At 70.6% G+C, this 55,360-nt stretch carries 56 protein-coding genes and 1 pseudogene (1 of these 57 cut by a window edge); 31 read left to right on the top strand and 26 right to left on the bottom strand.

Annotated elements, in window-relative coordinates; translation table 11 throughout:
- From AC5P09_RS32460 to AC5P09_RS32450, 3 genes are all read left to right on the top strand, one after another.
- Positions 1–857, top strand: partial view of an ABC-F family ATP-binding cassette domain-containing protein gene (locus AC5P09_RS32460; protein WP_493877297.1) — the 3' portion only. Its footprint begins 742 nt before the window's first position; 857 of the gene's 1,599 nt are visible here — the last part of the coding sequence; the start codon falls outside the window, past its left edge; its stop codon occupies positions 855–857.
- Positions 858–1,263: 406 nt separating this feature from the next.
- The gene (locus AC5P09_RS32455) at positions 1,264–1,485 is read left to right on the top strand and encodes a helix-turn-helix domain-containing protein (RefSeq protein ID WP_004002281.1); all 222 of its coding nucleotides are present in this window, start codon (positions 1,264–1,266) and stop codon (positions 1,483–1,485) included.
- Positions 1,486–1,611: 126 nt separating this feature from the next.
- Positions 1,612–2,415 carry an enoyl-CoA hydratase/isomerase family protein gene (locus AC5P09_RS32450; RefSeq protein ID WP_493877296.1) on the top strand — a complete coding sequence of 268 codons (804 nt, stop codon included), beginning with the start codon at positions 1,612–1,614 and terminating at the stop codon, positions 2,413–2,415.
- A 22-nt stretch (positions 2,416–2,437) separates the two neighbouring features.
- Here the strand turns inward: AC5P09_RS32450 and AC5P09_RS32445 are convergent, their stop codons facing one another.
- Positions 2,438–3,145, bottom strand: coding sequence for a nucleopolyhedrovirus P10 family protein (locus tag AC5P09_RS32445; protein ID WP_493877295.1), 708 nt, complete (start codon positions 3,143–3,145; stop codon positions 2,438–2,440).
- Between the two features lie 87 nt (positions 3,146–3,232).
- Between AC5P09_RS32445 and AC5P09_RS32440 the strand changes: the two genes are divergently transcribed.
- From AC5P09_RS32440 to amaP, 5 genes are read left to right on the top strand one after another with little or no spacing between them, the layout of a single operon-like run.
- Positions 3,233–3,718 (top strand): Asp23/Gls24 family envelope stress response protein, encoded by a 486-nt coding sequence (locus AC5P09_RS32440; RefSeq protein ID WP_266441883.1) that lies wholly within the window; start codon positions 3,233–3,235, stop codon positions 3,716–3,718.
- Between the two features lie 34 nt (positions 3,719–3,752).
- Positions 3,753–3,947, top strand: coding sequence for a hypothetical protein (locus tag AC5P09_RS32435; protein ID WP_493877294.1), 195 nt, complete (start codon positions 3,753–3,755; stop codon positions 3,945–3,947).
- Entirely contained in the window at positions 3,944–4,327 is a 384-nt protein-coding gene (locus tag AC5P09_RS32430; RefSeq protein WP_493877293.1) for an Asp23/Gls24 family envelope stress response protein, read from the top strand. The genes AC5P09_RS32435 and AC5P09_RS32430 overlap by 4 nt, the downstream gene beginning before the upstream one ends.
- Positions 4,324–4,989 (top strand): DUF6286 domain-containing protein, encoded by a 666-nt coding sequence (locus AC5P09_RS32425; protein ID WP_493877292.1) that lies wholly within the window; start codon positions 4,324–4,326, stop codon positions 4,987–4,989. Before AC5P09_RS32430 ends, AC5P09_RS32425 begins: the two co-directional genes overlap by 4 nt.
- A 5-nt stretch (positions 4,990–4,994) precedes the next feature.
- Positions 4,995–5,573, top strand: coding sequence for an alkaline shock response membrane anchor protein AmaP (amaP, locus tag AC5P09_RS32420; RefSeq protein ID WP_493877291.1), 579 nt, complete (start codon positions 4,995–4,997; stop codon positions 5,571–5,573).
- Between the two features lie 7 nt (positions 5,574–5,580).
- Here the strand turns inward: amaP and AC5P09_RS32415 are convergent, their stop codons facing one another.
- From AC5P09_RS32415 to AC5P09_RS32395, 5 genes are all read right to left on the bottom strand, one after another.
- Positions 5,581–6,336, bottom strand: a complete 756-nt coding sequence (locus tag AC5P09_RS32415) for an SDR family oxidoreductase (protein WP_493877290.1) — start codon at positions 6,334–6,336, stop codon at positions 5,581–5,583.
- A 5-nt stretch (positions 6,337–6,341) separates the two neighbouring features.
- On the bottom strand, positions 6,342–8,126 hold the full coding sequence (locus AC5P09_RS32410) for a glycoside hydrolase family 15 protein (protein WP_493877289.1): 1,785 nt from the start codon (positions 8,124–8,126) through the stop codon (positions 6,342–6,344).
- A gap of 148 nt (positions 8,127–8,274) precedes the next feature.
- Complete coding sequence (locus AC5P09_RS32405; RefSeq protein ID WP_493877312.1) at positions 8,275–9,069, bottom strand: SURF1 family cytochrome oxidase biogenesis protein; 795 nt, start codon at positions 9,067–9,069, stop codon at positions 8,275–8,277.
- Positions 9,070–9,141: 72 nt separating this feature from the next.
- On the bottom strand, positions 9,142–9,375 hold the full coding sequence (locus AC5P09_RS32400) for a metallothionein (RefSeq protein ID WP_266441903.1): 234 nt from the start codon (positions 9,373–9,375) through the stop codon (positions 9,142–9,144).
- A 129-nt stretch (positions 9,376–9,504) separates the two neighbouring features.
- Positions 9,505–10,491, bottom strand: a complete 987-nt coding sequence (locus AC5P09_RS32395) for a DEDDh family exonuclease (protein ID WP_493877288.1) — start codon at positions 10,489–10,491, stop codon at positions 9,505–9,507.
- Positions 10,492–10,705: 214 nt separating this feature from the next.
- On the opposite strand from AC5P09_RS32395, the gene AC5P09_RS32390 reads away from it, so the two are divergent.
- A complete protein-coding gene (locus tag AC5P09_RS32390) occupies positions 10,706–11,416 on the top strand; it encodes a VIT1/CCC1 transporter family protein (protein WP_493877287.1) in 711 nt (236 codons plus the stop codon).
- Between the two features lie 2 nt (positions 11,417–11,418).
- Here AC5P09_RS32390 and AC5P09_RS32385 read toward each other — a convergent pair whose 3' ends face one another.
- Positions 11,419–14,508, bottom strand: a complete 3,090-nt coding sequence (locus AC5P09_RS32385) for an NACHT domain-containing protein (protein WP_493877286.1) — start codon at positions 14,506–14,508, stop codon at positions 11,419–11,421.
- 151 nt (positions 14,509–14,659) lie between these two features.
- On the opposite strand from AC5P09_RS32385, the gene AC5P09_RS32380 reads away from it, so the two are divergent.
- On the top strand, positions 14,660–15,532 hold the full coding sequence (locus AC5P09_RS32380; protein WP_493877285.1) for a sterol desaturase family protein: 873 nt from the start codon (positions 14,660–14,662) through the stop codon (positions 15,530–15,532).
- Positions 15,475–16,194 (top strand): lysoplasmalogenase family protein, encoded by a 720-nt coding sequence (locus tag AC5P09_RS32375; RefSeq protein WP_493877284.1) that lies wholly within the window; start codon positions 15,475–15,477, stop codon positions 16,192–16,194. Before AC5P09_RS32380 ends, AC5P09_RS32375 begins: the two co-directional genes overlap by 58 nt.
- Before the next feature lie 13 nt (positions 16,195–16,207).
- On the opposite strand, the gene AC5P09_RS32370 is transcribed toward AC5P09_RS32375, so the two are convergent.
- The 4 genes from AC5P09_RS32370 to AC5P09_RS32355 form a co-directional block, all read right to left on the bottom strand.
- Positions 16,208–17,215, bottom strand: a complete 1,008-nt coding sequence (locus AC5P09_RS32370) for a CopD family protein (RefSeq protein WP_493877283.1) — start codon at positions 17,213–17,215, stop codon at positions 16,208–16,210.
- A gap of 100 nt (positions 17,216–17,315) precedes the next feature.
- Positions 17,316–18,689, bottom strand: coding sequence for a CoA transferase (locus AC5P09_RS32365; protein WP_493877282.1), 1,374 nt, complete (start codon positions 18,687–18,689; stop codon positions 17,316–17,318).
- A 92-nt stretch (positions 18,690–18,781) separates the two neighbouring features.
- Positions 18,782–20,350: a S8 family peptidase gene (locus tag AC5P09_RS32360; protein ID WP_493877281.1), complete on the bottom strand. Its 1,569-nt coding sequence runs from the start codon at positions 20,348–20,350 to the stop codon at positions 18,782–18,784.
- Between the two features lie 97 nt (positions 20,351–20,447).
- The gene (locus AC5P09_RS32355) at positions 20,448–21,977 is read right to left on the bottom strand and encodes a S8 family serine peptidase (RefSeq protein WP_493877280.1); all 1,530 of its coding nucleotides are present in this window, start codon (positions 21,975–21,977) and stop codon (positions 20,448–20,450) included.
- Positions 21,978–22,230: 253 nt separating this feature from the next.
- On the opposite strand from AC5P09_RS32355, the gene AC5P09_RS32350 reads away from it, so the two are divergent.
- The 3 genes from AC5P09_RS32350 to moaA all read left to right on the top strand — a co-directional run bounded on the left by AC5P09_RS32350 (position 22,231) and on the right by moaA (position 25,353).
- Positions 22,231–22,587: a DUF485 domain-containing protein gene (locus AC5P09_RS32350; RefSeq protein ID WP_266441930.1), complete on the top strand. Its 357-nt coding sequence runs from the start codon at positions 22,231–22,233 to the stop codon at positions 22,585–22,587.
- A complete protein-coding gene (locus tag AC5P09_RS32345) occupies positions 22,584–24,209 on the top strand; it encodes a monocarboxylic acid transporter (RefSeq protein ID WP_493877279.1) in 1,626 nt (541 codons plus the stop codon). Before AC5P09_RS32350 ends, AC5P09_RS32345 begins: the two co-directional genes overlap by 4 nt.
- A 154-nt stretch (positions 24,210–24,363) precedes the next feature.
- Complete coding sequence (gene moaA, locus AC5P09_RS32340; RefSeq protein ID WP_493877278.1) at positions 24,364–25,353, top strand: GTP 3',8-cyclase MoaA; 990 nt, start codon at positions 24,364–24,366, stop codon at positions 25,351–25,353.
- Between the two features lie 94 nt (positions 25,354–25,447).
- On the opposite strand, the gene AC5P09_RS32335 is transcribed toward moaA, so the two are convergent.
- Both AC5P09_RS32335 and AC5P09_RS32330 read right to left on the bottom strand, forming a co-directional pair.
- The gene (locus tag AC5P09_RS32335; RefSeq protein ID WP_493877277.1) at positions 25,448–25,666 is read right to left on the bottom strand and encodes a hypothetical protein; all 219 of its coding nucleotides are present in this window, start codon (positions 25,664–25,666) and stop codon (positions 25,448–25,450) included.
- 243 nt (positions 25,667–25,909) lie between these two features.
- On the bottom strand, positions 25,910–26,305 hold the full coding sequence (locus AC5P09_RS32330) for a DUF3099 domain-containing protein (RefSeq protein WP_493877276.1): 396 nt from the start codon (positions 26,303–26,305) through the stop codon (positions 25,910–25,912).
- A gap of 244 nt (positions 26,306–26,549) precedes the next feature.
- On the opposite strand from AC5P09_RS32330, the gene AC5P09_RS32325 reads away from it, so the two are divergent.
- Positions 26,550–26,828 (top strand): GlsB/YeaQ/YmgE family stress response membrane protein, encoded by a 279-nt coding sequence (locus AC5P09_RS32325; RefSeq protein WP_493877275.1) that lies wholly within the window; start codon positions 26,550–26,552, stop codon positions 26,826–26,828.
- A gap of 80 nt (positions 26,829–26,908) precedes the next feature.
- On the opposite strand, the gene tyrS is transcribed toward AC5P09_RS32325, so the two are convergent.
- From tyrS to AC5P09_RS32310, 3 genes are all read right to left on the bottom strand, one after another.
- Positions 26,909–28,177 carry a tyrosine--tRNA ligase gene (gene tyrS / locus AC5P09_RS32320; protein WP_493877274.1) on the bottom strand — a complete coding sequence of 423 codons (1,269 nt, stop codon included), beginning with the start codon at positions 28,175–28,177 and terminating at the stop codon, positions 26,909–26,911.
- A gap of 43 nt (positions 28,178–28,220) precedes the next feature.
- A complete protein-coding gene (locus tag AC5P09_RS32315) occupies positions 28,221–29,615 on the bottom strand; it encodes a metallopeptidase TldD-related protein (RefSeq protein WP_493877273.1) in 1,395 nt (464 codons plus the stop codon).
- 82 nt (positions 29,616–29,697) lie between these two features.
- Positions 29,698–31,221, bottom strand: a complete 1,524-nt coding sequence (locus tag AC5P09_RS32310; RefSeq protein ID WP_493877272.1) for a TldD/PmbA family protein — start codon at positions 31,219–31,221, stop codon at positions 29,698–29,700.
- A 240-nt stretch (positions 31,222–31,461) separates the two neighbouring features.
- On the opposite strand from AC5P09_RS32310, the gene fabG reads away from it, so the two are divergent.
- The 3 genes from fabG (at position 31,462) to AC5P09_RS32295 (ending at position 33,469) form a co-directional block, all read left to right on the top strand.
- Positions 31,462–32,166, top strand: a complete 705-nt coding sequence (fabG, locus tag AC5P09_RS32305; RefSeq protein WP_307673824.1) for a 3-oxoacyl-[acyl-carrier-protein] reductase — start codon at positions 31,462–31,464, stop codon at positions 32,164–32,166.
- Positions 32,167–32,171: 5 nt separating this feature from the next.
- Positions 32,172–32,939 carry an enoyl-ACP reductase FabI gene (gene fabI, locus AC5P09_RS32300; protein ID WP_307673823.1) on the top strand — a complete coding sequence of 256 codons (768 nt, stop codon included), beginning with the start codon at positions 32,172–32,174 and terminating at the stop codon, positions 32,937–32,939.
- 179 nt (positions 32,940–33,118) lie between these two features.
- Positions 33,119–33,469, top strand: a complete 351-nt coding sequence (locus tag AC5P09_RS32295) for a hypothetical protein (protein ID WP_493877271.1) — start codon at positions 33,119–33,121, stop codon at positions 33,467–33,469.
- Here the strand turns inward: AC5P09_RS32295 and AC5P09_RS32290 are convergent.
- Positions 33,447–34,139: a FadR/GntR family transcriptional regulator gene (locus AC5P09_RS32290; RefSeq protein ID WP_493877270.1), complete on the bottom strand. Its 693-nt coding sequence runs from the start codon at positions 34,137–34,139 to the stop codon at positions 33,447–33,449. The genes AC5P09_RS32295 and AC5P09_RS32290 overlap by 23 nt on opposite strands.
- Positions 34,140–34,209: 70 nt before the next feature.
- Between AC5P09_RS32290 and AC5P09_RS32285 the strand changes: the two genes are divergently transcribed.
- The 4 genes from AC5P09_RS32285 (at position 34,210) to AC5P09_RS32270 (ending at position 36,685) form a co-directional block, all read left to right on the top strand.
- Positions 34,210–35,514: a CynX/NimT family MFS transporter gene (locus tag AC5P09_RS32285; protein ID WP_493877269.1), complete on the top strand. Its 1,305-nt coding sequence runs from the start codon at positions 34,210–34,212 to the stop codon at positions 35,512–35,514.
- A 68-nt stretch (positions 35,515–35,582) separates the two neighbouring features.
- On the top strand, positions 35,583–35,699 hold the full coding sequence (locus AC5P09_RS32280; RefSeq protein WP_086023195.1) for an SGM_5486 family transporter-associated protein: 117 nt from the start codon (positions 35,583–35,585) through the stop codon (positions 35,697–35,699).
- Positions 35,700–35,894: 195 nt separating this feature from the next.
- A complete protein-coding gene (locus AC5P09_RS32275; protein WP_493877268.1) occupies positions 35,895–36,101 on the top strand; it encodes a hypothetical protein in 207 nt (68 codons plus the stop codon).
- A gap of 65 nt (positions 36,102–36,166) precedes the next feature.
- Positions 36,167–36,685 carry a SixA phosphatase family protein gene (locus AC5P09_RS32270; protein WP_493877267.1) on the top strand — a complete coding sequence of 173 codons (519 nt, stop codon included), beginning with the start codon at positions 36,167–36,169 and terminating at the stop codon, positions 36,683–36,685.
- 72 nt (positions 36,686–36,757) lie between these two features.
- Here the strand turns inward: AC5P09_RS32270 and serB are convergent, their stop codons facing one another.
- Together serB and AC5P09_RS32260 are read right to left on the bottom strand one after the other, a co-directional pair.
- Entirely contained in the window at positions 36,758–37,972 is a 1,215-nt protein-coding gene (gene serB / locus AC5P09_RS32265; protein WP_411148753.1) for a phosphoserine phosphatase SerB, read from the bottom strand.
- A 144-nt stretch (positions 37,973–38,116) separates the two neighbouring features.
- On the bottom strand, positions 38,117–40,081 hold the full coding sequence (locus AC5P09_RS32260; RefSeq protein ID WP_493877266.1) for a streptophobe family protein: 1,965 nt from the start codon (positions 40,079–40,081) through the stop codon (positions 38,117–38,119).
- A 240-nt stretch (positions 40,082–40,321) separates the two neighbouring features.
- Here AC5P09_RS32260 and AC5P09_RS32255 point away from each other — a divergent pair, with 240 nt between their 5' ends.
- A complete protein-coding gene (locus AC5P09_RS32255) occupies positions 40,322–42,838 on the top strand; it encodes an ABC transporter ATP-binding protein/permease (protein ID WP_493877265.1) in 2,517 nt (838 codons plus the stop codon).
- Positions 42,839–42,914: 76 nt separating this feature from the next.
- Here AC5P09_RS32255 and AC5P09_RS32250 read toward each other — a convergent pair whose 3' ends face one another.
- The 3 genes from AC5P09_RS32250 to AC5P09_RS32240 all read right to left on the bottom strand — a co-directional run bounded on the left by AC5P09_RS32250 (position 42,915) and on the right by AC5P09_RS32240 (position 45,812).
- Positions 42,915–43,685, bottom strand: a complete 771-nt coding sequence (locus AC5P09_RS32250) for a transglycosylase SLT domain-containing protein (RefSeq protein WP_493877264.1) — start codon at positions 43,683–43,685, stop codon at positions 42,915–42,917.
- A gap of 298 nt (positions 43,686–43,983) precedes the next feature.
- Positions 43,984–45,120, bottom strand: a complete 1,137-nt coding sequence (locus AC5P09_RS32245) for an S-adenosylmethionine:tRNA ribosyltransferase-isomerase (protein WP_493877263.1) — start codon at positions 45,118–45,120, stop codon at positions 43,984–43,986.
- A complete protein-coding gene (locus AC5P09_RS32240) occupies positions 45,117–45,812 on the bottom strand; it encodes an SDR family NAD(P)-dependent oxidoreductase (protein WP_493877262.1) in 696 nt (231 codons plus the stop codon). The genes AC5P09_RS32245 and AC5P09_RS32240 overlap by 4 nt, the downstream gene beginning before the upstream one ends.
- A 185-nt stretch (positions 45,813–45,997) precedes the next feature.
- Here AC5P09_RS32240 and AC5P09_RS32235 point away from each other — a divergent pair, with 185 nt between their 5' ends.
- The 4 genes and pseudogenes from AC5P09_RS32235 to AC5P09_RS32220 all read left to right on the top strand — a co-directional run bounded on the left by AC5P09_RS32235 (position 45,998) and on the right by AC5P09_RS32220 (position 48,611).
- Positions 45,998–47,143: a GAF domain-containing sensor histidine kinase gene (locus AC5P09_RS32235; RefSeq protein ID WP_493877261.1), complete on the top strand. Its 1,146-nt coding sequence runs from the start codon at positions 45,998–46,000 to the stop codon at positions 47,141–47,143.
- The gene (locus AC5P09_RS32230; protein ID WP_493877260.1) at positions 47,136–47,777 is read left to right on the top strand and encodes a response regulator; all 642 of its coding nucleotides are present in this window, start codon (positions 47,136–47,138) and stop codon (positions 47,775–47,777) included. The genes AC5P09_RS32235 and AC5P09_RS32230 overlap by 8 nt, the downstream gene beginning before the upstream one ends.
- A 157-nt stretch (positions 47,778–47,934) precedes the next feature.
- Positions 47,935–48,180, top strand: a complete 246-nt coding sequence (gene chpE, locus AC5P09_RS32225) for a chaplin ChpE (protein WP_266442001.1) — start codon at positions 47,935–47,937, stop codon at positions 48,178–48,180.
- 189 nt (positions 48,181–48,369) lie between these two features.
- Positions 48,370–48,611 (top strand): annotated as a pseudogene (locus AC5P09_RS32220) (chaplin).
- 98 nt (positions 48,612–48,709) lie between these two features.
- Here AC5P09_RS32220 and AC5P09_RS32215 read toward each other — a convergent pair.
- A complete protein-coding gene (locus AC5P09_RS32215) occupies positions 48,710–49,498 on the bottom strand; it encodes an Rv1486c family protein (RefSeq protein WP_493877259.1) in 789 nt (262 codons plus the stop codon).
- Positions 49,499–49,649: 151 nt separating this feature from the next.
- Here AC5P09_RS32215 and AC5P09_RS32210 point away from each other — a divergent pair, with 151 nt between their 5' ends.
- From AC5P09_RS32210 to AC5P09_RS32200, 3 genes are all read left to right on the top strand, one after another.
- On the top strand, positions 49,650–50,447 hold the full coding sequence (locus AC5P09_RS32210; RefSeq protein ID WP_053755163.1) for an ABC transporter ATP-binding protein: 798 nt from the start codon (positions 49,650–49,652) through the stop codon (positions 50,445–50,447).
- Positions 50,448–50,531: 84 nt separating this feature from the next.
- On the top strand, positions 50,532–50,963 hold the full coding sequence (locus AC5P09_RS32205; RefSeq protein WP_307673807.1) for an NfeD family protein: 432 nt from the start codon (positions 50,532–50,534) through the stop codon (positions 50,961–50,963).
- A 141-nt stretch (positions 50,964–51,104) separates the two neighbouring features.
- Complete coding sequence (locus AC5P09_RS32200; RefSeq protein ID WP_266442014.1) at positions 51,105–52,064, top strand: SPFH domain-containing protein; 960 nt, start codon at positions 51,105–51,107, stop codon at positions 52,062–52,064.
- Between the two features lie 69 nt (positions 52,065–52,133).
- On the opposite strand, the gene AC5P09_RS32195 is transcribed toward AC5P09_RS32200, so the two are convergent.
- The 3 genes from AC5P09_RS32195 to AC5P09_RS32185 form a co-directional block, all read right to left on the bottom strand.
- Positions 52,134–52,640, bottom strand: coding sequence for an HNH endonuclease (locus AC5P09_RS32195; RefSeq protein ID WP_307673806.1), 507 nt, complete (start codon positions 52,638–52,640; stop codon positions 52,134–52,136).
- A 146-nt stretch (positions 52,641–52,786) separates the two neighbouring features.
- Complete coding sequence (locus AC5P09_RS32190; RefSeq protein ID WP_493877258.1) at positions 52,787–53,326, bottom strand: YbhB/YbcL family Raf kinase inhibitor-like protein; 540 nt, start codon at positions 53,324–53,326, stop codon at positions 52,787–52,789.
- A gap of 43 nt (positions 53,327–53,369) precedes the next feature.
- Positions 53,370–54,152, bottom strand: a complete 783-nt coding sequence (locus AC5P09_RS32185; RefSeq protein WP_266442020.1) for a sporulation protein — start codon at positions 54,150–54,152, stop codon at positions 53,370–53,372.
- A gap of 210 nt (positions 54,153–54,362) precedes the next feature.
- On the opposite strand from AC5P09_RS32185, the gene AC5P09_RS32180 reads away from it, so the two are divergent.
- Complete coding sequence (locus AC5P09_RS32180) at positions 54,363–55,004, top strand: DNA-3-methyladenine glycosylase (protein ID WP_493877257.1); 642 nt, start codon at positions 54,363–54,365, stop codon at positions 55,002–55,004.
- The last annotated feature ends 356 nt before the right edge of the window (positions 55,005–55,360 follow it).

Below are 55,360 nucleotides of genomic sequence, written 5' to 3'. Positions count from 1 at the left end.
AGCGCGAGGCCGACGAGAAGCGCCGCAAGCGCGAGCGGCAGAACGCCGAGAAGAAGGCCGCCACGCTGCATTCCCAGGCCGACAAGATGCGCGCCAAGGCCACCAAGACCGTCGCCGCGCAGAACATGGCCCGGCGCGCCGACAAGCTGCTGGCCGGCCTGGAGGCCGAGCGGAAGTCCGACAAGGTCGCCAAGCTGCGCTTCCCCGAGCCCTCCCCGTGCGGCAAGACCCCGCTCATGGCGGAGGGCCTGTCGAAGTCGTACGGCTCCCTGGAGATCTTCACCGACGTCGACCTGGCCATCGACAAGGGCTCGCGCGTCGTCATCCTCGGCCTCAACGGCGCCGGAAAGACGACCCTCCTGAAGCTGCTCGGCGGTGTCGAGAAGCCCGACACCGGAAACATCATCGAGGGTCACGGCCTCAAGCTCGGCTACTACGCGCAGGAGCACGAGACCCTCGACCCGGAGCGCACGGTCCTGGAGAACATGCGCTCCGCCGCCCCCGACCTGGACCTGGTGCAGGTCCGCAAGACGCTCGGCTCGTTCCTGTTCTCCGGTGACGACGTCGACAAGCCGGCCGGTGTCCTCTCCGGCGGTGAGAAGACCCGCCTGGCGCTCGCGACCCTGGTCGTCTCGTCCGCGAACGTCCTCCTCCTGGACGAGCCGACGAACAACCTCGACCCGGCCAGCCGCGAGGAGATCCTCGGCGCCCTGCAGACCTACAAGGGCGCCGTCGTCCTCGTCACCCACGACGAGGGCGCCGTCGAGGCGCTCCAGCCGGAGCGGATCATCCTGCTGCCCGACGGCGTCGAGGACCTCTGGGGCGCGGACTACGCGGACCTCGTCGCCCTCGCCTGAGCCCTCGCCCGCGGGCCGGGACGGGTCCGGGACGGGTCCGGGACGGGTCCGGGACGGTCGGGAACGCTTGATCGAAGACGTGATCCACTGCGTCTGGATCATTCGGCCCATCGGTGATCCATCATCTGTGTGAGATCTCCTCGTACCGAGGTGTGTCCTACATCGATTTCACGGCCGAGCCCTTTATCGACAAGGGCTCGGCCGTCGCACGTCCCTGACCTGGCACTTCACGAAAGAACCCGTTCGGCGGTACGAACGCCAGCGCGTGGAATTGCAGATTCCGCTTGTGGGGACACGCTCCTGTCGTCAAAACCATGTCCTACGGACCTTGCCGAATGGGTGGCCATGACGGCCCGGAGGGGTGATCATGAGGAGACCAGAGCGCACTTCCCATGAGGAGGCACGGGTGGCCGAGACTCTGAAGAAGGGCAGCCGGGTAACCGGCGCCGCGCGCGACAAGCTCGCGGCAGACCTGAAGAAGAAGTACGACTCCGGTGCGAGCATTCGAGCGCTGGCCGAGGAAACCGGCCGCTCGTATGGCTTCGTGCACCGGATGCTCAGCGAGTCGGGCGTCACGCTTCGTGGGCGTGGCGGGGCGACGCGGGGCAAGAAGGCCGCCTCGTCCTGAACCCGGCGGATCATCGGCTTCGATGATGACCACCCGGTCGGTCGGCTGATCGGCCGGGTGGTTACTGTGCAGTCACTTAGCATCTAGCGACATCGCTCTGCTGACCGCACTCATCGGAGGCGCCCCATGGCTTCGCCCGACCAGGAACTCGTTCCCCTGCTCGACAAGGACGGCGTACGACTCACCGTGGACGACGCGCTCGCCACGGTGACGCTGACCAACCCGGCCAAGCGCAACGCCCAAAGTCCCGCTCTGTGGCGGGCGTTGGCCGAAGCCGGGAGGCAGCTGCCGGGCTCCGTCCGCGTGGTCGTGCTGCGCGGCGAGGGCAAGTCCTTCTCCGCCGGGCTCGACCGGCAGATGTTCACGCCCGAGGGGATCGAGGGCGAGCCGTCCTTCATCGATCTCGCGCGCGGTGGCGACGCCGAACTCGACGGCGCCATCGCCGAGTTCCAGGAGGGCTTCACCTGGTGGCGGCGTAATGACGTCGTGTCCATCGCCGCCGTCCAGGGCCACGCCATCGGCGCGGGCTTCCAGCTCGCGCTCGCCTGTGACCTGCGCGTCGTCGCCGACGACGTGCAGTTCGCCATGCGCGAGACCAGCCTGGGGCTGGTGCCGGACCTGACCGGTACGCACCCGCTCGTGAGCCTGGTCGGCTATGCCCGGGCGCTGGAGATCTGCGCGACCGGGCGGTTCGTGCATGCCGAGGAGGCCGTGAGCACCGGGCTGGCGAACGTCGCCGTGCCCGTGGACCAGCTCGACGGCGCGGTACGCGACCTGGCGGCGGCACTGCTGGCCGCGCCCCGGGACGCGGTCATCGAGACCAAGGCGCTGCTGCTCGGCGCCCAGGACCGGGACTACGAGGCCCAGCGCGCCGCCGAACGGGCCGCGCAGGCACGCCGGCTGCGCGATCTGGCCGACGTCGGCGAATGAGCCGTCAGCCGCTGCAGCCGGCTCAGCCGACCGCGGTCACCAGCACCGCCACCGTCGGATGATCCGCTAGCGCCTGCTCCACCTTCGCGCGGACCTCCAAGGCCACGTCCAGGGCCCGGTGGTCCGCGCGTACCGCCAGCTCGACACGTACATGGCGGCGCGGCAGCGCGTTCTCGCCCTGCCCTTCCTCGACATGCACCGGCCGGCCCAGCAGGTCCGTCAGCCGGGCCACGCCCGGGACCGTCAGGACGGCGGCCGCCGCACGACCCTCGTCACCGCCGCCGGCCTCCGCGGGGCGCGCCGCGTCGGACCGCCGTACCGGAGCAGGCTCGGACTCCTCGTCCAGCAGGTCCGTCACCCGCAGGTCCACCTCCGCCACCGCCAGGCCGAGCCCGTCCACCGCGGCCGCCAGAAGCGCCCGCAGCTGGGCCGCCGTCGTCGGCAGCGGCTCGGACAGCCCGGCCGCGAACTCCGCCGTCACCCGCAGCGGACCGGGCGGCAGAGCGCTCGGCGGCGGTGGTACGGCCGGCTCGTGCGCGTCCGCCGGGTCGGCGAGCCCGATCCGCAGCGGGCCCAGCCGTACTCCGGGCAGGTCCTCCGCCGCGCGCAGGAGCACCGCTTCCGCGGCCTCCTCGGAGATCCACGCGCCGTCGCGCGGGCCGCCCAAGGGCAGGAGCCTGCCGAGCCGCAGCCGCTGTCGTACCGCCTGTGTGAACCGATCCGCCGTCATTACTCCAGCCTGCCGCATCCACGGCGCGCGATCGCGCAACCCGGCTTACCGTGGTCGAAGAGCGACGACCGGAAGGGACGTACGGGGATGAGCGACATGACAGAGCGCAACCGGACACGGAGCCCCGAGGGCGAGACCGAGCCGCCGGTGCAGACCCGCAAGGCCGTCAAGCGCGGCGGCGGGGACCCGGCCGGCCGGGGGCGGACCACCATCGCCGACGGAGTTGTGGAGAAGATCGCCGGGATGGCCGCCCGGGACGTCCTCGGCGTGCATGCGATGGGCAGCGGGCTGAGCCGTACCTTCGGGGCCGTACGGGACCGGGTGCCCGGCGGGACCAAGGCCGTGACGCGCGGGGTCAAGGTCGAGGTCGGCGAGGTGCAGACCGCGCTCGACCTGGAGATCGTCGTCGAGTACGGCGTGGCGATCGCCGATGTGGCCCAGGCGGTGCGGGAGAACGTCATCGCGGCGGTGGAGCGGATGACCGGCCTCGAAGTCGTCGAGGTCAACATCGCCGTGAGCGACGTGAAGCTGCCGGACGAAGAGGACGAGGAGCCGGAGTCGCGGCTCCAGTGACGGACCGACGACCGGCAACCGAACGGAGGGCACCATGAGCATGGCCGTGATCGGCATGATCGCCGGCATGGCGCTGGGCTTCGCCGGGTACTTCGGCGGATTCGGCGCCTTCCTGCTGGTCGCCGCCCTGGGCGCCGTCGGATTCGTAGTGGGCAAGTTCGCTGACGGGGACCTGGAACTCGGCGACTTCTTCCGCACCCGCGACAGCCGGCGCGACGGGCGGCGGTGACGTCCGTGGGCGGCGGGGCCGCCGAGCTCCGCAGACCTGTGGCCGTCGTCCCGCCGGGCGAGCGCGGGGCGACCAGGATCGCCGACCGGGTCGTCGCGAAGATCGCCGGACAGGCGGCGCGCGAGGCCCTCGGCGAGCTGCCCGAGGACGCCGCGCGCCCGTACGCCACCGTCGTCATCCGCCATGAAACGGCCCGCATCCGTCTGCACCTCGAACTCGAATACCCCTGCGACATCGGCGCCCGCTGCGGTCGGGTGCGTCGTCATGTCGTGGAGCGGGTAGGCGCGTTGGTGGGCATGGAGGTGCCGGAGGTCGCCGTCCAGGTGGAGCGGCTGCACCCGGCAACGGCGTACGGCGCGGCACAGGGGAGGACGCGATGAGCGAGCCCCAGGGCTCCGAGGGCACCACGCAACGACTGCCGGTCATCGAGAAGGAGACCGGCACCGGCGGGGAGTACGAGGCTCCACCCGCGCCGGCCGGCGAACGGGCCGAGGCCGGCGACAGCGGGCGGTTCTGGTCGGCGCGCAGGGTACCGGCCGGCATCGTGGCGCTGCTGCTCCTGGTCGTCGCGGGGGCTTTCCTGTACGACGTCGCCGCCGTGCGGGCCGACCGGGACGCGCTGGCCTGGCGCCGCGACCTGGCCCGGCAGCTCGCCGAACGGCCCCTCGACGACACCTGGGTGCTCGTCGGCGCGGGCGTCGCCGCGGCCCTCGGCCTGTGGCTGATCGTGCTGGCGGTGACACCCGGCCTGCGCGCGGTGCTGCCGATGCGGCGCACCCACCCCGACGTACGCGCCGGACTGCACCGGGAGGCGGCGGCCATGGTGCTGCGCGACCGGGCCATGGAGGTCGCCGGAGTGCAGTCGGTCCGGGTGCGGATGCGCCGAGCCCGCGCCGACGTCCGCGCGGTCTCCCACTTCCGCGAACCGGACGACGTACAGGCCGACCTGGACGCCACACTCGCCGAGGCCGTGCGGGGGTTCGGGCTGACCCGGCCGCCCACGCTGTCGGTGCACGTGACGCGACCCGTACGGAAGGGGTGAGTACGGTGCTCAGGACCGTCAACCGTGTACTGCTCGGCGTCGTCGGCCTCGTCCTGGTCGTCGTCGGAGGTTCCGTGCTCGCCGTCGGACTGGGCGCCCCGGCGCCCTCGTGGTGGATCCACCACGGCCGGCACGACGTGCTGCTCAGTGGCGCCGAGCGCACCCGGTGGCGGGACGCCGGCTGGTGGTGGCCGGCCGTCCTCGCCGTGCTCGCCGTCCTCGTGCTGCTCGCCCTGTGGTGGCTGACCGCGGTCCTGCGCAGGCACCGGCTCAGGGAGGTCCTCGTCGACACCGGCGACGGCGAGGGCGCGCTGCTGCGGGGGCGCGCCCTGCAGGGCGTACTCGCAGGCCAGGCGGGCGACCTGAACGGCGTCGCCCACGCCCAGGCCCTGCTCACGGGCCGCCCGAGCGCCCCGGAGGCCCGCGTACGCCTCCAGCTGGAGCCGCAGGTGGATCCGGGGACTGCCCTCGACGACCTCACGGCCGTGGCCCTGACGAACGCCCGCAATTCGGCGGGCCTCGCGTCACTCCCGGCGGAGGTCAGGCTGACCGGCGTCAAGCACCGTGCCGAGAGGGTCAGTTGAGGACGGCTCAGAAGCCGTGCCGCATCCCCCCGTCGACCGGCAACATGATCCCCGTCAGATAGGAAGCCGCCGGCGACAGCAAGAACGCGGCCGCCCGCCCGAACTCGTCCGGCTTCCCGTACCTCCGCAACGGAATCCGCGACTCGTTCGCCGCCCGCGTCGCCTCCGGGTCGGCGGACAGCCCGTCCAGCTCGCGCACGCGATCCGTGTCGATACGGGCCGGCAACAGCCCCACGACCCGAATCCCCCGCGGCCCCAGCTCATCCGACAACGACTTGGCGAACCCGGCCAGCCCCGGCCGCAGCCCGTTCGAGATCGTCAGCCCCGGAATCGGCTCGTGCACCGAACCGGACAGCACGAACCCGATCACGCCGCCCGCGTCCAGCTCACCCGCCGCCGCCCGCGCGAGCCGCACCGCGCCGAGGAACACCGACTCGAACGCCGCCTGCCACTGCTCGTCCGTGTTGTCGGCGACGAACCCCGGCGCCGGCCCGCCGACGCTGACGAGAATGCCGTCGAAGCCCCCGAAGTGCTCGCGCGCGGCGGCGATCAGGCGCGCGGCCACGTCCGGTTCGGCGTTGTCCGCGGCCACGCCGACCGCGTTCGGGCCGAGGGCGGACGCCGCGTCGGCGACGCTCTTCTCGTCCCGGCCGGTGATGACCACCTTCGCGCCGTCGGCGACCAGCTCGCGCGCGGCGGCGTTGCCGAGGCCGCGGGTGGCCCCGGTGACTACGTACACCCGGTCCTTCAGTCCAAGATCCATGGTCCCTATCCTGCCCGCTCGTCCCCGAACAGGGCGAGGGCCGTGTTCACCAGACCGATGTGACTGAACGCCTGCGGGAAGTTGCCGAGCTGCATCCCCGCCACCGGGTCGTACTCCTCGGACAGCAGCCCCACGTCGTTGGCGACGCCCACCAGCCGCTCGAACAGCTCCCGGGCCTCCTTCGTACGGCCCGTCATGTGCAGCGCGTCCGCGAGCCAGAAGGAGCACGCCAGGAAGACGCCCTCGCCGCCCGGCAGTCCGTCGACGGGCGACTCCTCGGCGCTGTAGCGGCGTACGAAGCCGCTGTGGCCCAGTTCGTCGCGGACCGCGTCGATGGTGCCGACCACCCGTGGGTCGTCGGGCGGCAGGAAGCCGACGCGCGGGATGAGCAGCAGCGCGGCGTCGAGTTCGCGCGAGCCGTAGTACTGCGTGAAGGTGTTGCGATCGGCGTCGTAGCCCTTCTCGCACACCTCGCGGTGCACCTCGTCGCGCAGCGCGCGCCAGCCGTCCAGGTCACCGCTCAGCGCCGGGTAGGACTCCAGGGCGCCCACGGCACGGTCGGCGGCCACCCACACCATCACCTTCGAGTGCACGAAGTGGCGGCGGCCGCCGCGCACCTCCCACAGTCCCTCGTCCGGCTGCCGCCACGACGACCGCAGGAACTCCAGCAGGACGCTCTGCAGGGACCACATGTGCGGCTTGGCGGGCAGACCCGCCCGCCGGGCCAGCGACAGCGAGTCCATGACCTCGCCGTACACGTCCAGCTGGAGCTGCTTCACGGCCTCGTTGCCGATCCGTACGGGCCTGGAGCCGGCGAAACCGGACAGCCACGGCAGCTCCAGCTCGGGCAGCCGCCGCTCGCCCGCGAGGCCGTACATGATCTGGAGGTCCGCCGGGTCGCCGGCGACCGCCCGCACCAGCCAGTTCCGCCAGGCCTCGGCCTCCTCCTGGTAGCCGCACGACAGCAGGGCGCCCAGGGTGAGGGTGGAGTCGCGCAGCCAGCAGTAGCGGTAGTCCCAGTTGCGCACCCCGCCCAGCTCCTCGGGCAGCGAGGTCGTGGCCGCGGCCACGATGCCGCCGGTCGGCGCGTAGGTGAGCGCCTTCAGGGTGATCAGGGAGCGGACCACGGCGTCCCGGTGCGGACCGCCGTAACGGCAGCGGGCCGCCCACGCCCGCCAGTCGGCGACGCTGTTCTCCAGTGCCTCGTACGGGTCGACGAGCGGCGGGCGCGGCTCGTGCGAGGGGTGCCAGGTGAGGACGAAGGCGACCTTCTCGCCCTCCTCGACGGTGAACTCGGAGTGCGTACCGAACGCCTCTCCCCAGGTGTGCACCTCGGGTTCGCTGCGCAGCCACGCCGAGTCGGGTCCGGCGACGGCCACCCGATGGCCGTCGGCCCGGCGCACCCACGGCACGATCGAGCCGTAGTCGAAGCGCAGCCGCAGGGTGCTGCGCACGGTGACCCGGCCGCCGAGGCCCTCCACGACGCGTACGAGGTCGGGGGCGCGGTGGCGCTGCGGCATCAGGTCGGTGACGCGCACGCTGCCCTCGTCGGTCTCCCACTCGGTGTCGAGTACGAGGGTGCCGGCGCGGTAGGCGCGTCTCGTGCACCGGTCCGCGTCCTTGGGAGCGATCCGCCAGTGGCCGTTGTCCTCGTCGCCCAGGAGCTTGGCGAAGCAGGCGGCCGAGTCGAAGCGGGGCAGGCACAGCCAGTCGACGGAGCCGTCCAGCCCGACCAGGGCGGCGGTCTGTTCGTCGCCGATGAGGGCGTAGTCCTCGATACGGGGGTGCACGCAGTGCGGGTTCCCGGAGCACCGGGGTGGCAATCCGGGGCGGGGGCCGGGTGGGTGACGCGGGGTGGCTGGACCGGTGCGGCGGCTGGACCGGCGCCGGTCGGCTGTACCGGTACTGGTCAGCTGTTCCGGTGTCTGTTCCGGGTGCTTACACCGGTGCCGGTTCCGTCTCGGCCGTGGTCTGCTCGGCCCCCGCCGCCTGCCGGTCGCGCCGTTCCCGGCGGACCAGGACCACCCAGCCGATCGGCACGCCCGCGGCGAACAGCCACCACTGGATGGCGTACGCGTAGTTCAGTGCCGCGTCCTCGTCGCCGGGCGGGCCGAGCAGCTCCGGGGTGTCGCCCTTCGGCTCGGGAGACGTCTGCACGATGTAGCCGCCGAGCACCTGGGCGTCGAGGCGCTGTGCCTGCTGCTCGCTGTTGATCAGCATGATCTGCCGGTCCGGCAGTCCCTTGAGGTTCTTGATGCCGCTCGCCGCGGTCGTCTCGTCGGGCATCAGCCGTCCGGTGACGGTGATCTCACCGCCGGGCGGGGCAGGGATCTTGGGGAACGCGGTCTGGCTCGGGCCGTTCGCGGGGATCCAGCCGCGGTTGACGAGCAGCACCTTGCCGTCCGTGAGGACGAACGGCGTCAGGACGTGATAGCCGACCTCGTCGTCGGAGTTGGTGCGGCGGCGGACGACGACCTCGTCGTCGGTGTCGAAGCGGCCCTTCGCCATCACGCGTCGGTACCGCTCGTCGGTGGTGACCGTGTGTCCGGGGGAGGTCATCCGCTCCACGGGCACCGCGTCGGCGGAGAGCGCGTCGGAGACCAGCTGGTTGCGGGCGGTGCGCTCCTCGTAGCGGTGCATCTGCCAGATACCCAGCCTGATCATCGTGGGGATGAGGAGGAGGGCGACCAGCGTGAGGATCACCCACTGCCGGGACAACAGGAAGCGGTACACCCCACGACCGTACAACTCGGTCGTGGGGCGCATGGAAGCGGGTACCGGAAGCAGGGCTTCCGGGGGCCGGTCTCACACCTTGTCGACGATGCCCGCCTTTCCCTCCGCGCGGGCGCAGTGGGCGCCGCAGAACCATTGGCCCTCGACCTCGACGCCCTGGCCGATGATCTGCACTCTGCAGTGCTCGCAGATGGGTGCCATGCGGTGGATCGCACAGGAGAAGCAGTCGAAGACATGCACCGCGCCCTGGGCGTGCACCTCGAAGGTCATTCCGTAGTTATTGCCGCAAACTTCGCAAGTCGCCATGCGCCACAGGGTGAGCGCTCGGCGCGTCCCGGGCGAGCGGGCGCCGGGCGAGTCGCCCGGCAATCACCCGTCCGTACGGTCGTCGGCACACGGTTCCGCACGGGGTTCCGTACGGGGTATTGGGTACGGTCAGCCCTCCGACGCCGGTTCGACATCCCCGAGGAGTTGTCCGAACGCGGCCTCGTCCACCACCGGTGTTCCGAACTGCCGGGCCTTGACGACCTTCGACGTGCCCGAGTCCGGGTCGTTGGTGACGAGCAGGCTGGTCAGCCGGGACAGGCTCGTCGCGACATGCAGCCCGGCCTCGGTCGCGCGGTCCTCCAGCAGGTCGCGCTCGATGGACGTGTCCCCGGAGAAGGCGACCCGCATGCCCTGCTTGAGCTGCCTGCCCTCTTCGTACCGTCCTGGATTGGGATACGGGCATGCGGGCCTTTTGCGGGCAGGGCGCCAACTGGTCTGCCGATAGCTTCCGTAGCCCGCCGCCTGCTGCCGGGGTACGGCCCGGTCCGTCCACTCGGTCAGCGGCCGGCACTCGTGCAGCGGCAGCCGTACGCCGCCCGCCGCCGCGGCCCTCAGGCTCGGCCGGAACGCCTCCGCAAGGACGCGCGCGTCATCGAGGGCATGGTGCGCCCGCTGCTGGACGACCCCGAAGTGCGCCGCCAGGGCCTCCAGCTTGTAATTGGGCAGCGGCAGGGCCAGCTCCTTGGAGAGCGCGATGGTGCACAGCCGCTGCCGCACCGGCGCCTCGCGCTCCGCGCGCGCGTACTCCCGGGCGATCATCTGCCAGTCGAAGACCGCGTTGTGCGCGACGAGCACCCGGCCGTCCAGGCGGGCCGAGAACTCCTCGGCGATCTCGTGGAAGAGGGGCGCGCTCTCCAGCACGTCGCTCGTCAGGCCGTGGATCCACACCGGGCCCGGGTCCCGCTCCGGGTTGACCAGCGTGTACCAGTGGTCCTCGACCTCACCGCGTGCGTCCAGACGGTAGACGCCCGCGGAGATTATCCGGTCGTCCCGGGCCAGGCCGGTGGTCTCCACGTCAACGACCGCGTATCCCTTCGGATACGCGGCCGGCCAGGCGGTGGGGGAGGACGCTGCCCTCATGCGGTCTTCGAGCATGGTCCCTGAGGATACGGGTCGCGACTGACAGTCCCCTTCCTCAGGTGCGCTGTTGGGTGCGACAGGCGTGTTGTCGGGTTCTTTTGTTCGGGCTCGGCTTGTTTGTGCTGCGAGTTCGGGAGCTGTTGCGTGCGGAAGTTCCGCCTCCTCCGGTCCTCGGCGGCGGCCCGCGTCGGTACGGGGCTCGTCACGTCTGGAGTGCGATCATCCGACTGTGACCGAAGCCACCCATGACGAGGCCCACGGCGGAGGGCTCGCCTCCCGCCTCAACTGGCTGCGCGCGGCGGTCCTGGGTGCGAACGACGGCATCGTCTCCACCGCGGGCCTCGTCGTCGGCGTGGCCGGCGCCACGGACGACCGCGCCGCCCTGCTGACCGCCGGCCTCGCGGGCCTGCTCGCCGGATCCATGTCGATGGCGGCGGGCGAGTACGTGTCCGTGTCCACGCAGCGGGACTCCGAGAAGGCCGCTCTTGCGCTGGAGAAACGGGAGTTGCGCGAGCAGCCGGAGGCCGAGCTGGAGGAGCTGGCCGACCTGCTGGAGGGACGCGGGCTGAGCCGGGAGGTGGCCAGGGAGGCGGCCGTCCAGCTGACGGAGCGGGATGCGCTGAGGGCCCACGCGCGCGTGGAGCTCGGTATCGACCCCGACGAGCTCACCAACCCCTGGCACGCGGCCGGCGCGAGCTTCCTGGCCTTCACGGTGGGGGCGCTGCTGCCCCTGCTGGCGATCGTGCTGCCGTCGGCGGACTGGCGGCTGGGGGTGACGGTGGGGTCGGTGCTGGTTGCTTTGGCGGTTACCGGGTGGAGTAGTGCGCGACTGGGGGCCGCGCGACCGGGCGGCGCTGTCCTGCGGAACATGGCGGGCGGGGCGTTGGCGATGGGGGTTACGTATGGGGCGGGGGCATTGTTGGGAGCGGCGGGGGTTTGAGGTCAGAGGGGGAGGAGTTTGAGGCGCTCCGGGGACAGGCGGTCGGCGCCTCGCAGATCCGTGTTGGGGGTTACGTAGATCGTGAGGTCCTCCATGTCTGCCAAGGGAGTCAGATCGATCGTCCCGGGGCAGCGGTTCAGGGAGAGCCTGCGCAGCTCCGGCAGCTCCTTCAAGGCATCGAGGCCTGTGAGGAGTTCGCATGCGTAGAGGATGAGTTCGGTCAGGTGCCGGTGGCGAGCCAGGTCCGGCGGGACCACTAAGGGGCTGTTGAGGATCTGCAGGCTCCCGACTTTCGGCGGCTCCTCCAGCCGGGCCAACTGCTCGGTCTGCGCTGCTCCTGAGATGGTCAGCCAATCGAGCCGGGTCCAGCGGGAGAGCCCGTCCAGCTTGACGTGACGAGCCTTCGGGTAGAGCCCGAGACCGGTGAGCACATGGTCGTCCGGAATGTCCGCCACGGACCGCACCCCTTCAGGGGCGTAGCCCAAAACCAGCTGCTTCAGGTCCGTGAGCTCACCGATCCGAGTCAGACGCAGCTCAGGGGAGAGGTCGTGGAGGTAGAGCTTCTCGACCGGCAGCCCCTCCAGAGGCGAGAGGTCGCGCACGCGTGGACAGCTTTGGATGCCGAGCAGCTCGAGCCGGGCCATCCGGGAGAGGGGTGAGAGGTCCTCCAGCTCATCGTCGTCATTGAGGAACAGCCACCTCGCCCGCCCGTTCCGGACGAGCGCCTCGGGGATGCCCAGGTTCCCCTTGAGGTGGAACTGCTCGATGTGTGGGAGCCGTTCGAGAACGTCCACCTGGTCGGGCGAGACGACGTGCAGGTACGACTCGGGGAGCGACGCCCCGGCCAGCACGGCATCCGCGTATTCCTCCGCATCGAAGGATCGCCAGCTGGTCGAGAGCTGGTAGGTCACCTGGAACCTGGAATCCTCCCGGAACCGCCTGATGACGGCGAGAGCCGCCGGCCCGCCCACCAGCGCCGCGGTCCGCACCACCGCCCCCGCCGTCTCCTCGTCCAACCCCTCCGGCCCCGGCAGCAGCTCCACCACCAGCTCGCCCACCTTCGCGAGCTCCTCCGCCTCCTCCAAGGACCGCGGCGGCATCAACTCCTCCGCCCGCGCCTCCACTTCCCGCCGCACCTCGGGGTCCAGCTCCGGCGCATGCTCCAGACTCGCCGCCGCGAGCAACACCAACCGGTGCCGATACCGCTGTACCTTGTCCGCCCGCCGCAGCAACTGCCGTAGCAGCCGCCCCCGTTCCTCCACGCGCGCGTGCCCCACCGCCATACGCACGACGTCGTCCCACTGGTCGTCGTGCGCGTTGCGCACCAGCACCCCGAAGTCGCGGGCCTCCACGGCCGCCTTCGCGCCCAGGTAGTCCTGGAAGGTGCGGTGGACGAAGTCCACATAACCGGGCACCGGTTCGCGCAGCAGCCCGCTGCGGATCAGCAGGTGGGTGAAGACCTGCTCGGCGTCGCCCTGCTCGCCGACCTGAGGCATGGCTGCCAGCCACTCGCGCAGCATTGCGATGACGTCTCGCCGGTCCGCCTCCACCTGCCCGTTGCGGATCATCCAGTAGGCCAGCCGCTGAAGCAGGGCCGTCTGTTCCTCGCGGGACAGGACGACACCCTCGACCGACGAGATCTCCCGTTCGGTGTCCCGGCGGATCAGCAGCATGTCCAGGGCGGCGTCGTACAACTCCTTGCGGGCTCGCGGGAGGTGCATGCGCCGGTCGCGGTTCAGGGCGCACAGCAGCGCGCACATCAGCGGGTTGGTGGCGAGTCGGCCGAGGTCGCGGCGGGTGGTGACCGCCTCGCCCAGGCTGGCCTCGTAGCGGTCGAGCAGCGCCCGTTCGCCGTCCGGGGCGCACTCCTGGCGGGCCGCGTCGTGCCAGTGCCGTACGAACGCCCGGATGTCCTCGCGTTCCATCGGCAGCAGGGTGTGCGCCGTGAAGCCGTGGGGCGCCAGCCAGTCCTCCGGGACGGCGGACGGGCGGGTCGTGACCACGTACCTGGCCTGCGGGAAGGCCGTGAGCAGCGACTTCAGCCACTTCTCCGTGCGGGCACGCAGCCGTGACGGAACCTCGTCGACGCCGTCCACCAGCACCAACGCCCGGCCGCTGCCGAGGAGTTCCTCGACCCAGCCCCGCGGCGCGCGCAGCGGCACGCCCGAGGCGGGCAGGAAGTCCTCCGGCAGCGGGAGGCCGTCCGGCGTGTTGAAGGACCGCAGACGCAGCACGAACGGCACGCAGCGGTTCCAGTCCGCCAGCTCGGGGCCGAAGCTCCGCCGGGCCGCGTTCAGTGCCAGCCACTGCATCAGCGTCGACTTCCCCGACCCGGCCGGGCCGCGCAGCAGCAGCCTGCGGCGGTCCGTGAGCGCCTGTTCCACCTTCACCGGCGTCTGCGCCCCGCCCGGCGCCCCGTGCCCCTCGCCGTGCGGCGCGTAGCAGGGCTCCCCGGTCACCGCGAGGCTCAGGTACGCCGTGTCCAGCGGCCACTCGGCACGGCGCCGGCCGCCGAGCGTGACGCCGAACAGCTCCAGCCGGGAGTGCGTCTCAGCCACGAAGCCGGCGTACCGCTGCTCGAAGGCAAGGCCCTCCGAGGGCTCCAGGCCTTTCTGGTCCCGCAGCAGCGCCCCGGTCCGCCGCGTCTGCTCCACCGCCGCGCGGGCCGCGAACGACGGGTGCGCGGTGAGCTGTTCGAGGACGTGCGCACAGCACAGCCGCAGCAGCTCCTCGTAGAGGCCTTGGGCGCGCTCCGCCAGGTCCGGGACGGGGCGCCGCAGTTCGTCGGCCAGCCGTCCGGGGTCGAGGTCCACCGCGAACAACCGGTCCGGGGTCAGCTCGCCCGCCGCCGCGAAGGTGTCCTGGACCGCCGCCACCGCCGCCAGCCGCTCGTGCTCCGGCAGGGACGCGTACCCGCCGGCGATCCGCCCGCCCAGCACCCGCGCCAGCTTCTCCGGACCCGCCGGCTTCGGCAGCGGCCGCACCGGATCCGTCACCAGACCCGCGCCCGGACTCGGCCTGAGCATCGACTTCGCGACCGTCGACACCACCGTCGACGCCAGCCGCACGACCACGACCTCGAGCCCCTGCATCCCCCGGCCTCCCCGTCTCCTGTCCACGGCATCGTAGGCAGGGGCGGTGGGCCCCTTGGCGGAGATCGCCAAGAAGCAAGCGCGTACCGTCGGTAATACTTGTGGGTAACAACGTCTAGCCGCGGCCGACCAGCGGTTCTACGGTGCCCACATGCCGAACCTGCCCGATGTCGTGCTGTGGTCGATACCCGCCTTCGTCCTGCTCACCGTGGTCGAGATGATCAGCGTCCGCCTCCATCCCGACGAGGACGCGGCCGGCTACGAGGCCAAGGACGCGGCCACGAGTGTCGGCATGGGGCTCGGGAGCCTTGCCTTCGATTTCCTGTGGAAGATCCCGATCGTCGCCGTCTACACGGCGATCCACGAACTCACCCCGCTGCGGGTGCCCGTGCTGTGGTGGACCGTCCCTCTGATGCTGCTCGCGCAGGACTTCTTCTACTACTGGTCCCACCGCGGTCACCACGTCATCCGCATCCTGTGGGCCTGCCACGTCGTCCACCACTCCAGCCGCAGGTTCAACCTCACCACCGCGCTGCGCCAGCCCTGGACCTCGCTGACCGTCTGGCCGTTCTACGTCCCCCTCGTGGCCGTCGGCGTGCATCCGGCCGCCCTCGCGTTCTGTTCCTCCGCGAACCTCGTGTACCAGTTCTGGATCCACACCGAGCGGATCGACAGGATGCCCCGCTGGTTCGAGTTCGTCTTCAACACGCCGTCACACCACCGGGTGCATCACGCTTCTCAAGGCGGCTATCTGGACCGCAACTTCGGCGGCATCCTCATCGTCTGGGACCGGCTCTTCGGGTCATTCGTTGCCGAGACCGTGCGGCCCGTCTATGGGTTGACGAAGAACATCAACACCTTCAACCCCATCAAGGTGGCCACTCATGAGTACGTCGCCATCGTCAAGGACGTGAGGGCGGCAGCCGGTTGGCGTGAGCGCGCGGGGCGGGTGTTCCGGGGGCCCGGATGGCAGCCGACGCCCGCGCCGGCGGCGGAAGCGGCCGAGGAAACCGTGGTCGTGTGACCGTTCGCCGCGCCCTTCTCGCCGCCTTCGCCCTGGTCGCGGCGACGGACCTGGTCAGCCTCGCCGTGGGGTTCGGCACCGGGCACACCGTGAGCAAGCCGCTCCTGATGCCCCTCCTGGCCGCGTACGCGGCAGCGCACGGTGCTCCCCGTCTCCTCCTCGCCGCCCTTCTCTTCGGCTGGGGCGGCGACGTCCTGCTCCTCTTCGACGCCGAGCAGGTCTTCCTCGCGGGCATGGCCTCCTTCGCCGCGGGCCACATCTGCTACCTCGTCCTCTTCAAGGCATACGGCAAGGCACGCGCGCGTTGCGGCCTCCTCGCCCTCGCCTACACCACCGCCCTGCTCACCACCGTCGTCCTGCTCTGGCCGGACCTGCCCGCCGGCCTCCGCGTCCCCGTCGCGGGCTACAGCCTCCTGCTCACGGCCATGGCGTACGCGGCCGCGGCCCGGCTCGGCCTCGTCGCCGGCTTCGGCGGTGCGCTCTTCCTGCTGTCCGACACCCTGATCGCGACCGGCGTCGCCGACTGGCCCCAGCCGCCTCGGCCCGACCTCTGGATCATGCTCACTTATGTCGCCGCGCAGTTCCTGCTCACCGTTGGCGCACTCGGTGCCCTCGAAGCGAGGGACGAGCGCACCGCCCTCAAGGTGACGGTCACCGACTGAAGGCTCGGCGGCCTCACCAGCGGATCGGCACCGGCAGCGCCGTCAGCAGCCCCGACACCGCGACCACCACGCCCAGCGCGACGACCTCCGCGCGCGCGGGCGAACAGGCGGTCAGCGGGTCGGCGGCCCGGCCGAGCCGGATCCGCGCCCACAGGGCGAGCACGGCGACGACGGCCACCAGGAGCACCTTGGCCAGCAGGACGCGCCCGTACGCCGTCGTCGTCAGCTGCTCCAGGACCGTGTCCGACGGCATCCGGCGCAGCGAACTCCACACCCCGGTCGCCGTGATGGCGGCGAGCAGAACCGCCGCCACGCGCGCGTAGAGCCCCAACAACGCCACCCCCGTTTCCGAGGGACCCCAGCGCCGCAGCGTCCGCAGCGCGTACAGCAGGCCGCCCGCCCACAGCGCCGCGCACGTCAGATGCACCAGCGTCAGCCCGGAGCCGATCAGCGGGCTCTGCTCGGTCGTGGGATGTGCGCGCAGGGCTTCCGCCACGACCACCGCGGCCAGCGGCCACACCTGCGTCGCGGGCCGCGCGGAGAGGGCGCAGAGCCCGGCCGCGAGGAACGCGTTGACCTCCACCAGCGCGAGCTTGCCGTCGCGGGACTCGTACAGGCCGCCGACGTCGATCTCGGCGACGCTGCCCGGCACGAGGTTCCCTGTCGCAACGAACGACGCGAGCCCCAGCGCGGCGACGAAACCGGCGGCGGCCGCGTACGGCGCCCAGCCGCGGGGCGCGGCCTCGGGAGCGCCGGGCACGGAACGCACCAGCCGGCGCACGAACAACTCGCCCACCGGCACGCACAGCGCCGCGAACAGCACCGTACGCAGCAGCGCGACACCGCCGGCGCCGGGCGCTGCGGCCTCCCCGGTGTCGTGCAGTGCCGCGGACGGCCCGAGCAGCGGTATCAACGCGGCCAGCACCGCCAGGAGCAGGACGGCGACGGCCCGGCCGGTGCCGGGACGCCGTGCCGGGTCGCTCGCGTCGGACACCCCGGGGGTGGGTCTTATCAAGGTCACCTCAAGATCTTCACCAGCCGTCACAGAACCGGGCAAGTACAGGGAAACAACTGGGGGTGCGGCATTCCGTCCATCGGTACGTCTGCGGCCCGACCGTGACTCAGCTCCAGCGCGGCGCGTCCGCTCCCCACGGCCCCGGCGGCCGTGCCCAGTCCACCGGGCCGCCCTCGAAGGAGACCGGCGACAGGGCGTACCGCAGCCGCCCGAGCCCACTGTCCGTCTCCGTCAGCCAAGAGCCGGGCCCGTCGTACGGCGCACCTTCGACGCCGCCCGCGCCGCCCCCGGCGTACGGGATGACCTCGGGGCCGCTCGTCCCGACCCCGTCGATCAGCCACCGGGCCGTCCGGGCCAGCGCCAGCCGTACGACCCGACTGCCGCCCTCGTCCGACTGCTCGGCCAGCGCCCGCAGCACGGCCGCCGCCAGCAGGTACCCCGTCCCGTGGTCCAGGGCCTGCGCCGGCAGCGCGCCGGGCTCCTCCATCGATCCCTCGATCGCGGCGATCCCCGTGGCCACCTGGACCAGGCTGTCGAAGCCCCGCCGCCCGCCCCACGGCCCGTACGCGCCCCACGCCGACAACTGCGCCACGACCACCCCGGGCCGCCGCTCGGCGAGCGCCCGCGCCGACAGGCCGAACCGGTCCAGGGCGCCCGGCCGGTAGCCGGTGACGACCACGTCCGCCGCCGCGAGCAGCTCCTCGAAGGCCCGCCGGTCGGCCACGAGATCGAGGGTCGTCGACCGCTTCCCGAAGCCCGTGTCGGCGTGCTGGTCGGGGAGTTCGGGCAGCTGCGGTGCGTCCACGCGCAGCACGTCCGCACCCAGCAGGGCGAGCGTGCGGGTGGCGACCGGGCCCGCGATGACCCGGGTCAGGTCGAGGACGCGCAGTCCGGCGGCGGGCAACACGGCGGGCGCCAAGGGGGGCGTGTCGATCGGGGGCAGGGCACGCGCGCGTGCGGAATCCAGCCGCTCCCGCTCCACCAACGGCCGCCCGGCCACCGCGGCCCCCTGCTCGTGCGCGGCCCACTCCTCGGGCGTGCGCAGCGCGACGGCGAGGCCTCCGGCCTCGTACACGGCCTCCTCGGCCTCCAGGGCGGACCGCTCGGCGAGCGCCGCCTCGACGGCCGTCACGGCTCGCTCGTCCTCCCGCACACCCAACGCGGCCAGCAGCCGCGCCCGGTGATGCGGATAGTTCGCGTGCGTACGCACCCATCCGTCCGCCGTCCGCCAGAACCGCGACAGCGGCGCGAAGGTGACCGGAGCCCGCCCGTCGACCAGCAGATGCCGCTCACTGACGAACGCCGTCGCCACGGCCCCGTCGTCCACCCGAACCCCGGGCACCTTCGCGAGCCCGGCCCGACGCGCCCCCAGCTCGGCGGCGGCCCGCGCGCAGGCGCCGACACAGGCCCGCGCCAACTCCCGTACGGGAAGCCGCCCCTCAAGAGCGCCCTTCCGCACCACGTACGTGATGCCAGTCATGACTGCACTATGCAGTATTGATCCGATCAAGGTGAGACAGGTTCGGGCCGGACGGATCAATCCGTCCGGCCCGAAGCGTCAATCTGTCTGCGCTACTTGGTGACCGCGTCCAGCGCGTCCGCGGTACCCCAGCCGTAGAAGCCGTTGCGGTTCTTCGACCCCTCGCAGACGGCGTCGATCTTGCCGTCGCTGTTGATGTCGTACGGGTCCGTGCACGGCGTGGCGTCGGCCTCGGCGTACAGCAGTGCCTTCACCAGGGCCGGTGAGGCGTACGGGTGCGTCGACTTGATCAGGGCGGCGACGGCCGCGACATGCGGGCTCGCCATCGACGTACCGGCCATGTAGCCCCACTTGCCGCCGGGCAGCGTGCCCAGGATCAGACCGCTGGTCGCGGGCGCCTCCGGCTTCTGGTAGGCCGTCGAGTCGCCGCCGGGCGCGGCGATGTCGACGACACCCAGACCGTGGTTGGAGAAGGACGACTTGATGCCCTTGGCGCCGGTCGAGGCCACCGTCACGACACCCGGCAGCTGGGTCGGTATGTCGAGGCACTCCGACGGGTCGATCACCCGGTCCGAGGGCGTGGCGTCGTTCGGCGAGACCGGGTCGGTGATCTCGTCGGCCGCCAGGTCGTAGTTCTCGTTGCCGGCCGCCGCGACGTTGACCGCGCCCTTCTTCTCCGCATACCGCGAGGCCCGGGTGATGGCGTCGACGAGCGCCTTCTGGTCCGGGTCGTCCGTGCAGTTGAAGTACCACGGGTCGGTGTAATAGCTGTTGTTCGTGACGTCGACGCCGTGCTCGGCCGCCCACACGAAGCCGCAGACCACGGCCTCGGTGTAGAAGTAGCCGGCGGTGGTCGACACCTTGATGCCGGAGACCTTCACGCCGGGCGCGACACCCGTCATGCCGACGCCGTTCTTGGCGGCCGCGATCTCACCGGCCACGTGCGTGCCGTGCGGGCTCTCCGACGCGCTCGGCCGCCACGCCCCGTCGGTCGTGTCCGGCTTGCCCGTCACACAGTTGACCGACGCGGCACGGTCGAAGTTCGGCGCGATGTCGGGGTGCGTGTCGTCGACGCCGGTGTCGATCACGGCGACGGTCACCTTGCTGCTGCCGAGCGACTTCTCGTGCGCCTTGTCCGCCTTGATGGCGGGCAGGTCCCACTGCAACGGCTCCAACGGGTCCTGCCCGGCGGCGGCCTTGGCCTCGGCGGCGGCGACCTCTGCCGCGCTGAGCGCCTTCGGCGTGCCCAGGTCGGTCGTCGACTGGGCGGGCAGCGGGGCGTTGCGGGTGTTGCCGGCCGACTCGACGCCCTTGACCTTGCGGATCGTCTTGGCGAAGTCGGCGTTCGAGGAGTGGACGACGATCACGCCGATCTGGGCGTACGACGTCACGATCGTGCCGCCGGCCTTGGCGATGGCCTTCTTGATGTGCGCGGAAGGGCCGTGCCCGGGGCGGACGTTGACGACGTAGCTGAGCGCGGTGGCGTCGTCCGTGGCCGCGGAGGCCAGGACGTCGTTCACGGCGCCGGTGACGCCGGCCACGGTGCCGGGCACGTCGGCCGCGGACGCCGTGGTGCCCGGCAGGAACGCCAGGGCCGTCGTCAGGGCCATGCCGAGGGGGATGGCGACCGCGCGGCGGTAGCGCGGGTGAGGCGCTGTCATATGTCAGTGTCTCCAGTTCGTTCGGGTGTGAGACGGACCGTGCGGGGAGTCCGGAGGGGCGAGGCGCCCCGGTGGTACGGGAGTACGGCGGTACGGGTCATTTCACCGCGCGCAGGGCGTTGACGATGCCGTACCCGTAGAAGCCGTTGACGTGTTTGCCGCCCTTGCACACCGCGTCCTGCGTGCCGTTGCCGTCCTGGTCGTACGACTCCGGGCAGGCGGTGGCGTCCGCCTGCGCCTTGAGCAGCGCCTGGAGCTGGGCCGACGTCGCCTTCGGGTGCGTCGACTTCAGCAGCGCGGCGACGCCCGCCGCGTGCGGGGAAGCCATCGACGTGCCCTGGAGGAAGGCGTACTGGCCGTTCGGCATGGTGGACAGGATGCGGCCGTTCTTCGACGGCGTGTCCGGGATCTGGTAAAGCCGGTCGCCGCCCGGCGCGGCGACATCGATGACGCCCTTGCCGTACGTGGAGTAGTACGACTTGAGGTTCTGGACGCCCGTCGCGCTGACCGTGACGACACCCGGCAACTGCGTCGGCACGTCGAAGCACTCGTGCGGGTCGATGGTCCGCTCGACCGGTGTGGAGTCGTCGGGGCTGGAGTCGTCGACGATCGCGTCGGAGTCCAGGTCGTGGTTGGAGTTGCCCGCCGACGCGAGGTTGAGCAGGCCCTTCTTCTGTGCGTACAGCTGCGCCCTGTTGACCGCATCGACGATGGCCCGCTGGTCCGGATCGTCCATGCAGTTGTACAGCCACGGATCAACGTAGTAGCTGTTGTTCGTGATCTCGACGCCGTGGTCGGCGGCGAACACGAAGGCGCACACGACGCTCTCCGGGTAGAAGAGGCCGTTGTCGGGGTCGCTCACTTTGATGCCGGAGACCTTGACGCCCGGGGCGACACCGGCGACACCGATGCCGTTGCGGGCCGCGGCTATCTCACCGGCCACGTGCGTGCCGTGGTAGTCGTCCGCGGTGTACGGACGCCAGGCGCCCTCACTGGTGTCCGCCACTCCGCCGACGCAGTTGGCCGACTGGGAGGCGGAGAAGTTCGGGGCGAGGTCCGGGTGGGTGTCGTCGACGCCGGTGTCGATCACGGCGACGGTCACCTTGCTGCTGCCCGGGTTGATCTTCGCGGCCTTGTCGGCGCCGATCGCCCGCAGGTCCCACTGGTCGGCCTCGAGAGGCTCGCTGTCGGGCGTCGCCGCCGACGCGCTCTCGACCTTCGCGGCCTGCTCCTTCGACAGGAACTGCGTCGACCCCTCGTCGGTCGAGCCCGCGGCGGTCAGCGGCGTGGTGCGCGTGGCACCCGCCGACTGCACCCCGCGCACCTTGCGAATCTCCTTGCCGAAGTCCGGGTTCGACGAGTGGACGACGATGACGCCGATCTTCTCGTACGTGGTCACGACGGTGCCGCCGGCCGCGGGCACCGCCTTCTTCACCGCTTCGATCGTGCGGCGGTCCAGCTTGGTGTTGACGACATACGCCAGGTTGGGCGCGTCCACCGCCTGAGCGGAGGTCTCCGCCTGCGGCGCGGCCGACGCGGCCGCGGGCAGGAAGCCCAGCGAGGCCGTCAACGACAGGACGACGGGCACGGCAAGGGCGAGGCGGCGTCTGGAACGCAGATGAGGCATGGGGTCTCCACATCATCCGGAAACGAAACCGGCCCGAGGCACAGGTGGTGCTCGGGCAGGTACATGACGGGTGTGCAGGGCCGAAGCTATCTCCCGAAGTCGCTGGCCAGCAATGACTTACCCGAAGTGACTTCGGAAAGAAGCCCGCGTTGTTGAACCGGGGCTTGCGCGCCGCCGTGACCTTGGGCAGGGAACGCGAGGACACTCGCCCCCGATCCCCGTAACAACCGCATCCGCAACGCGAGGAGACTCCGTGGCCACCGACGCACCGCCCCCCTCGAAAGAGCAACACAAACTCCCCTCACCCGAGGAGTTCACCGAGGTGGCGGAGAGCGCGGAGTTCGGTGAACTGCGCCGCTCCTACCGCTCCTTCGCCTTTCCGCTGACCGTCGGCTTCATCGCCTGGTACCTGCTGTACGTCCTGCTGTCGAACTATGCGGGCGACTTCATGGGCACCAAGCTCTTCGGCAACATCAATGTCGCCTTCGTCTTCGGCATCGCCCAGTTCCTCACCACCTTCCTCATCGCCTGGTGGTACTCGCGGCACGCCGCCGCAAAGCTCGACCCCAAGGCCGAGGCCATCAAGTCCCGAATGGAGGGCGGCGCATGAGCCCCGCACAGCAGACCCTTATCGCTGCGGGGGAAGCCAGCGAGCACCGCCCGCTGATCATCTCCCTGTTCGCGGTGTTCGTCGTCGCCACGCTCGTCATCACGGTCTGGGCGGGCCGCCAGACCAAGGACGCCGCCGACTTCTACGCCGGCGGACGCCAGTTCAGCGCCTTCCAGAACGGCCTCGCCGTCTCCGGCGACTACATGTCGGCCGCGTCCTTCCTCGGCATCGCCGGCGCCATCGCCCTCTTCGGGTACGACGGCTTCCTGTACTCCATCGGCTTCCTGGTCGCCTGGCTGGTGGCGCTGCTCCTCGTCGCGGAACCCCTGCGCAACTCCGGCCGCTACACCATGGGTGACGTACTGGCGTACCGCATGCGCCAGCGCCCGGTCCGTACCGCGGCCGGCACCTCCACCATCGTCGTCTCGATCTTCTACCTGCTGGCCCAGATGGCGGGCGCGGGCGTCCTCGTGTCGCTGCTGCTCGGCATCACCTCCGACGCGGGCAAGATCCTCATCGTCGCCCTCGTCGGCGTCCTGATGATCGTGTACGTCTCCATCGGCGGCATGAAGGGCACCACCTGGGTCCAGATGGTCAAGGCCGTGCTGCTCATCAGCGGCACCATCCTGATCACCTTCCTGGTGCTGCTGAAGTTCAACTTCAACATCTCCGACCTGCTCGGCACGGCCGCCGAGAACAGCGGCAAGGGCACCGCCTTCCTGGAGCCCGGTCTCCAGTACGGCGCGACCGGCACCACCAAGCTGGACTTCATCTCCCTCGGCATCGCCCTGGTGCTCGGCACCGCCGGCCTGCCGCACATCCTGATCCGCTTCTACACGGTGCCCAACGCCAAGGCCGCCCGGAAGTCCGTGAACTGGGCCATCGGCATCATCGGCGGCTTCTACCTGATGACCATCGCCCTCGGCTTCGGCGCCGCGGCGCTGATCTCCCAGGAAGAGATCATCGAGTCCAACCCGTCCGGCAACACGGCGGCACCCCTGCTCGCCCTTCACCTCGGCGGCGTCGACTCCGCCTGGGGCGCCATCCTGCTCGCCGTGATCTCGGCGGTGGCCTTCGCGACGATCCTCGCCGTGGTCGCCGGCCTCACCCTGGCCTCGTCGTCGTCCTTCGCGCACGACATCTACGCGAACGTCATCAAGAAGGGCAAGGCCACCGAGAAGCAGGAGATGAGGGCGGCCCGGCTGGCGACCATCGGCATCGGTGCCGCCTCCATCCTCCTGGGCGCCCTCGCCCGCGACCTGAACGTCGCCGGCCTCGTCGCCCTGGCCTTCGCGGTCGCCGCCTCCGCCAACCTGCCGACGATCCTCTACAGCCTGTTCTGGAAGCGGTTCACCACCCAGGGCGCCCTGTGGTCGATCTACGGCGGTCTGATCGTCGCCGTCGGCCTGGTGCTGTTCTCGCCCGTCGTCTCCGGCGACCCCAAGGCGATGTTCCCCGACGTCGACTTCGCCTGGTTCCCGCTGAAGAACCCCGGCATCATCTCGATCCCGTTCGGCTTCCTGATGGGCTGGCTCGGCACGATCCTCTCCAAGGAGGAGCCGGACACCGCCAAGTTCGCGGAACTGGAGGTCCGGTCCCTGACCGGAACCGGCGCGCACTGAGTCCCACCCGAGTTCGCCCCCTGAGCGGCCGCGTCGTAGATCCCTACGACGCGGCCGCGTCTTACGTCGTGGGATCGGGGCCTGTTGATGTCAGTGGGGTCGCGTAGGCTCACAGGTGTCGGAAAACTTGTGATCCGCGAGGGAGGGGGCCCACGTGCTCATCGACACCTACGGCCGAGTGGCCACCGACCTGAGGGTCTCGCTGACCGACAGGTGCAATCTGCGCTGCACCTACTGCATGCCCGAGGAGGGTCTGCAGTGGCTCGCCAAGCCCGACCTGCTCACCGACGACGAGATCGTGCGGCTCATCGACATCGCCGTCACCTCCCTCGGTATCCGGGAAGTCCGCTTCACCGGCGGTGAGCCCCTGCTGCGCCCCGGCCTGGTCGGCATCGTCGAGCGCGTCGCGGCCCTCGAGCCGCGCCCCCAGATGTCCCTCACCACCAACGGCATCGGCCTCAAGCGCACCGCGGCGGCCCTGAAGGCGGCCGGCCTGGACCGGGTCAACGTCTCGCTGGACACGCTGCGCCCCGATGTCTTCAAGACCCTCACCCGCCGGGACCGGCACAAGGACGTCATCGAGGGCCTGTACGCCGCCCGCGAGGCGGGCCTGACCCCCGTCAAGGTCAACTCGGTCCTGATGCCGGGACTGAACGAGGACGAGGCCCCGGACCTGCTGGCCTGGGCCGTGGAGCACGACTACGAACTGCGGTTCATCGAGCAGATGCCCCTGGACGCCCAGCACGGCTGGAAGCGCGACGGCATGATCACCGCGGGAGACATCCTGGCGTCCCTGCGCACCCGCTTCGATCTCACCGAAGAGGGCTCCGGCGAGCGCGGCTCGGCCCCCGCCGAACGCTGGCTCGTCGACGGCGGACCGCAGCGCGTCGGCGTCATCGCCTCCGTCACCCGCCCGTTCTGCTCGGCCTGCGACCGCACCCGCCTCACGGCCGACGGCCAGATACGCACCTGCCTGTTCGCCACGGAGGAGACCGACCTGCGCGCCGCCCTGCGCTCGGACGCCCCTGACGAGGAGATCGCCCGCATCTGGCGCCTGGCCATGTGGGGCAAGAAGGCGGGCGCGGGCCTGGACGACCCGACGTTCATCCAGCCGGACCGGCCGATGTCGGCGATCGGCGGCTAGTCGGCCGGGGCCGTCCGGCGGACCAGGCCCAGGAGCGGCCCAGGCGGCTTCGTAGCGGCCTGGGAAGCTTGGGAAGCTTAGGAGGACAGGACTCCTAGGAAGCTTCGGAGGACTCCCACTCCGACAGGAGGACCACGTCCTTCAAGAACCCCCGCACCCCGAGGAACTGCGACAGGTGCTCCCGGTGCTCCTCGCACGCGAGCCACGTCTTGCGCCGCTCCGGCGTGTGGATCTTCGGGTTGTTCCATGCCAGCACCCACAGGGCGCCGGCGCGGCAGCCCTTGGCGGAACAGATCGGGGTTTCGTCACTCACCGGTTCGTCTCACAGATGCATCAAAAAGGCGACGCCGAGCAGCCACGGGGGGAGCTGCCCGGCGTCGGTCCGTCGCTCCGACGGGGGATGCGGAGCGCCTACGAAGTATGTCACGGGTAACCCGCCGCCCGGGACCGGAACAACATGATTGATCTGAGCTTTTCTTGAGCTTGGCGAGGGCCTGACTTCCGGTTGTGACCCACCCGTCGACGCCGCGTCACGACTCCTCGGCGACGCACATGATCATGCTCGTTCGTGCGGCTCGTTCCGTGCGCCCGAGGCCGGATCGGACACCACGTCTTCCGGGACGGATTCCGCGAAACCGTCCTCCGCACGAGGCGGAGTGATCATCGGCCGGGTGGGCGCGGCCACGAACGTCGACGGGAGCGACGGCGCGTTCTCCCGCCCCGCGTTGGCGATCACCACGGCGACATAGGGGAGGACCGCCCCGAGCACCAGGGCGACGATCGCGACGTGCCGTTCGACGTTCCACAGCGCCACCGCGAGGATCACCGACAGCGTACGAACGGTCATCGAGATGACGTACCGGCGCTGCCGTCCGCGCACGTCCTCCTGGAGGCTCGTACGGGCTCCGGTGATCCGGAACACCTCGACGCTGCCGCCATGCTGCTTCCGCATCACATTCCACCATCCGCCCGCATCGGACTCTCCCCGCCCCCAACCCGGTCCGCCCCCGGTCGGGGAACGGGACCCGGACAGCTCCCACGTTACGCCCGGCCTGCGCCGCCTACGAGACCGGGGCACCTCCAACCTGGACCAACGTCCTCGGCCCCAGCGCGTACGGCCGTACCCGACATGCGCCGTACCGCGACCGGACCGACACTGGGCGTAATGCTCGCGTAGAGCCGTACAGGAGGCAGCCATGGGCTGGTTGTGGGCCATCATTGTGGGATTCGTACTGGGCCTGATCGCCAAGGCGATCATCCCGGGCAAGCAGCACAGCCCTCTCTGGCTGACCACGATCTTCGGCATCCTCGGCGCGATCGTCGGCAACGCGGTCGCCCGCGCGGCCGGCGTCGACGCCACCTCCGGCATCGACTGGATGCGGCACATCTTCCAGCTCATCGCCGCGGTCGTCATCGTCCTCCTGGGCGACATGGCGTACATGGCGACGCTCGGCCGCCACAAGCACCGGACCTGAGGACAGGCACCGGCGAAGGGGACGGCCTCCCGCACGGGAAGCCGCCCCCTTCGCCGGTGCCTCAGAACTCTTCGATGTGCCTAGGAACCCGTGACCTCGACGGCCGCCAGGTTCTTCTTGCCGCGGCGCAGCACCAGCCAGCGCCCCTGCAGCAGGTCCTCCTTGGCGGGGACGGCGTCCTCCGCGGCGACCTTCGCGTTGTTCACGTAGGCGCCGCCCTCCTTGACCGTGCGGCGCGCGGCCGACTTGCTGGCCGCGAGGCCGACCTCGGCGAACAGGTCGACGACCGGACCGAGCTCGGCGACCTGGATGTGCGGCACCTCGGACAGGGCCGCGGCCAGCGTCCTCTCGTCGAGATCCGCCAGCTCGCCCTGGCCGAAGAGGGCCTTGGACGCGGCGATCACGGCGGTCGTCTGGTCGGCGCCGTGCACCAGCGTCGTCAGCTCCTCCGCCAGCGCGCGCTGCGCGGCCCGGGCCTGGGGGCGCTCCTCGGTCTGCTGCTCCAGCGCCTCGATCTCCTCGCGGGAGCGGAAGCTGAAGATGCGCAGGTACTTGGAGACGTCCCGGTCGTCCGCGTTCAGCCAGAACTGGTAGAAGGCGTACGGCGTGGTCATCTCGGGGTCGAGCCAGACCGTGCCGGACTCCGTCTTGCCGAACTTGGTGCCGTCCGCCTTGGTGATCAGCGGTGTGCCCAGGGCGTGCACCACGGCGTCGGGCTCGACCCGGTGGATCAGGTCGGTGCCCGAGGTGAGGTTGCCCCACTGGTCGCTGCCGCCGGTCTGCAGCGTGCAGCCGTACCTCCGGTACAGCTCCAGGAAGTCCATGCTCTGCAGGATCTGGTAGCTGAACTCCGTGTAGCTGATGCCCGCGTCGGAGTTGAGCCGCCGGGAGACGGCCTCCTTCGCGATCATCTTGTTGACCCTGAAGTGCTTGCCCACGTCACGCAGGAACTCGATGGCCGACAGACCGGACGTCCAGTCCAGGTTGTTGACCATGATCGCCGCGTTCGGCCCCTCGAAGTCGAGGAGCGGCGCGATCTGGGCGCGCAGCCGCTCGACCCACTGGCCCACGACCTCCGGCGCGTTCAGCGTGCGCTCCGAGTCCGGCTTCGGGTCGCCGATCAGGCCGGTGGCGCCTCCGACCAGGCCCAGCGGACGGTTGCCCGCCTGCTGGATCCGGCGCATCGTGAGGATCTGCACGAGGTTGCCGAGGTGCAGGCTGGGCGCGGTCGGGTCGAAGCCGCAATAGAACGTGACGGGACCGTCCGCGAACGCCTTGCGCAATGCGTCCTCGTCAGTGGAGAGGGCGAGCAGCCCGCGCCACTTCAGTTCGTCGACGATGTCCGTCACGGTTCTCGTATCTCCTTGGGTTCGCTCGTAATCAGGTACGAGGTTATACGCCCTGACTGACAGAGCTCATATTGAAGTCCGGCACCCTCAGGGCCGGCATCGCTGCCCTAGTGAACCAGTCGCTCCACTCCCTCGGCAGTGTCTTTTCGGTGCGCCCGGCCTCGGCCGCCCGGCCCAGCAGGTCGACCGGCGACTCGTTGAACCGGAAGTTGTTGACCTCGCCGCTCACCTCGCCGTTCTCGACGAGATAGACGCCGTCCCGGGTCAGACCGGTGAGCAGCAGCGTCGCCGGGTCGACCTCGCGGATGTACCAGAGGCAGGTCAGCAGCAGACCGCGTTCGGTGCTCGCGACCATCTCCTCCAGGGAGCGGTCCTCGCCCCCGTCCAGGATCAGGTTGTCGATGCCCGGCGCCACCGGCAGCCCGGTCAGCTCCGCGCTGTGCCGACTGGTCAGCAGATTGCTCAGCTCGCCCTCGCGCACCCAGTCGGTGGCGGTCAGCGGCAGCCCGTTGTCGAACACCGACTGGTCGCCGCCGGAGGAGTGCGCGAGCACGAAGGGGGCCGACTCCAGGCCCGGCGCGTTCGGGTCGCTGCGCAGGGTCAGCGGCAGGTCGGTGAGCTTGTCGCCCACGCGGGTGCCGCCGCCCGGCTTGGAGAACACCGTGCGGCCCTCGGCCGCGTCCCGGCCCGACGCCGACCACATCTGGTAGATCAGCAGGTCCGCGACGGCGGTCGGCGGCAGCAGCGTCTCGTACCGCCCGGCGGGCAGCGCGATCCGCCGCTCGGCCCACCCGAGGCGTACGGCCAGCTCGGCGTCCAGCGCCGCCGGGTCGACGTCCTTGAAGTCCCGGGTGGAGCGGCCCGCCCACGCCGAGCGGGTACGGTCCGGCGACTTGGCGTTCAGCTCCAGCGTCCCGTTGGGCTGGTCGTGACGCAGCCGCAGCCCCGTCGACGTACCGAGGTAGCTGGAGACCAGCTCGTGGTTGGCGAAGCCGTACAACTCGCGTCCGCCGGCACGCGCGCGTGCGAACGCCTCACCGAGCGCCGGCGCGAAGTCGGCGAACACGGCGGAGGAGGTCTCGGCGGGCGCGTCCGTGAAGTCGGGCGACTCGGGCACGCCGGTGACCAGCGGCCGGGCGTCCTCGGCGGGCTGGGCACCGCGCGCGGCGGCCTCGGCGGCCCGCACCAGGGGCTCCAGCTCGTCCGGCGTCACGGCCGACCGCGAGACGACACCGGAGGCCGTGCCCTCCTTGCCGTCGACGGTCGCGATGACGGTGAGCGTACGGCCGCGGGTGACACCGTTCGTGGTGAGCGCGTTGCCCGCCCAGCGCAGGTTGGCGGTCGACTGCTCGTCGGCGATGACCACGCAGCCGTCGGCCCGGGACAGCGCGAGGGCCCGCTCGACGATCTCGTGCGGCTTGTTCGTACGAGGACTCATCGACCGGCCTCCTGCGTGGTGTTGAGACTGTGCTGTCCCGGGGGACGACCCCCGGACCCCCAGCCGATTCCGGACCTGACGCTCATCGACCGGCCTCCTGGGTCGTGTTGAGGATATTGACGCCCTTGAAGAGGGCCGACGGGCAGCCGTGCGAGACCGCCGCGACCTGGCCCGGCTGGGCCTTGCCACAGTTGAAGGCACCGCCCAGGACGTAGGTCTGCGGACCGCCCACCGCGGCCATCGAGCCCCAGAAGTCGGTGGTCGTCGCCTGATACGCGACGTCCCGCAGCTGTCCGGTGATCCGCCCGTTCTCGATCTTGAAGAACCGCTGCCCGGTGAACTGGAAGTTGTAGCGCTGCATGTCGATCGACCAGGACCGGTCGCCGACGACGTAGATCCCGCGCTCCACGCTCCCGATCAGGTCCTCGGTCGACATCCCGGCCGGGTCCGGCCGCAGGGACACGTTGGCCATGCGCTGCACGGGCACGTGCCCGGGGGAGTCGGCGAACGCGCACCCGTTGGACCGCTCGAAGCCGGTCAGCCGCGCGATCCGCCGGTCCAGCTGGTAGCCGACCAGCGTGCCGTTCCTGACCAGGTCCCAGGACTGCCCCTCGACGCCCTCGTCGTCGTACCCGACGGTCGCCAGACCGTGCTCGGCGGTGCGGTCACCGGTGACGTTCATCAGCTCGGAGCCGTACCTCAGCTTGCCCAGCTGGTCGAAGGTGGCGAAGGAGGTGCCGGCGTAGGCGGCCTCGTAGCCGAGCGCCCGGTCCAGCTCGGTGGCGTGCCCGATGGACTCGTGGATGGTCAGCCACAGGTTGGAGGGATCGACGACGAGGTCGTAGACGCCCGACTCGACGCTGGGTGCCCGCATCTTCTCGGCGAGCAGCTCCGGGATCCGTGCCAGCTCCGCGTCCCAGTCCCAGCCGGTGCCGGTGAGGTACTCCCAGCCGCGTCCGACGGGCGGCGCGATGGTCCGCATGGAGTCGAACTCGCCGCTCGACTCGTCGACGGACACGGCGGTCAGCTGCGGGTGCAGCCGAACCCGCTGCTGCGTGGTCACGGTCCCGGCCGTGTCGGCGTAGAACTTGTTCTCATGGACGGTGAGCAGCGAGGCGTCCACATGATTCACGCCGTCCGCCGCCAGCAGCCGCGCGCTCCACTCCGCCAGCAGCGCCGACTTCTCCTCGTCGGGCACCGAGAACGGGTCGATCTCGTACGACGAGATCCACGACTGCTCGGAGTGCACCGGCTCGTCGGCCAGTTCCACGCGCTCGTCCGATCCGGCGGCCTTGATCACCTGGGCGGACAGCTTCGCCATCTGCACCGCCTGCGAGGCGACCTTGGCCGCGGCGTCCAGGGTCAGATCCACGCCCGACGCGAACCCCCACGTCCCGCCGTGCACGACCCGCACCGCGTACCCGAGATCGGTGGTGTCCGACGTCCCGGAGGGCTTCGCGTCCCGCAGCCTCCAGGACGCGCTGCGCACCCGCTCGAACCGGAAGTCCGCGTGCTCCGCGCCCAGCGCACGCGCGCGTGCCAGGGCGGCGTCGGCCAAAGGGCGTAGCGGAAGCGCCGTGAAGGCTTCGTCGATCGTATGAGGCACGGAGGTCTCCCTGGTGTCGTGGCCTGTCGGCTCCGATCATGTCGCGCGGGCGGGGCCGCCGACCATACGTTTCCGACGGAGTTCCGCAGCTTTCTGTAGGGACCCGACAGTCGGTGCCGTAAGCCACTGTGGATGCCCGATTGTCCGCGCACGGGCCGGGACCGATAGGTTTTCGAGGAAGCCGCCTGTCATCCAGGTGTTCGGGCGGGTGTGTCAGACCGCTATCGAAAGGGTGATCCGTTGAGCCGCTCGGTTCTCGTCACCGGAGGCAACCGGGGCATCGGCCTCGCCATCGCCCGCGCATTCGCCGACGCCGGCGACAAGGTTGCCATCACCTACCGCTCGGGCGAGCCGCCGGCCGGCTTCTTGGCCGTCAAGTGCGACATCACCGACACCGAGCAGGTGGAGCAGGCCTACAAGGAGATCGAGGCCGAGCACGGCCCGGTCGAGGTGCTGATCGCCAACGCCGGCATCACCAAGGACCAGCTCCTGATGCGCATGTCCGAGGAGGACTTCACCTCGGTCATCGACACCAACCTCACGGGCACCTTCCGGGTCGTCAAGCGCGCCAACCGCGGCATGCTGCGCGCCAAGAAGGGCCGCGTCGTGCTGATCTCGTCGGTCGTCGGGCTGTACGGCGGCCCCGGGCAGGCGAACTACGCCGCCTCCAAGGCCGCTCTGGTCGGCTTCGCGCGCTCGCTCGCCCGCGAGCTGGGCTCGCGCAACATCACGTTCAACGTGGTGGCGCCCGGCTTCGTCGACACCGACATGACCAAGGTGCTCACCGACGAGCAGCGTGACGTCATCGTGAAGCAGGTGCCGCTCGGGCGGTACGCGCAGCCCGAGGAGATCGCCGCGACGGTGCGGTTCCTCGCCTCGGACGACGCCTCGTACATCACTGGAGCCGTCATCCCCGTTGACGGCGGACTGGGAATGGGTCACTGAACACCATGAGCGGAATTCTCGAGGGCAAGCGCGTCCTGATCACCGGTGTGCTGATGGAGTCCTCCATCGCCTTCCACACCGCGAAGCTGGCCCAGGAGCAGGGCGCGGAGATCATCCTGACCGCGTTCCCGCGGCCCACGCTGACCGAGCGCATCGCCAGGAAGCTTCCCAAGCCCACCAAGGTCCTGGAGCTCGACGTCACGAACGAGGAGCACCTGGGCCGCCTGGCCGACCTCGTCGGCGAGGAGCTCGGCGGCCTCGACGGCGTCGTCCACTCCATCGGCTTCGCGCCCCAGGACGCGATGGGCGGCAACTTCCTCAACACCCCGTTCGAGTCCGTGGCCACCGCCATGCACGTCTCGGCGTACTCCCTGAAGTCGCTGACGATGGCCTGCCTGCCGCTGATGCAGAACGGCGGCTCGGTCGTCGGCCTGACCTTCGATGCGCAGTTCGCCTGGCCGCAGTACGACTGGATGGGCCCGGCCAAGGCCGCCCTGGAGGCCACCAGCCGCTACATGGCACGCGACCTGGGCAAGCAGAACATCCGCTGCAACCTCATCTCCGCCGGCCCGATCGCCTCGATGGCCGCCAAGTCCATCCCGGGCTTCAGCGACCTGGCCTCCGTGTGGGACACCCGCTCGCCCCTGGAGTGGGACCTCAAGGACCCGGAGCCGGCCGGCAAGGGCGTCGTCGCGCTGCTGAGCGACTGGTTCCCGAAGACCACGGGCGAGATCGTCCACGTGGACGGCGGTCTGCACGCCATCGGTGCGTGACGCTGCCGCTGTGGCTCCATTGAAGTGAAGGGTGTGGGCCCGCGTTCCTTCCGGACGCGGGCCCACACCCTTCACTCGTTCGGCCTATCCGGTCGGGCGGCCCGGGGCCACAACTGCGCACTCTGGATTACGCGTTCACCACACGCTCCCCTCCCCAGCACGGCCGAGGAGGTCCCCTTGTGCGCCTGTCCCGCAGCCTGGCCTCAGCGACCGTAGCCGTTTGTCTCGTGCTGTCCCTGCCGTACGACGCGAAGCCGCACGCGCGCGTGGAGGTGCGGCAGGCCGCCGCACCGGAGCCGTTCGGGGCCGAGTGCCGCAGCAGCGTCACCGGCTCCCATGTGATCGCGTACTGCCACAACCCGTATCCGCGGCCCGACCGGGTCAGCCTGCACATCGAGTGCGTCCGCTGGTGGGACGTCGACAGCGACGGCACCCCGGTCGAGGCCGGGCCCGCGCAGACCGTGCGCCTGACCGGCCGCTGCTGGAAAGAGGTCCGCTCGGTGTGGGTCAGCCACCGGAAGGGGCGTTGAGCCGCCCCGGGCGGCACAGGAACGGATAGCTGGCGGCCTCCTGGGCGGCCGCCGCCGCGTCACCCGCGCGGATCGCGTCGACGAGCCGCGCGTGGTCCATGTGCGTCTCCGGAGTCAGCTCCTCGCCGACGTCCTCGCGCAGCCAGTCCCGCAGCACCTCGCCCAGGTCGGCGTACATCGCGGTCATCACGTCGTTGTGCGAGGCGGCCACGATCGCCAGGTGGAAGGTCGCGTCCGCCGTCACGAACGCCTCGGTGTCGCCCGACTCCCACGCCTCCTCGCGTCGCACCAGGAGCGCGTCCAGCTGCTTGAGGTCCTTCTCCGTGCGCCGCTCGGCGGCCAGCCTGGCGGCGGCCGACTCCAGCGTGGAACGCAGCTCGGCGATGTGCCGCGGGTCCGCGTCGGCGAAACGGCGGTGCATCACGCCGGCCAGCTCGCTCGTCGCCACGACGTACGTGCCGGAGCCCTGCCGGATGTCCAGCAGACCGTTGTGCGCGAGGGCCCGGACGGCCTCGCGGACGGTGTTGCGGGCGACGCCGAGCTGCTCGACCAGCTCGGGCTCCGTCGGGATCCGGGCGCCGACCGGCCACTCGCCCGAGGTGATCTGGTTGCGCAGAGCGGTGATGACCTGCTCGGACAGTGCCGACCGACGGGGATGGCTCAGGGGCATGGCACACCTTCGCACGGGCGGGGCCGGAGCGGACGACCCGGGGATGGACAACCAATCATCCCATGATTCTATGATGGGCCTCATGGCACGTGAGGAAACCCGGACGAGGAAGTCCACGACCGTACGCGGTCCGGCCGCGACCGACGCCCCGGCAGGCGATGCGCCCACAGGGGCCGCCACGCGCGCGTGGGCGACGCGTCTGGTCGTCGTCGGCATCGTGCTGTCCGCCGTCAACCTCCGCCCCGCCATCACCAGCCTCGGCGCCCTCCTCGAAGAGGTCCGCGACGGCCTCGGCATGAGTGGCAGCGTGGCCGGGCTGCTCACCTCCGTGCCCCCGCTCTGTTTCGCCGTCTTCGGCGTCATGGCTCCCAGGCTCGCCCGCCGCTTCGGGCCGGGCGCGGTGGTGTGCGCGGGCATGGTCGCCATCACCGCGGGCCTGCTGATACGGCCGTACGCGGGCGGTACGGCGGGATTCCTGGCGGGCAGTGCCCTCGCCCTCATGGGGATCGCGGTCAGCAACGTCCTGATGCCGGTCATCGTCAAGCGCTGGTTCTCCGACCGGGTCGGTTCCATGACCGGCCTCTACTCGATGGCCCTCGCCCTCGGCACCGCTGCCGCCGCGGCGGTGACCGTGCCGGTGACGCGGACGCTGGGCGGGAACTGGCAGTCCGGGCTCGCGGTGTGGGCGGTCCTGGCGGCGGCCGCCGTGCTCCCGTGGATTCCGCTCGTACGGGACCGGGGGACCGCGTCGGCCGAGGGGGCTCCCGCGCGCGGGGAGCCGTCGGCCCCGCTGCGGATCACCCGGAGCCGTACCGCCTGGGCGCTCGCCGTCTTCTTCGGGCTCCAGGCCACCGCCGCGTACATCACCATGGGCTGGATGGCGCAGATCTTCCGGGACGCGGGCGTGTCCGCGGGCACCGCGGGGCTGCTGCTCGCGGTCACGATGGTGATGGGCGTGCCGCTCGCCTTCGTCATCCCGCGCGTCGCCTCCCGGCTGCCGCACCAGGGCCCGATCGTGATCGCCCTCGGCGTCTGCGGCCTGGCCGGCTATGCGGGCCTGTACTTCGCGCCGGCCGGCGGCGCCTGGGCCTGGGCCGTCCTGCTCGGCGTCTCCAACTGCGCCTTCCCGCTGGCCCTCACCATGGTCGGGATGCGGGCCAGGACAGGCGCGGGCGTCGCCCAGCTGTCGGGCTTCGCGCAGAGCACCGGCTACCTCATCTCCATCCCGGGACCGCTCCTGGTCGGCGTGCTCTACCAGCACAGCGGCGGCTGGGGGCTGCCGATCGCCCTCATGACCGGCCTGATGATCCCGCAGATGGCGGTGGGCGTCCTGGCGGGGCGCGACCGCACGGTGGAGGACGAGGCGGCGCGCTGATCCGGTGGGCGGGCCCCCGGCCTCACCCCGGAGGAGTCGTGGTGACCGACGGGTGCGAGACTTGCCCTATGCCAGTGCTCGATCCGAACCCCCAGAACGGCCAGAAGAAGATGCTCCTGGTCTTCGGCTCGTTCTTCGCCATCTTCGTGATCATCGCCATCATCGCGACGATCGCCTCGCCGTGACCGTGCCCTCGTGATCGTGTCCCGCGTGACCGTCCGGCGGGCCCGATGGTGGGGCTAACCCCCCTGTCCCCTAGGGGGCGAGTGTCAGGGTCAACTGGGTGGATCACCGGATGGGTTGAAGGCCGGAGATTCCGTAGCTTCGAGATGTGACCGCGAGAGGCGGGCACGGACGACTCGAAGACGGCGGAGGCACCCATGTCGGCTCCTACGCACACCCGGCCCCACCCCGCGACCCGCGGCGGCGTCGACAGCCGGCTGCCCTGGTGGGCCCTCGCGCTGCCGACGCTCGCGTTCATCGTGCTCCTGGCGCTGATCCTGAACCCGACGAACGCGCACGCGGCCTCCGGCGACCCCGCCGTCCCTCACCTCGTCGAGCGAGTACAGCAGCTGATAGCGCGCTGAACACGGCCGGAGCCGCCGGTCAACTACCCGCGCCCCATGGCCTGTTTCATGCGAAGCTGGATGCTATGAGCGTCGCAGAACCCCGCAGGATCGTCCTCTTCCGGCATGCGAAAGCCGACTGGCCACAGGTGACCGACCACGAGCGGCCGCTCGCTGAGCGGGGCCGCATGGACGCCGCAGTCGCCGGACGCAAGCTGGCCGACACCGGCCTCCCCTTCGACCTGGCCCTCTGCTCCACCGCGACCCGGACCCGCGAGACCTGGAAGCTCGCCGTCCACGAATTCCCGCACCGGCCGAAAACGGTCTACGAGGAGCGGATCTACGAGGCCTCGCCCGGCGAGCTGATCGCCCTGCTCAACGAGACCCCCGACGACGCACAGGATGTCCTGCTCATCGGCCACAACCCGGGCATCCAGGGCCTCGCCGACATCCTGGCCGGCGCGGCCGAGGGCGACGCCCGCGAGCGGATGAGCGGCCGCGGCTTCCCGGCCGCCGCCTTCGCCGTCCTGTCCTTCGACGGCTCCTGGAAGTCCCTGGAGCCGGGCGTGGCCACGCTGGACGACTACTGGGCGCCGTCCGACTGAACCGTCCTCGCGCCGAAGGGCCCGGCACCGCATGGTTCCGGGCCCTTCACAGCTCTGCTTGCGGGGACGGGCTCAGATCTCCTCGTGCATGTCCGCGGCCTCGACCTCTTCGCGGGTGACGCCGAGCAGGTACAGGACCGTGTCGAGGAACGGCACGTTCACCGCGGTGTGCGCGGCCTCCCGCACCATCGGCTTGGCGTTGAAGGCGACCCCCAGGCCGGCCGCGTTGAGCATGTCCAGGTCATTGGCGCCGTCGCCGATCGCCACCGTCTGCGCCAGCGGTACGCCCGCCTCCGCGGCGAACCGGCGCAGCAGCCGCGCCTTGCCCGCCCGGTCCACGATCTCTCCGGTGACCTTGCCCGTCAGCTTCCCGTCGACGATCTCCAGCGTGTTGGCCTGCGCGAAGTCGAGCCCGAGCCGCTCCCGCAGATCGTCCGTGACCTGCGTGAACCCGCCCGAGACGACGCCCACTTGGTAGCCGAGGCGCTTCAGCGTACGGATCAGCGTGCGCGCGCCCGGGGTCAGCCGGACCTCGCTGCGCACCTTGTCCACCACCGAGGCGTCCAGCCCCTCCAGGAGCGCCACGCGCGCGTGCAGCGACTGCTCGAAGTCCAGCTCGCCGCGCATCGCGGCCGCCGTCACCTCGGCGACCTCGTCCTCGCAGCCGGCGTGCGCGGCGAAGAGCTCGATCACCTCGTCCTGGATCAGCGTCGAGTCCACGTCCATGACGATCAGGCGCTGGGCACGGCGGTGCAGTCCGGCCGCGACGACCGCGACATCGACGCCGAGCGCCGCCGCGTCGGTCACCAGGGCGGTGCGCAGCGGCGCGGTCTCCACGCCGGACACCGCGAACTCGACCGCGGTCACCGGATACTTGGCGAGCCGGAAGATGCGGTCGATGTTGCCGCCGACCTTGGTGATCTTCGCGGCGACCGCCGCCGTCGCCTCCGCGGTGAGCGGATGCCCGAGCACGGTGACCAGGGAGCGCCCCAGCCCGCGCGGACGGTTGTCGCCGAGGCCCGAGATGATCTCGGCCTGCATCTTGATCGACTCCGCCCAGCTGTGGACGGTCGCCCGCAGATCCCCCTCCAGCCCGCTGGGCGGCGCGGTCACGAGCGCGCACAGCACCATCCGGCCACGGGTGACGACCTGCTCGATGTCGACCACGTCGACGGAGTAGGCGGCGAGGGTGTCGAAGAGTCCGGCCGTGATGCCCGGCTTGTCCTTCCCGAAGATCTTGACGAGAAGGGTGGGGACGTCAGAGGTCGAGGTCTGCGAAGCGCTCATGGTGTTCCCACCGTATCCGGCACGCAGTGCCTTCCGCGCCCGAGGTCCGCCTGACGGACACGGAACACTGGGTGTCGGGCCGGTGGCGCCGACCTTACGCGCCGACCACGTCTTCGCTGCACACGGCCCTGCGGCCGCGTTGGGTCACCGGCGCCCCTTCGGCCTCCCAGGAGGCGGGGGAGGCGGGGGAGGCGGGGGAGGCGGTGGTGGGGGAGGCGGCGGCGGTGGCCGCTCGCCCGAAGCGGACGACGGCCGTTCCCCGGGCGGCTTCCGGGGCGACCGCGGCGGCGGCCCGATCGGCCGGGCCACCGTGGGCGCGCCGTACACGTCGTCGCCGGGCGAGCGCGGACCGTCCGGTCGGCGCGGCTCGTCGGGCGGGCGCGCGTCCTCCGGTTCCCGTAATGCGTCCGGCATTCGCAGATACGGATTGGTCGCCGGGTTCGGCGGCCGGTACGACGAGCTGGGGACGTACGGCCCGGACTCGCGCCCGGACTCGCCCGCGTAGGGAGCCCTTCGCTGTTCCTCATGAGGATCACGGGCCTCACCTGCGTACGGCCCCGTCGGCTGCCCCGCGTACGAGGCACGCCCAGCACCCGCGACCGTCACAGAAGGCCCGGCACCCCCCGCCACGTCCCGCCACCGCCCGTCACCCAGTGCCAGCGGCGCCGCCTGTCGCCCCGCCGCCCCGGTCGCCCGGGCCAGCAGCGCACCGGCGGCCCCCACACCGGCACCCCACAGGGCGCCGAGGAGCAACGCCATGCCGAGATTCCCGCTCAGGTTGATTCCCGCGCCGAACGCGTCGAACCCGAGCACGGACAGCGAGGCGTCCACGGACACGCCCGTCAGCCAGGCGAGCAACGGCAGGGTCAGCGCCGTGGCGATGCCCAGCCGCAGCGCACACCGCCCGGCGAAACCGAGGGCACCCTGATCCCGTACGCCCTGATCCCGTACGCCCGGATCCTGCGGATCCCGTACGACCGCGGAACCGCCGCCACCCCCGGCGGTCACCGGCGTCCGCACCGCCGTCAGCACCCCGGCCAGCAGCATCATCAGCGCCGCCGCGACCCCCAGCAGCCACACCCGCCCGTCGAGGTCCGCCAGCCGCCCCAGGGTCACGGACTGGTCGGAGCCGGAGTTCAGCAGCTCGTCCATCGGAGCCGGCAGGAAACTCGTCAGCACCCCCGTCGCCCTGCCGTCGAACGGCACGAACAGGCCGATCGGGATGCCCAGCCACACACCGTTCGGCGCCCCCAGCAGCGCCGCCCCCGCGATCCGCTTCGGATGGTCGTCGCCGATCGCCGCGTACCCCGCCGCCGCGAACCCGGCCGCCACCGCCACCAGCAGAACCGTGACCAGGGCGGAGGCGGCCGGCCGTACGACTCGGTGCACGCTCTCCCAGCCGCGCGGCAGGGGAGTACGACGGGACGCCAGCAGGGCGATCAGCAGGATCCCGACCGACCAGCCGAGCCCGCCGAGCAGGGTCGGCGCGGTGTCGACGGTGAAGCCGACCGCCGCCTGCGCGTCGACGAGGTCGCCGATCTGGTCGGGCAGCAGCCCTCCGATGTCCCCGACGTCGCCCACCCCGGGGATCTCGATGCCGCCCCCGCCTCCGCCCGGCAGGTCGTCGAGTCCCAGTGCGCTTCCGTCGATCGTGATGACATCGTGTCCCGCCCAGGCCAGCCCGCCCAGCATCGCCACGAACAGCGCGACCACCGCGCCCGCGCGAGCGAGGAGTTCGGCGGGCGCGATCACAACTCCCGCCCCGCGCAAGGACCTTAGGAAGAACCACGACAACAGCAGTGCTCCGACCAGGCTCACGCCCAGTGGCGTGATCTCGATGGCGGTCGCCGCCTCCGCGCCCGTCAGGCCGAACGCGGACACATCGCCGGACGGTGTGACGGAACCACCCGCCCCAAGAGCCACCACCGCCGCGGTCATGGGCCCGAGCGAGCCCGCCGTATCGGCTTCGAGCAGGTGCAGCCCGAGCGCCGCCGTGCCCGCCATCCCGATCAATGCCCAGCTCACGGCGGCGATCGCGGACAGCAGGATGTCTCCCCAGGGCAGCCTCGCGCCCGGCTTCGTGATCTCGACGCTCATGGACGCACTCATGGCAGACCCCCCGATCCGCGGCGCGGCCGAGTCGCCGCGCATGTCCCCCTCGCGTGGATTACCACTCTCCGGTCCGGTTTCAACCCCGTCAACGGAAACGGCCGAAGCGGGCGTACGCCGTCTTCACAAGGCCCGACTTTCGGTCAGGGGGCCGAGCCTGAAATAGTTCCCGACGATGTTCGACATCCCTAGACTCCCTGTGTTGGGGGTAATTCGGGGGACTACTCAGTGGGGCATGGAGTGCCGGAACTCGTACTGGAATTGAATGGACGGACCTGGACGCTCGACCCGTCCAGGCCATACACCCTCGGCCGTGATCCGCAGGGGGACGTGGTGCTCGACGATGCCAGGGTCTCCTGGCGTCACGCCACGATCAGCTGGAGCGGCCGCAGTTGGGTCATCGAAGACCACGGCAGCACCAACGGCACGTTCGTGCAGGGGCAGCGGATCCATCAGCTGGAGATCGGCCCGGGCTCGGCCGTGCACCTGGGCAACGCGACCGACGGTCCGCTGCTCAGCCTCTCCGGATCCGCGGCCGCCGTGGCGTCGCCGCAGGTCCAGCCCCAGCAGCAGCCGTACGCGGCGCAGGGCGCGAATCCCGGCTGGGCGGCGGCACCACAGGCACCGCAGCCGCAGGCCCCGCAGGACGGCTGGCAGCAGCCGCAGCAGGCCGCGCCGCAGATCCCGCAGCAGCAGGGCCCCGGTGGTGGCGCGGGGGCGCCGCCGGTCTACGGCGACCGCAGCCCGACCACGTTCCACCAGTTCTCGCTCGGCCGCGTCATGCGCATCGGCCGCGCCCTGGAGAACGACCTGGTGGTCTCCGACCTCCAGGTCTCCCGCAACCACGCGGAGTTCCACGCCACACCCGACGGCCGCTACGAGATCCGCGACCTGGGCTCGCACAACGGCACGTACGTCAACGGCCAGCCCATCACCAAGGGCGGCACGCAACTGCTGGGCCCGAACGACATCGTCGGCGTCGGCCACTCCACGTTCCGCCTGGTCGGCGACCGCCTCGAGGAGTTCGTCGACACCGGTGAGGTCTCCTTCTCGGCCCGCCATCTGACCGTCACGGTCGACGGCGGCAAGCAGATCCTCAAGGACGTCTCCTTCGGCGTCCCGGAGAAGTCGCTGATCGCGGTCATCGGCCCGTCCGGCTCCGGCAAGTCGACCCTGCTCAAGGCGCTGACGGGTTACCGCCCCGCCAACCAGGGCGACGTCCTCTACGACAACCGGAACCTGTACAAGCAGTTCGCCGAGCTGCGCCAGCGCATCGGTCTGGTCCCGCAGGACGACATCCTGCACAAGGAACTGACCGTCAAGAAGGCCCTCAAGTACGCGGCCAAGCTGCGCTTCCCCGCGGACACCAGCACACAGGAGCGCGACCAGCGCATCGACGAGGTGCTGCGCGAGCTCAAGCTGGACATCCACAAGGAGAAGAAGGTCACCTCCCTCTCCGGCGGCCAGCGCAAGCGCGTCTCCGTGGCCCTGGAACTGCTCACCAAGCCGTCGCTGATCTTCCTGGACGAGCCGACCTCCGGCCTCGACCCGGGCATGGACCGCGACGTCATGCAACTGCTGCGCGGCCTCGCCGACGACGGCCGTACGGTCCTCGTCGTCACGCACTCCGTGGCCGAACTGGCGATCTGCGACAAGCTCCTGGTGATGGCACCCGGCGGCAGCGTCGCCTACTTCGGTCCGCCGGAGGAGGCGCTGAACTTCTTCGGCTACGACACCTGGGCCGACGTCTTCTCCGCCTTCGAGAACTACCGCGACTACGACTGGGCGGGCCGCTGGAGGGGCTCGCAGCACTACCAGATGTACGCCGCGGACATCGACGCCGTCGCACCACAGTCCGTACAGATGCCGCCGATGCAGGCGATGAAGCCGCCGAAGCCCCAGGGCTGGATGTCCCAGTTCGTCACACTCGTGCGCCGCTATACGTCGGTGATCGTCTCCGACAAGGGCTTCCTGGCGCTGATGGTGATCCTGCCGGCCGTCCTGGGCGCGGTGAGCCTGCTCATCGACTCCGGCAACAGCCTGCTGCCCAACCCGGCCAATCCGAAGACCGGCCGGATCATCCCGAACGGCACGGCCACCACGGTCCTGCTCATCCTCGCGGTCGGCGCCTGCTTCGCGGGCGCCGCGAACTCCGTGCGTGAGCTGATCAAGGAACGGGTCATCTACGAGCGGGAGCGCGCCACCGGCCTGTCCCGGTCGGCGTACCTGATGTCCAAGGTGTTCGTGCTCGGCGTGATCACCGTGTTCCAGGGCCTGCTGGTCGGCGTCATCGGGTTCGCCAGCCGGGAGATCCCCGAGCAGGGCCTGATCCTCGGCAGCTCCACCATGATCGAACTCTCCATCCCGATCATGGCGCTGGGCTTCGCCTCGATGATGTTCGGCCTGGTCATCTCGTCGCTGGTGAAGACGGCCGAGAAGACCATGCCGCTGCTGGTCATGTTCGCGATCATCCAGGTCGTGTTCACCGGCTGCCTGTTCACCCTGAACGGCGCCGTCGGCGTCAACGAGTTCTCGTACCTGATGCCGTCCCGCTGGGCGGTCGCCGCCGCGGGCGCCACGCTGGACTTCAACAAGATCAGCCCGCCCAAGGAGGGCGGCGACATCGACCCGCTGTGGGAGCACACGGTCGGCGCCTGGGGCATGGACATGGCCGCCCTGATCATCCTCGGAGTGATCTGCGGCTTCTTCGTGGCCCGCTTCCTGCGCCGCCACGAGCCCGAGGTCATGCGCAAGTGATCACTGTCGTACGACGGTGAAGGGCGGCACCCCGACCGGGGTGCCGCCCTTCGGCGTAGGAGAGGTCCGCGCGGCCTCAGTACGCGCCGTTGACGTTGTCCATCGAGCCGTACTTGTCGGCCGCATAGTTGGCGGCGGCGGTGATGTTGGCGACCGGGTCGTAGATGTTCCAGGACGTGCCCGGGACGTGGTACGCCTCGAAGGTCGGCGGGATGACCTGCAGCAGCCCCTTCGACGGGATGCCGTTGATGGCGTTGATGTCCCAGTTGTTGATCGCGTTCGGGTTGCCCGAGGACTCCCGGAGGATGTTGCGGTGCAGGCCGTTGTACGAGCCCGGGATGCCCTTGGACTTCATGATGTCCAGGGACTCCCTGATCCAGCCGTCCAGGTTGTTGGCGTAGGTCTTCGCCGCGACGGGCTTGACCGCGGCGCGCTTGGCGGACCGGCTGGCGGCCTCATTCGCCTTGCGCGCCTGCTCGGCCTTCTTCTTGGCGGCGGCTTCCGCGGCCTTCTTCTTCGCGGCGGCCTCTGCGGCCTTCTTCTTGGCTGCGGCGTCGGCCTTCGCCTTGGCCTCGGCTTCCGCCGCGGCCTTCTCCTTCGCCGCGGCGGCCTTGCCCTGCAGGCTGTCGCCGGCGAGCTGCTCGGTGACACCCGACTGCAGGCCGTTGAGCTGCTCGGAGCTGTAGGCCACGCGCGCCGGGGCGGCGGCGGCCTCGGAGGTGGTCGTCTGCCCGCCGGGAACCGTCGTGAACACGATGGCGGCAGCGCCGAGCGTGGCGGCGCCGGCGATCGCGATCCGGTGCGTACGGGTCAGGGCACGATTTCGAGACTTGATGTTCAGGGGCATGCGGATGGACCTCTTCGAATAGCGCGGAGGTCGCTCAACGTCCGGTGTCGGACCGGGGTGCTTCCGGCACAAACGCCGCGGGCGGAACCCACGGCGCTGAGCGACGGGTGCCATTCTTAGCGGCCGCAAAATGCCCAGGCAAAGGTGTGACGTACGAAGCCGGGTAGTGGATCAGGGGAGGGCAAAACGGGACAGACCAGAACGTCTGCCCCGTTCACGCGGGAGGCCTTTGTCTCCTATTTCACCTAGTACGTGATCTGCGCCCTATGTGCGGGCTCACATCGGCGGCACAGCGGTCTCACCAACAGTTGCTGGCGCAATGCTCTGCGTGAGGCCTCTCCTCCGGAAGGACGAGGTGCACGTCCCCGAACTCGTGCCACAGGTACCGCCCCCGCAGCGCCTCCTCATAACCGCGGTCGATCGCCGCCCGCCCCGCGACCGCCTCCAGCATCAGCAGATGCGACGCCTCGGGCTCGTGCAGCCCCGTCAGCAGTCCGTCCACCACCCGCACCCCGCGCTCCGGAGTCACCACGAGACCGGTCCACCCCGCACGCGCGCGTACGACCCCGTCGGGCCCGGCGGCCGACTCCACGGCCCGCACGGCGGTCGTCCCCACGGCCACGACCCTGCCGTCCCCCGCCTTCACCGCGTTGATCAGCCGCGCCGAGGCCTCGGGCACCGCGAACCGTTCCGGGTACGGCGGCTCGTGCGCCTGAGCCGAAGCCACCCCGGTGTGCAGCGTGACCGGCGCGAACTGCACCCCCCGGCTCACCAGCTCCGCCACCAGCCGCGCGGTGAAGGGCCGCGCCGCACTCGGCATCTCCGCACTGCCCGCACTGTCGGGCGACGGCAGCGCGAACACCGTCTGGTACACGGACAACGGCTGGTCCCGCTCCGTATAGGAGTAACGAATGGGCCGCCCGCGCTCCCGCAGCAGACCGAGGATCTCCGCCCCCGCCACCCGCGCCCACCACAACCGTCGACTGTGCGCGCTCACCGGCTCCTCCAGGACCAGCCGCCCACCCCCTGGCAGCCTCACCTCCGTCCCCGCCGGCCCGCCCGCCCGTCGCCCGCCACCACCCTTCCAAGGAGCGCTTCGCGCCCAGCCTGTTTTACGCGGGCGCGTGGTGCCCTTCTCGTCGGGATCCCGCAGCTCGACCGCCCACCGCCCGTCGTCCCCGCGGGTGGAGAAGTGCACCACCACGCGCGCGTGCCCGATCCGCCCGTCGACGGCGGCGGCCAGCGTGGGCGAGGTGTTCACGACGAGCACGTCCCCGGCCCGCAGCAGCCGGGGCAGCTCCACGAACGCGTGGTGCGACACCTCGGTCCCCCGCGACACGAGCAGCCGTACGGCATCCCGGTCGAGCCCCGGCCCCCGCTGCTCGACCGGCACCCGCGCCGACAGCTCCTCCGGGACATGTACCGCCAGCGTCATCGCTCCTCCAGCAGAGCGGGGGCCCCGTAGCGCCCGCTCACGGGCCGCTCGTCCAGCAGCCGCAGGAACGCCGGCACCACACCGGCCGGCTCCGGCCGCGGATCCCTGTCCTCCGGTACGGCGGCCGCGTACAGGTCCGTCGCCATGTCGCCGGGGTCGACCGCCCACACCCGCAGCCCGGGTTCCTCCTCGCTCAGCACCGCCGCGAGATGGTCCAGGGCCGCCTTGGACGCCCCGTAGCCGCCCCACGTCTCGTACGCCTCGGCAGCCGCGTCCGAGCTGACCCCGATCACCGTTCCCGCCTCGGAGGCCCGCAACAGCGGCAGCGCCTCCTGGACGAGCCCCAACGCGGCGACCACGTTGACCTCCAGTACCCGCCGCAGCCCGTCCAGGGGCAGCTTCTCCAGCCGTACCAGCGGCTCGGCGCCCAGCGCGCTCGCGTTGTTCACCAACAGGTCGACCCCGCCGAACTTCCACGCGGCCGCCACCAGCTCGCTCCGGTGCCCGGCGTCCGTGACGTCCCCGGGCAGGGCCGTCACCCGCGTCCCGTGCCTGGAGACGGCCTGCGCCGCCTCCGTGAGGGCCTGGGCGCCTCTGGCGTCGAGCACCAGATCCCAGCCCCGGGCGGCCAGCGCGTCGGCCAGCGCCCGTCCCAGTCCCTTCGAGGCCCCCGTGATGATCGCTACCGGCATGACACACGTCCCCTCGTCCTCGACGCCTCCTGATCGGCGTGCCCCCAACGTAGGAACCGGGCCGCGGTCGCCGCCTCGGACGCGGGCCGCAAGCCGCGAGGCCCTTCGCCCTAGGTCTCCCGGCGTAGGAGGCGGCCACCACAGGTCGGATACGGACTGTCACACCCCGCCGGTACCGTGAGGGCATGAGTCAAGGCCCCCGGTCCGGCCTCGCCGCGGTGAGCTCCGCGCTGCTGGCCATGAGCAGGCACCTCGAGGTGCGCGACGTCCTCAAGACGATCGTCGCCTCGGCCCGCGAGCTGCTCGACGCGCAGTACGCCGCCCTGGGAGTGCCCGACGACCACGGCGGCTTCGCCCAGTTCGTGGTCGACGGCGTCAGCGACGCCCAGTGGAAGGCCATCGGGCCCCTCCCGCGCCAGCACGGCATCCTCGCCGCGATGCTGCGCGAGGCCAGGCCCGAGCGCCTCGCCGACGTGCGCAAGGACCCCCGCTTCGAGGGCTGGCCGTCCGCCCACCCCGACATGTCCGACTTCCTGGGCCTGCCGATCCGCGACGGCGACGAGGTCATCGGCGCACTGTTCCTCGCCAACAAGAACTGTCCGAAGCCAGAAGGCAGTTGCGGCTTCACCGAGGAGGACGAGGAGCTCCTGTCGATCCTCGCCCAGCACGCCGCGATCGCCCTCACCAACGCCCGCCTGTACGAACGCAGCCGCGAGCTCACGATCGCCGAGGAACGCTCCCGGCTCGCCCACGAACTGCACGACGCGGTCAGCCAGAAACTGTTCTCACTGCGCCTGACCGCCCAGGCCGCCGCCGCCCTGGTCGACCGGGACCCGTCCCGCGCCAAGGGCGAGCTGCAACAAGTGGCCGTACTCGCCGCGGAGGCCGCCGACGAACTGCGCGCGGCGGTCGTCGAGCTGCGCCCCGCGGCACTGGACGAGGACGGCCTGGTCGCGACCCTCCGCACCCACATCCAGGTCCTGGACCGCGCCCACGCCGCGCGCGTGACCTTCGTCGGCCGCGGTGTGCGCGCCCTGCCCGCCGCCCAGGAGGAGGCCGTGCTGCGCGTCGCCCAGGAGGCCCTGCACAATGCCCTGCGGCACTCGGGCGCCGAGCACGTCGACGTGACCCTGGACCGGCGCGGCGGCGGAGCCGTCCTGCGGGTGACGGACGACGGCGGCGGCTTCGACCCGCAGGGGATACGCCGTGCGGGACGCCACCTGGGCCTGGTCTCCATGCGGGACCGGGCGAGTGGGGTCGGCGGCGCACTGACCGTGGAATCGGCGCCCGGCAAGGGCACGACGATCGAGCTGGAGGTCCCCGGTGGCTGACGCAATCAAGGTGCTGCTCGTCGACGACCACCAAGTGGTCCGCCGGGGCCTGCGCACGTTCCTCGAAGTGCAGGACGACATCGAGGTCGTGGGCGAGGCGGCCGACGGCGCCGAAGGCGTCGCCCGCGCCGAGGAGCTGAAACCCGACGTCGTCCTCATGGACGTCAAGATGCCGGGCATGGACGGCGTCGACGCGCTGCGCAAACTCCGCGAACTGAACAACCCCGCGCGCGTGCTGATCGTCACCAGCTTCACCGAACAGCGCACGGTCGTCCCGGCCCTGCGCGCGGGCGCCGCGGGGTACGTCTACAAGGACGTCGACCCCGAAGCCCTGGCCGGCGCGATCCGCTCCGTCCACGCGGGACACATCCTGCTCCAACCCGAGGTCGCGGGCGCGCTGTTGTCCCAGGACGAGAACAACTCCGGCCAGGGAAGAGGCGGTTCGCTCACCGAGCGGGAGCGCGAGGTACTCGGGCTGATAGCGGACGGCCGCTCCAACCGGGAGATCGCCCGCGCACTGGTGCTCTCCGAGAAGACCGTCAAGACGCATGTCTCCAACATCCTGATGAAGCTCGACCTGGCGGACCGCACACAGGCCGCCCTGTGGGCCGTACGCCATGGTGTGGCCGGCTGAAATACTGTTCAGATGACAATGTGGAGCGTTCCGCTCCGGACTGAGATTCATACCGTCGTGGGAATGTCCCCCGGATGGCGCATCCTTTGCGGATCTCCGCCGTTCTCCAGTGCGTGCTGCGGCGACTGCCGCGGCAATCGCTAGGGAGGGCTCAGAAGTGAAGAACCTGAAGAAGGCAGCGGCCGTGACGATGGTGGCCGGCGGACTGATCGCCGCCGGTGCCGGTATGGCCTCCGCCACCGACGGTGCGATCGCCGACGGCAAGGCCGTGGGCTCGCCGGGCGTCGCCTCGGGCAACCTCGTTCAGGCTCCGGTGCACGTCCCGGTGAACGCGGTCGGCAACAGCGTGAACGTCATCGGTGTGCTGAACCCCGCCTTCGGCAACCTGGGCGTCAACCACTGACGCCAGTCGCCGAGCAGGTCATGACTTCGGCCTCCCGGGGGTTCCCCCGGGAGGCCGGTCAGCTTTTGGTGCGAATGATCCGAACGGGCCGTTGCCTTGAAATCCCGTGCCGTTCCGGAGCTCTCCGGCGTTGATCAGCGCACGACCCGCGGCCGGGTCGGACACGCAAACGCAGGAGGAACGCTGCTCATGAACATCGCCAAGAAGGCTGCCGTGGCCCTGACCGTCGCAGGTATCGCCGCCGGCGCCTCCGCCGGCGCCGCTGTCGCCGACGCGGGGGAGGCGACGCCGTGGCCGCGGCGTCGCCGGGCGTCGGTTCGGGCAACGTCGTCCAGGTCCCGGTGCACATCCCGGTGAACGTGGTCGGCAACACCGCCAACTTCATCGCTCTGCTGAACCCGGCGTTCGGCAACCAGGGCGTGAACGACTGACGTCGCCCACCGACGAGAAGCCCCGCGAGTCGACGACGACGCGCGGGGCTTTCGTATGTCACCGTCCAGCCCGCGCCGGTCACCAGCGCGGCCGACGCTCAGCGAACGCCCCGCTCCCGCTCCTCCACATACGCGTTGTACGCCGCCACGGTCGCCCGCCGGGCCGTCCGCTCCACCGGCCGCAGCGCAACCCCCCGCGCCGCCATCTCGGACGCGCTCACCGCACCCCCGGGACCGTTCTCGTACGCCAGATCAACCAGCAACCCCACCCGCTGCGCCAGCTCCAGCACCCGCACCGCCCGCGGCGGATACCCCGGCGCCAGCACCTCCCGGCCCCGCTCGGCCCGCGCCCGATACGCACTGATCGCAGCCTCGGCCACCGGCCCCGACCCGGCCACATCCAGCCGCGTCAGCACCTCGGTCGCATCCCGCAGCGCCTCCGCCAGCTCCCGCTCGGCCTCCCCGAGCGACGGCACATCGGCGGGCGGCGCCTCCCGCACGGCCAGGCAGTGCCACACGACCTCGACATGGACATCGCCGTCGGGTCCGGCCGCGTACACCTCCGGCACCAACCCGAGCGCGGCGCCGTAACAGATCACCGCCTCCTCGGCCTCCAACGCCCGCGCGTTGAAATCCGGCGGTCCGCTCAGCCCCAGCGGATGCCCGGGCGCGGGCAGCGCGACCCGCAGCCCCGTCACGCCGAGCGACCGCAGCCGCCCCAGCGCCAGCGTGAGACCAACGGGCGCCGACTCACCCGGCAGCCCCTCCACCCGGTGCACCGCGTCCTCGCCGACAATGGCGAGTACGGCGTCGTCCGGTGAGACAAGTCCGGCCAACAGGGCATTTCCCCAAGCGGCAAGACGTCCAGATCGTGGTTCCGAAAGCATGCCTCCACCCTAAGGACCGGACCGATGGAATGGAGCGGGCGACCGGTGGCGTAGATTTCTTCGAGGGCTGCGCCCACCGGCGCGGCGGACCGCGCCACAGGCGAACGCGACAGCCGAGACCGGCCACACTGCAAGGGGAGACAACGCGCTCATGAGCGATGTTCTGGAGCTTCAGGACGTATCCGTGGTCCGCGAGGGCCGGGCTCTGGTGGACCAGGTCTCCTGGTCGGTGAAGGAGGGCGAGCGCTGGGTCATCCTCGGCCCGAACGGCGCCGGCAAGACCACCCTCCTGAACGTCGCGTCCAGCTACCTCTACCCCAGCAAGGGCACCGCCACGATCCTCGGCGAGACCCTGGGCACGCCCGGCACCGACGTCTTCGAGCTGCGCCCGCGCATCGGCATGGCCGGCATCGCCATGGCCGACAAGCTGCCCAAGCGCCAGACCGTCCTGCAGACCGTGCTGACCGCCGCGTACGGCATGACCGCCGGCTGGCAGGAGGAGTACGAGGAGATCGACGAGCAGCGCGCCCGCGCCTTCCTCGACCGCCTCGGCATGAGCGACTACCTGGAGCGCAAGTTCGGCACGCTCTCCGAGGGCGAGCGCAAGCGCACCCTGATCGCCCGCGCCCTGATGACCGACCCCGAGCTGCTGCTTCTCGACGAGCCCGCCGCCGGCCTCGACCTCGGCGGCCGCGAGGACCTCGTACGCCGTCTCGGCCGCCTCGCGCGCGACCCGATCGCCCCCTCGATGCTCATGGTCACCCACCATGTCGAGGAGATCGCCCCCGGCTTCACCCACGTCCTCATGATCCGCCAGGGCAAGGTCCTCGCCGCCGGACCGCTGGAGCTCGAACTCACCTCTCGCAACCTCTCGCTCTGCTTCGGCCTTCCGCTCGTCGTCGAACAGGTCGGCGAGCGCTGGACCGCTCAGGGCCTCCCGATGGCCTGATCCTCCGAACTCCCCGGGCAATAAGGGTGTTCCGACGCTCCGGCGCCCTGTTGGTGGCAGGTGTCCCGGACCTACCATGACCATGTGAACGACATCGATGCATGGGTGTGGTGGCTCGTCGGCGCGGTGGCGCTCGGAATCCCGCTCGTGGTGACCGCGATGCCGGAGTTCGGCATGCTCGCCGTGGGCGCTGCTGCCGCGGCGGTCACCGCCGGAGTCGGCGGGGGCGTCACCGTCCAAGTACTCGTCTTCGCCGCCGTATCGGTCGCCCTGATCGCCGTCGTGCGGCCCATCGCCGCCCGGCACCGCACACAGCGACCCCAACTCGCCACCGGCGTGGACGCGTTGAAGGGCAGACAGGCCGTAGTGCTGGAGCGCGTCGACGGCGCCGGCGGCCGCATCAAGCTCGCCGGGGAGGTCTGGTCCGCCCGCTCCCTCGCCACCGACCGCGCCTACGAAGTGGGCGAGGAAGTGGACGTCGTGGAGATCGAGGGCGCAACGGCGATCGTCATGTGACCTCGCAGGACGCGGGCATGACGTAACTGAACCGAACGCCCCACGAGGCACACGACGGTCTGTCACACTCGACCAGCAAGATCTTCAACAGACATAAGATCTTCCGAAAGCGCCGAGGCAGAGAAGGGCACGGGGAGCACGATGGAACCGGTCATCATCGTCTTGATCATCTTGGTGGTGTTGGTCTTCATCGCCCTCATCAAGACGATCCAGGTCATCCCGCAGGCGAGCGCCGCCATCGTGGAGCGCTTCGGCCGCTACACGCGGACGCTCAACGCGGGCCTCAACATCGTCGTCCCGTTCATCGACACCATCCGCAACCGCATCGACCTGCGTGAACAGGTCGTGCCGTTCCCGCCCCAGCCGGTGATCACCCAGGACAACCTGGTCGTCAACATCGACACCGTCATCTACTACCAGGTGACCGACGCCCGGGCCGCGACCTACGAGGTCGCCAGCTACATCCAGGCGATCGAGCAGCTCACCGTCACCACGCTCCGCAACATCATCGGCGGCATGGACCTGGAGCGGACCCTGACCTCCCGCGAGGAGATCAACGCGGCCCTGCGCGGCGTCCTCGACGAGGCCACCGGCAAGTGGGGCATCCGCGTCAACCGCGTGGAACTGAAGGCCATCGAGCCCCCGACCTCCATCCAGGACTCGATGGAGAAGCAGATGCGCGCCGACCGCGACAAGCGCGCCGCGATCCTCACCGCCGAAGGTACGCGGCAGGCCGCCATCCTCACCGCCGAAGGCGAGAAGCAGTCCCAGATCCTGCGCGCCGAGGGCGAGGCCAAGGCTGCCGCCCTGCGCGCCGAGGGCGAGGCCCAGGCCGTCCGTACGGTCTTCGAGGCGATCCACGCCGGTGACGCGGACCAGAAGCTTCTCTCCTACCAGTACCTCCAGATGCTCCCGAAGATCGCCGAAGGCGACGCCAACAAGCTCTGGATCGTCCCCAGCGAAATCGGCGACGCCCTCAAGGGCCTGTCCGGCGCCATGGGCAACTTCGGCCCCTTCGGCGGCGATTCGGGCGGCGGAGGCAACTCCGGCAACGGCGGCGGCTCGGGTACGGAGCGCCGCGAGAAGCCGTCGATCGACTGACAACTGACGTACGAGACTGGGGCCCACCTCCCGACGGAGGCGGGCCCCAGCTCTACGAAAGGGTGCGGCCTAGGCCGCCGGCTGAGCCAGCCACTCCGGCAGCGCCCCGAAGTCCTCGTTGCCCAGCGACAGCAGCATCGCGTCCGCCGGACTCGGCTCGAACGGCAGCCGCAACAGCGGCATACCCGCCTCCTCCGGAGTCCGGTTCGCCTTGCGGTGGTTGTCCTGCGCACATGAGGCCACCGTGTTCAGCCAGGTGTCCTGACCCCCCTGCGACCGCGGCACCACGTGGTCCACGGTCGTCGCCCGCCTGCCGCAGTACGCGCACCTGTGCCGGTCCCGCACCAGGACACCCCGCCTCGACCATGGGGCTTGTCTTCGGAAGGGCACCCGTACGTACCTGCACAGCCTGATCACCCGGGGCGCCGGTATGTCGACCGCGGCTCCGCGCATGCGCAGTTCGGGGTGGGACTGCTCCACAACGGCCTTGTCCTGAAGCACCAGAACGACGGCTCGGTTCAACGTCACCGTCGACAGCGGCTCGAAGCTCGCGTTCAGTACCAGCGTGTCCCGCATGACCAGCCCACCTCCCGTGCGCACCCGCCCACCCCTCGGCGGACTGGGATCAACTCTGGCCGGGCACGCCGAGATGGACAACGAAATAAAAAGTGCCCGCCCCTGATCACTTCCAAGACCAGGGGCGGGCAAACGTTCCATGAACGTCAGGCTTCGGCGGGCACCTCGTACTCACCGATCAGCTGCGCACGCGCGATCGCGTGGAACCGCAGATTGAAGCCCACGAAGGCGGGAGTGGCATCCGCGTCCGGACCCAGCTTCTCCTGGTCCACGGCATACACGGTGAACACGTACCGGTGCGGCCCGTCCCCGGGCGGCGGCGCGGCACCACCGAAGTCCTTCGACCCGTAGTCGTTGCGCACCTGCACGGCGCCCTCCGGCAGCCCTTCGAACTTGCCGCTGCCCGCGCCCGCCGGCAACTCTGTGACCGAGGCCGGTAGGTCGAACACGACCCAGTGCCAGAAGCCGCTGCCCGTAGGGGCATCGGGGTCGTAGCAGGTCACGGCGAAGCTCTTGGTCTCAGGCGGAAAGCCCTCCCACCGCAGCTGCGGCGAGGTGTTGCCGGCCGCGTAGACCTGAGCGTCCTTGAGCGTCGCACCCTCCTCGACGTCCTCGCTCGTCACCGTGAACGACGGGACGGGCGGATGGAAGTCATGGGGGAGCGGCCGCCGCTTGAGCTCGGTCACCTCGGTACCTCCTGAATCGGTTCTGGAGTCAGTGGTTCCGAGCCTAGAACCAGTTGCGCTTGCTGCCGACCTCGGACAGCCACTGGTTGAGGTACGCGACCCAGTCCGTTCCCTGGTAGTCGTTCAGACCCACCTGGAACGAGCGGAACGTGTCGCTGCTCTCGCTGAAGAGGCCCGGCTTCTTGTCCATCTCCAGGACGACGTCCATCGCGTTCTGGTCGGCGACGAAGCTCAACTCGACCTGGTTCAGACCCCGGTACTGCTGCGGCGGCAGGAACTCGATCTCCTGGTAGAACGGCAGCTTCTGCCGCGTACCCCGGATGAGACCGCGCTCCATGTCCGCGTTCTTGAAGCGGAAGCCCAACTGGATGAAGGCGTCCAGGATCGCCTTCTGCGCCGGCAGCGGGTGCACGTTGACCGGGTCCAGGTCACCGGAGTCCACCGCACGCGCGATCTCCAGCTCCGTGGTCACGCCGATGTGCATCGAGGGCAGGGCACGCCCGTCGATCATCGTGATCGGCGTCTCCCACGGGATCTCCAGCCCGAAGGGAACGACGTGCACGGCCTGCGCCTTCAGCTCGAAGGCACCGCCGAGCCGCTGCTTCGTGAACTCGATGTCCTGCTTGTACTCCTGGTCGCCGCTCTCGACCTCGACCTTGGCCTGCAACCCGACCGACAGTGCCTCGATCTGCTGGTCGACCGACCCGCCCTGGATCCGCACCTCGCCCTGGACGACACCACCCGGAACGACGTTGACCTCGGTCAGCACCGTCTCCACCGAAGCCCCGCCGGCCCCCAGGCTCGCGAGCAGCTTCTTGAACGCCATGTCTCTCCCTCTCCAGGCGGCCCCTAGGGCACCACCTGTTCCATCGGTTCCGTCGTCCTGCTTCTTGCGCTTCCGGCGCTTCACGCGCGCGGGTCCTTGATCCATACAAACGCGATCCGACCGCACCCGGTTCCGGCCTCTCACCCTGGCAAGGCGAACGCCCCCTGACCACCCCATCGCATGCACGCGTCTGCACTACCCTCGGACGGCATGATCGCGACCCCCGACCGTACGCCCCTGCCCAGAGAGTTCTTCGACCGACCCGTACTGGAGGTCGCCCCCGACCTCCTGGGCCGCATCCTCGTACGCACCACCTCGGACGGTCCGATCTGCCTGCGCCTCACGGAGGTCGAGGCCTACGACGGCCAGAACGACCCCGGCTCCCACGCTTATCGCGGCCGCACGGCCCGCAACGGCGTGATGTTCGGTCCGCCCGGGCATGTGTACGTCTACTTCACCTACGGCATGTGGTTCTGCATGAACCTGGTGTGCGGTCCAGAGGGGGAGTCGAGCGCCGTCCTCCTGCGCGCCGGCGAGATCGTCGAAGGCGCCGAGCTGGCCCGCAAACGTCGGCTCTCGGCCCGAAACGACAAGGAACTGGCCAAAGGACCGGCTCGCCTGGCCACGGCCCTGGGCGTGGACCGCGCGGTGGACGGCACGGACGCGTGCGCCGCCGGGGACACACCCCTGCGTGTCCTGTCCGGCACCCCCGTGCCCCCCGACCAGGTGAGCAACGGCCCGCGCACCGGAGTGGCCGGCGACGGTGGCGTTCATCCCTGGCGCTTCTGGATCGCCAACGACCCGACGGTGAGCCCGTATCGGGCCCATGTGCCCAGGCGCCGCCGAAGTTGACTCGCCCTCGGCAGGCGCGTAACGTAGCCCGAGCCGCTTGAACCGGGTACGGCGATCGCCTGCAGCCGGAAGCGGCCAAACCACTACCTACGACTCCCCTTCGCTGGGGGCCAATTCGGCGTGCTTACATGCCTGAATTCGGAACTCGCAGGACTCGATTATGAGTTGGCGGGGGAGTCGGCTAACGTAGTGAATGTCGAAAGGCCGACAGGCGAAAGCCGAAGCCTTGCGGCGAATCCCACCAACAGGGAATCGGGTCCGAATGGATCTGGTAGAGTTGGAAACGCAAGACCGAAGGGAAGCGCCCGGAGGAAAGCCCGAGAGGGTGAGTACAAAGGAAGCGTCCGTTCCTTGAG

This window comes from Streptomyces sp. a15, from assembly GCF_059026085.1.
The sequence above is the reverse complement of the archived record's forward strand: the minus strand, read 5'-3'. Positions and strand labels throughout refer to the sequence as shown.

What these genes read in the sequence shown, in the direction of transcription:
- AC5P09_RS32450 (WP_493877296.1), top strand. Translation starts at nt 1,612, where the DNA reads ATGGCTTCGCCCGACCAGGAACTCGTTCCCCTGCTCGACAAGGACGGC.
- AC5P09_RS32445 (WP_493877295.1), bottom strand. Translation starts at nt 3,145, where the DNA reads ATGACGGCGGATCGGTTCACACAGGCGGTACGACAGCGGCTGCGGCTC.
- AC5P09_RS32440 (WP_266441883.1), top strand. Translation starts at nt 3,233, where the DNA reads ATGAGCGACATGACAGAGCGCAACCGGACACGGAGCCCCGAGGGCGAG.
- AC5P09_RS32435 (WP_493877294.1), top strand. Translation starts at nt 3,753, where the DNA reads ATGAGCATGGCCGTGATCGGCATGATCGCCGGCATGGCGCTGGGCTTC.
- AC5P09_RS32425 (WP_493877292.1), top strand. Translation starts at nt 4,324, where the DNA reads ATGAGCGAGCCCCAGGGCTCCGAGGGCACCACGCAACGACTGCCGGTC.
- AC5P09_RS32415 (WP_493877290.1), bottom strand. Translation starts at nt 6,336, where the DNA reads ATGGATCTTGGACTGAAGGACCGGGTGTACGTAGTCACCGGGGCCACC.
- AC5P09_RS32400 (WP_266441903.1), bottom strand. Translation starts at nt 9,375, where the DNA reads ATGGCGACTTGCGAAGTTTGCGGCAATAACTACGGAATGACCTTCGAG.
- AC5P09_RS32395 (WP_493877288.1), bottom strand. Translation starts at nt 10,491, where the DNA reads ATGCTCGAAGACCGCATGAGGGCAGCGTCCTCCCCCACCGCCTGGCCG.
- AC5P09_RS32385 (WP_493877286.1), bottom strand. Translation starts at nt 14,508, where the DNA reads ATGCAGGGGCTCGAGGTCGTGGTCGTGCGGCTGGCGTCGACGGTGGTG.
- AC5P09_RS32380 (WP_493877285.1), top strand. Translation starts at nt 14,660, where the DNA reads ATGCCGAACCTGCCCGATGTCGTGCTGTGGTCGATACCCGCCTTCGTC.
- AC5P09_RS32375 (WP_493877284.1), top strand. Translation starts at nt 15,475, where the DNA reads ATGGCAGCCGACGCCCGCGCCGGCGGCGGAAGCGGCCGAGGAAACCGT.
- AC5P09_RS32365 (WP_493877282.1), bottom strand. Translation starts at nt 18,689, where the DNA reads ATGACTGGCATCACGTACGTGGTGCGGAAGGGCGCTCTTGAGGGGCGG.
- AC5P09_RS32360 (WP_493877281.1), bottom strand. Translation starts at nt 20,350, where the DNA reads ATGACAGCGCCTCACCCGCGCTACCGCCGCGCGGTCGCCATCCCCCTC.
- AC5P09_RS32355 (WP_493877280.1), bottom strand. Translation starts at nt 21,977, where the DNA reads ATGCCTCATCTGCGTTCCAGACGCCGCCTCGCCCTTGCCGTGCCCGTC.
- AC5P09_RS32345 (WP_493877279.1), top strand. Translation starts at nt 22,584, where the DNA reads ATGAGCCCCGCACAGCAGACCCTTATCGCTGCGGGGGAAGCCAGCGAG.
- AC5P09_RS32330 (WP_493877276.1), bottom strand. Translation starts at nt 26,305, where the DNA reads ATGCGGAAGCAGCATGGCGGCAGCGTCGAGGTGTTCCGGATCACCGGA.
- AC5P09_RS32325 (WP_493877275.1), top strand. Translation starts at nt 26,550, where the DNA reads ATGGGCTGGTTGTGGGCCATCATTGTGGGATTCGTACTGGGCCTGATC.
- AC5P09_RS32315 (WP_493877273.1), bottom strand. Translation starts at nt 29,615, where the DNA reads ATGAGTCCTCGTACGAACAAGCCGCACGAGATCGTCGAGCGGGCCCTC.
- fabI (WP_307673823.1), top strand. Translation starts at nt 32,172, where the DNA reads ATGAGCGGAATTCTCGAGGGCAAGCGCGTCCTGATCACCGGTGTGCTG.
- AC5P09_RS32290 (WP_493877270.1), bottom strand. Translation starts at nt 34,139, where the DNA reads ATGCCCCTGAGCCATCCCCGTCGGTCGGCACTGTCCGAGCAGGTCATC.
- AC5P09_RS32285 (WP_493877269.1), top strand. Translation starts at nt 34,210, where the DNA reads ATGATGGGCCTCATGGCACGTGAGGAAACCCGGACGAGGAAGTCCACG.
- AC5P09_RS32280 (WP_086023195.1), top strand. Translation starts at nt 35,583, where the DNA reads ATGCCAGTGCTCGATCCGAACCCCCAGAACGGCCAGAAGAAGATGCTC.
- AC5P09_RS32275 (WP_493877268.1), top strand. Translation starts at nt 35,895, where the DNA reads ATGTCGGCTCCTACGCACACCCGGCCCCACCCCGCGACCCGCGGCGGC.
- AC5P09_RS32270 (WP_493877267.1), top strand. Translation starts at nt 36,167, where the DNA reads ATGAGCGTCGCAGAACCCCGCAGGATCGTCCTCTTCCGGCATGCGAAA.
- serB (WP_411148753.1), bottom strand. Translation starts at nt 37,972, where the DNA reads ATGAGCGCTTCGCAGACCTCGACCTCTGACGTCCCCACCCTTCTCGTC.
- AC5P09_RS32260 (WP_493877266.1), bottom strand. Translation starts at nt 40,081, where the DNA reads ATGAGTGCGTCCATGAGCGTCGAGATCACGAAGCCGGGCGCGAGGCTG.
- AC5P09_RS32250 (WP_493877264.1), bottom strand. Translation starts at nt 43,685, where the DNA reads ATGCCCCTGAACATCAAGTCTCGAAATCGTGCCCTGACCCGTACGCAC.
- AC5P09_RS32245 (WP_493877263.1), bottom strand. Translation starts at nt 45,120, where the DNA reads ATGACGCTGGCGGTACATGTCCCGGAGGAGCTGTCGGCGCGGGTGCCG.
- AC5P09_RS32240 (WP_493877262.1), bottom strand. Translation starts at nt 45,812, where the DNA reads ATGCCGGTAGCGATCATCACGGGGGCCTCGAAGGGACTGGGACGGGCG.
- AC5P09_RS32235 (WP_493877261.1), top strand. Translation starts at nt 45,998, where the DNA reads ATGAGTCAAGGCCCCCGGTCCGGCCTCGCCGCGGTGAGCTCCGCGCTG.
- AC5P09_RS32215 (WP_493877259.1), bottom strand. Translation starts at nt 49,498, where the DNA reads ATGCTTTCGGAACCACGATCTGGACGTCTTGCCGCTTGGGGAAATGCC.
- AC5P09_RS32210 (WP_053755163.1), top strand. Translation starts at nt 49,650, where the DNA reads ATGAGCGATGTTCTGGAGCTTCAGGACGTATCCGTGGTCCGCGAGGGC.
- AC5P09_RS32200 (WP_266442014.1), top strand. Translation starts at nt 51,105, where the DNA reads ATGGAACCGGTCATCATCGTCTTGATCATCTTGGTGGTGTTGGTCTTC.
- AC5P09_RS32195 (WP_307673806.1), bottom strand. Translation starts at nt 52,640, where the DNA reads ATGCGGGACACGCTGGTACTGAACGCGAGCTTCGAGCCGCTGTCGACG.
- AC5P09_RS32185 (WP_266442020.1), bottom strand. Translation starts at nt 54,152, where the DNA reads ATGGCGTTCAAGAAGCTGCTCGCGAGCCTGGGGGCCGGCGGGGCTTCG.
- AC5P09_RS32180 (WP_493877257.1), top strand. Translation starts at nt 54,363, where the DNA reads ATGATCGCGACCCCCGACCGTACGCCCCTGCCCAGAGAGTTCTTCGAC.